Genomic DNA, 55,443 nt, shown 5'->3' on the forward strand with positions numbered 1-55,443 from the left:
GCGCAGCGCATCGGTGAGCCAGGGCGCATCGGCGTGGCAGGCGTAGTCCACCCACTGCGGTTGCGCCCATTCCTCCGGCGTGCGCGGGAACTGCACTGGCACGCCGTCGCGGTCGAGCAAGGGCATGCCGGCGCGGCGGCCGCGGTCCTTCTCGTGGCGGCTGCTTTCCGGCAACGGGGTGTACACGTAGACGATGATTTCCGACTGCGGGTTGATCCGCTTCAGCTCGCGGATGAACTCGAAGGTCTGCTCGGTCTCGCGCTCGCTGTCCTGCGGCGGCGCGACCATGAACGACAATTCCGGGATCACCCCATTGCGCCGGCACAGCTCGGCCACTTCCAGGGTCTGGTCCGGGCGCGTGCCCTTGCGGATCTCCTTGAGCATCGCCCCGCTCGGCGACTCGGCACCGATGTAGGCCATGCGCAGGCGGCTCTTGCGCACCAGTTTCCAGGTGCTCTCGGACAGGTTGAGCAACGCGTCGGCGCGCGCATAGCACCACCATGGCATCTCGAGCTTCGCCATCACCTCCAGTAGCGGGATCATGTCGGCTTCGCGGTCGAAGAAGTTGTGGTCGAAGAACTGGATCGAGTCGGCGCCCAGGCCGTACTTCAGATAGCCCAGCTCGCGCTCCAGGCGTGCCGCGGTCGGCAAGGCGGTGGCGCCGCCGAACATCGCCGCCACCCCGCAGAACGTGCAGCGGAAGCGGCAGCCCAGCGCGGCCTGGTGCGAGGCGGTGCGCTGGCCGAGGAAGGTGCGGCCGAGATAGCGACGCGGCTCGCCGAGTTTTTCGTAGGGCAGCGACGGCAGTGCATCGCCGCGCTGGAAGGCGCGGTTGCGGTTGTGCACCACGGCGCCGTCTTGCTTCCAGGACAGCCCGTCGACCTGCGCCAGCGTCGGCCCCTCGCCGCGCAAGGCGGCCAGCAGTTCCGGCAAGGTGTCCTCGCCCTGCGCGCGGATCGCGTAGTCCACGTACGGCGCGGCCAGCGCGGTGTCCGGGTACAGCGTGGGGAAATAGCCGCCCCAGACGATCGGCAGCGCCGGGAAGCGCGCGCGGATGGCCTGCGACAGCGCGATCGACGGCGCCAGCTGCGGCCCGCCCATCACGCTGATGCCGACCGCATCGAAGTGCTGCTCCTGCAGCGCCTGCAGGCTGCGGTCGATGAAGTCGCGGTCGACGTTGCCGTCGATGATGCGGCTGTCGCCGTGGCGGTCCAGTGCCGCCGCCAGGTTCAGCAGCGACAGCGGAAAGCGGGCGCTGGACGGCTTGGTGATGGTGGGATTGACCAGCAGCGTGTTGGGTGTGGAGGACATACGGGGCGAACGCAGGACGGGGGTCACGGCAGGCGCCGCAGGCGCAGCACCAGGGCCACCGGCACCTGCAATGCAGCGGGATCGAAATGGGCGCCGGCGGGAATGTCCGCCGGGTCGAGCATCGGTTCGCTGACCGCGTCGATGGCCAGCCCCAGCGCGGCGCAGGCGGCGTGCCAGTGGCTGTACAGGTGCTGGGTGTGGCGCACCGCGTAGCGCTGACCGCCGGCCTTGAAGTCGCGGCGCCAGCCCAGCGCCGGGCCGATCGGGTGCACGTCGCTGCACAGCACCCAGCCGCCGGGCCGGGTGACGCGGCGCAGTTCCGCCAGCGCGGGCGGCAACTGCGGCAGGTGCCCCAGCGCCAGCGCGCAGAGGCTCAGGTCCACGCTGGCATCGGCGAGCGGCAAGGCCTCGAGGCTGCCTTCTTGCAAGGTGCAGCGGCCGGCGTCGGCATCCGCCAGTTCCTGCGCGGCGCGCGCCAGCATCTGCGGCGACAGGTCCACGCCGGTGACGTGCTCTGCGCCACGCTGCAGGGCATGCAGCAGGTAGCGGCCGCTGCCACAGCCGGCATCGAGCACGTGCTGGCCGCGCAACGATTGCGGCAGCAAGGCCAGCATGGCGCGCTGCTCGGCCTGCATCACCGGGTTATGCGCCTGCGCCGGGTAGCTGTCCGCCCACAGGGCGTAGGCGGCGAGCGGATCGAGGGTCGGGACTGCGCTCATGCGTGGCATACCTGCACCATGTCCGCCTTGCGCGAACGCGGCGGCGCAACTTGAAATTCCAGGCCCGGCTCCAGCGCCAGCAACTCAGGATCGGCCAGCTCCGCGGCCATCAGTTTGGGCACGCCGTCCAGCGTCACCGGCACCGTGTCCACGCCGACGGCGGCGAACCACGGCGCGAAATCGGGATCGGCGATCCGCGGCCGCCCGTCGCGCACCACCGCGCGCAGTGCACTGCGCGACAGCCCGACCAGGCTCTGCGCCGGTGCGCCACCGCGATCGGCGACGATCAGCAGATCGGCGTATGCGCCCGGCGCCAGATGCCCGCGCTCCGGCAAACGCAGGATGTCGGCCGCGGCGGTCGTGGCCAGACGCAGCGCCTGGGTCGCGTCGAGGCCGTGGGCAGCGGCCAAGCGCAGGTCCTCGAGCAGGTCGCGGCCGCCGCTGACCCGCGCATCGCTGCCCAGCGCCAGACGCCCGGCGGCGCTCAGGCGTCGTGGGTCCAGGGTGCATCCGAGCAGGGTCAGGTTGCTGCTCGGGCACCACACCACCGCTGCGCCGCAGGCGAGCACGCGCGTGACATCGTGCGTGCCCAGGCCGACGCCGTGGATCAGCACCGTGTTGTCGGCCAGATGGCCGCGCCGCTCCAACTCGGCGAGTTCGCCGGCGGCCACCGCGTCGGTGCCTTCGGCCAGGTGGATCATCCACGGCCAGCCGGCAGCCGACGCCGCGGCGAAGCTCTGCGCCAGCGGCGGGCCGTAGTCGGGGCCATGCAAGGTGTAGCTCCAGCCGAAATCGTGCAGCAGCGCCACCGGGAAGTCGGCCGCGTCCAGCGCGGCATGCCAGGGGTCGTGGTGGGCCACGCAGGTCACCCCGGCCAGCAGGTTCTTCAGCCCGCCATGGCGCAGCCGCAGCGGCTTGGGTAGAGCCAGCGCGGCGGCCACCGCCGGAGCGCGGAAATGCGCGGCGAAGGCGTCGATCCAGGCGTAGCTGTTGGCGAACGGCGCGGCCTGGGGCAGCGGCGGCACCGCATTGACGTGCAGATGCTCGTGGGCGTTGATCAAGCCCGGCAGCAGCAGGTGCCGCGGCAAGGCGATGTGCAGCGCCGCCGGCGTGACCGACGCGGCGACGCGACCGGCGCATAGCGCCAGCGGCGCGTGCACTGCCCCGCCGGCATGCGCGACACGCGCACCGTCCAGGCAGACGTCGACGGGAGCGGCAGGCGCGGCCATGCTCAGCGCTTGCGCATCACGATCAGGAAGTGGTCGCCCATGTCGCGCAGCAGCGGCCAGCCGCCGATGCGGTCGTCGAGGCGGCCCAGTGCCTCGCCCAAACGCGGGTGGCGCTGGTAGTGGTCGACCAGGTACGGCGGCGGCAGGCACAGGCTGAGCGCGCGGTACGACTCCAACTCGAAGTGCGGCGCGAACGCGCGGTAGAACTCGCGTGGGAAGTAGTACCAGGTCCAGATCGTGTGCCCGTTCATGCCGACCGCGGTGGCGCCGCGGGCGGCGCGGACGGCGGCACGGCGCAGGCGCCCGCGCAGCAGGTAGTGGCCCAGTTCCCACGGACACAGCCGGCCGATCACCGAGAACACCAGCCGGCCATCGCGGCGCAGCAGCCGTGCGCAGTGACCGGCGACCTCCGGCAGATCCGGCGCGCAGTTGAGCGGGCCGAAGTTGGAGTACATGCCATCGAACTCGCCATCGAGCAGATCCAGCTGCTGGATGCCGACGTGGGCCGCGCTGAGCCGGCCGTGCAGGCACGGGTCCTGCGCGCGGGCACGGGTGCGCTCGACCATTTGCGGCGACCAGTCGGTGGCCAGCACGCGGTAGCCGCGTTGGGCGAAGGCGTGCGCATCCAGGCCGGTGCCGCAGCCCAGGTCGACCAGGCGCGAACCGACCGGCAACTGCGTCGCCACCGTGTCCCACAAGGTGGTGCGCATGCGCTGGATCAGCGCGTTGTTGCCGCGTGGGCCATCGTAGTCCGCGGCCACGCTGTCGAAGGCGCGCTGCGTGTCCAGCAGCCGCACCGGGTCCAGAGTGGTCGTATGCGCCGTCGCGCCCGCCTTGCCGTTCGCTGTCACCTGCACCTCTCCACTCCCCTGCCCTCGTCGGAATCCGCGCGCATCGAGCGCGCGGTACTGACGGTAGGTGCGGCGGCGGCGCCGTTTGGTTGAATCGGCGAGGTGCCGTTATGCGGCAGCCGCAGTCGGCCGCGTCTGGCGGCGGCGCAGCGCGTTGCGCACCACCGCGGCCAGCACGCCGCCGCCGAGCCCGGCCAGCAGCGCCGCGGCCAGCACCAGCACCGGGTTGGGGAACGCGGCGCGCGGCGGCACATAGGTCTCCCAGGGCGCCGAGGTGTCGTAGGTGTAGCGCGCGCCGAGCCGGCCGAGCAGATCCTCGCGTTCGGCCTTGAGGCCGCGCAGCGTGGTGGTCTTCTCCGACAGCAGCATGTTGCCGAGCAATTGCTGCTCGACGCTGCCGCGGCCTTCGCGCTGCTGCTGCAGCAAGCGGTCGCGCTCGGCCTGGGTGGCGGCGATGTCCGCGGCCAGCGCCTGCAGCCGTGCATTGGCCTGCTGCAGCGGACCGGCCTGGATGCCCCGGTGCAGCGCCTGCAGCTGCGCGATGGTGGCCGTCGCCAGCTGCCGTGCCTGCTGCGGCGATTGGGCGCGCAGGGTCAGCTGGATCAGGTTGGCGTACGGGTCCGGATCCAGCTTGAGGCTGTCGCGGTACAGCGCGGCCTGGCGGCTGTCCAACGCTACGCCGGCGCCGCGCAGCACCTGTTCCTGGAACTGCCGGGTCTTGATCCGGTCGATCACCCGCTGGAACGGTTCCAGCTTGGGGTCGCGCCCGGACGGGGTCGGGCCGAACTCGCCGACCTGCACCCAGGCGGTGGCCTGCCACTGGCGGGTCGCGCCATGCAGGAACAGCGCCGCCAGCGCCAATGCGAGCAACAGCGGCAGCAGGCACCAGCGCCATTCCCGCCGCAGGATCCGCCACAGGTCGATCAGGTAGATTTCGTCTTGGGGCATGGCGGTGTCGGTCATGGCAGCGGGGATCTCGGGGGAACGGAAGGCAGGGCAGCCGCCGGTGCGGCGTCGCGGCGGTTCGGCAGCAAGGCGCTGCAGGCGTGCAGCAGCAGGCACAGCGCGACGAAGCCGGCATTGGTCCAGGTGAAGGCCTGCGGCGCGAACGGCGACATCACGCAGGCGTAGGCGATGCGCAGGAACACCAGCAGGTTGAACAGCGCCACGCCGCGACCGAGCAGGCGCACGCTCCACAGCAGCGCCGCGTACAGCGCCAGCATCGCCGCCAGCGCGGCGCCGGGGCCGCCGGCCAGCAGGAACGGCAGGAACTCGGTGCCGACATTGATGTTCGGCGCATCCAGCGGGATGCCGGTGCCGGCAGTGGCGATGGAACCGCTCAGCGGCACCAGCTGGTTGACCAGGAAGCTGGCGTTCTCGTAGCCCTTGCTGAGCAGCGCGCCGAAGTTGTACGGGCCGGCACCGATGTACAGCAGCAGCCACTTGATGCCCTGCGGCGCGGCCCGGTACAGCGCGCCGAACGGCAGCGCCACCGAATCCAGCGAGCCCGAGCGCAACGTGCCCAGCAGCGAGAACGCGGCGGCACCCGCGCACAGCAGCGCCAGCACCCGCTTCCACGGCAGCGACCGTGCCGGATCGCGGCGCAGCAACAGCAACAGGCCCACACTGAACACCGCCGCGAACAGGCGGTTGCGGTCGATCACCAGCACCGGGAAGGCGAAGCCGGCCAGCAGCAGCGCGTTGCGCACACTGCGCTCGCGCACGCACAGCAGGCCGATCGGCGGCAGGATCCAGCACATGTTCGACACATGCCGAACATGCGATTGCAGCGGACTGAGGTCGGCGTAGGCGGAGGGGTTGTGCAGCAAGGGAATCGGGAACAGCAACAGGTCCAGCAGGCAGAACAACCCCACCGCGGCGGCCAGGCCGAGCGCGACGAAGGCCTCGCGGGTGCCGGCGTAGTCGCGCGCCCGGAACGCCGCCAACGGCGGCAGGCGGATGCCGAGCAATGCGTCCAGCCCCAGCGTCGCCAGCGCCACGGCGGCCAGCAGCGCGATGCCGGCGAGATAGCCCGGCGGCAGGTCGAAACTGAGCAGGGTCAGCGCACAACTCAGCAGCAGCGGCAGGCCGAAATACGCCGACGGCAGGCGCAGCAGGCGGCTCATGTGCGCTCGATCAGGGCTGGCTGACCGCCCTGGCGCAACCGCGCCACCAGCGACAGCCACGCATGTGCCAACAGGTGCCCGCCCAGCGCCAGCGGGCTGCGCCGCAGGAACGCGATCTTGGCGGCGATGTAGTGCGCCTGCGCGTGCAGCAGTGTGCGGCTGGAGGGATCGAACAACCGCGCGCGGCGCAGCGCCACCTGCCGCGATTCGGCCAAGTTGGCCAGGCGGCTGGGCAAGTGCCGGGTGCGGCTGGCGTTGTGGTCGTGCACGCGGTAGGCGCAGACCGCCACGTCCAGGAAGCCGAGGGCGTCGCGCGCGACCAGGCGCAGGAAGAAGTCCCAGTCCTCGATGCGCAGGCCCTCGTCCCACTCCGCGCCCGGCTGCAGTGCGCTGCGCCGGACCAGCGCCACCGCCCCGCTCACCGCCCAGTGGCGGATCACCGCGCGGCGGATGCCGGCCTCGCTCAGGTACAGGCGTTTGTCCACGCCGTGCAGGTCGCGCATGCTGCTCTGGTGCACGGTGCGGCCCTGGGTGTCGACCACGATGGCGTCGCCGATCACCGCAGCCTTGTGCGGATGCGCGCCCAGGTACGCCACCTGTACGCCCAATCCGCCGGGCAGCAGGTAATCGTCGCTGGCCCCCAGGCGCAGGAACTCGCCGCGTGCCATCGCCACCAGGTGGTTGAGCGTGGCGGCGATGCCGAGGTTTTCGCGCGGCCAGAAGCGCACGTGCAACGTGTCGCCGTGCTGGGCAATCCACTCGGCGATGCGCTCGGCGGTGCCGTCGCGGGAGCCGTCGTCGACGATCACCAGTTCCTTGTTCGGGTACGGATCCTCCAGCACGCTGTCCAGGCAGCGCTGCACGAAGCGCGCGTGGTTGTAGGCCGGGATCAGGACCGACACCAGCGGCAGCGTCGGCGGCGTGTGCGGTGCGTCCATCAGCCCAGTCCTCGCAGGTAGCGGCGTACCACCAGCACGTTGAACGCCAGGTACAGCGCGTAATTGCAGGCGAACGCGTAGGTCGCGCCGATCAGGCCCAGGCGTGCGGTGAACAGCACCACCAGGCCCAGGTAGCTGGCGGCGAAAAAGCATTCGGAGAGCACGAACAGCCGCGTCATCGCCTTGGCCAGCATCAGGTAGGACAGCACGAAGGACGCGATCTTGAGCACGTCGCCGAGCAGCTGCGGCGCGTACAGCGGCAGCGCAGCGGCGAAATCGGCCGAGAACAGCAGCCGGGTGATCCAGTCGCGGCACAGGTACACCGCCGCCGCGGCCAGGATCACCGCCGGCAGCACGTAGCGGTAGGCGCCGCGCAGTTCCTGCAGCAGCGTGGCGCGCGTGTGCAGCGCCGCCAGCTTGGGCAGGTAGTGGACGTTGATGGCGGTGGTGAAGAACAGCAGGTAGGCATCGGAGACACGGCTCACCGCCTGCCAATAGCCGACCTGCTGCCAGCCGAGCTGGCCGGCCAGATGATCGCGCACGCCGATGTTGACCAGCAGCGGCAGGAGCGCCGAGGCCAGGGTCATCGCCGAGAAGGCGGCCAGCCGCCGCACCATCGCCGGGTCGAAGCGGATGCGCAGCATCTCGCGGCGGAAGTACGGGCTGCGCCGCAGCGCCGGTACCCCGGCGCACAGCCAGGCGACCTGCCCCAGCACCAGGCCCAACAGCGCCCCATACAGGCCCATGCCGTGCGCCAGCGCCGCCACCAGCAGCACGCTCAGCACCGCGCCGGCGACCTGGATCAAGGCCAGCCGGCGCACGTCCATGAAGCCATTGACCACGGCCAGGATGTAGTTGGCCAGCGCAATCCCGAGCTGCGCCACCGCCAGCACGCAGATCAGCGGCTGGTACTGCGCGTCGCCGAGCAGACGTTCGGCGATCAGGCGGCTGCACAGCAGCGCGGCCACGCCCATCGCGCACGCTGCGACGCAGGCATAGCCCAAGGCGCTTCCCAGCAGCCGGGTCAGCGACTGCGCATCGTCGCGGTATTCGGCCACGTACTTGACCACGCCGGCACCGATGCCGCCGCCGGCCACCACCGCCAGCAGCGACATCAGGCTGGTGAACTGGCCGAGCCGGGCGACCCCGGCCGGCCCGGCGTACACCGCCACCAGCTTGAGCACCAGCAACGCGGCCAGCAGCTTGGCCGCGGTGGCCACGCCGCTGTACACGCCGCTGCGCAGCACGTTCATGCCGCCACGCCACCGAAACGCCGGCAGGCGTCGATCACCTGCGCGACCGCCGCGTCGTCCAGGGTCGGGCCGATCGGCAGACTGAGCACCTCGGCAGCCAACCGCTCGCACAGCGGCAACTGCAGCGTCGCCAGTTCCGGATAGGCCGGCTGCCGATGCGGCGGCGTCGGGTAATGCACCAGGCACTGCACGCCCTGGGCCTGCAGATGCTGTTGCAGCGCATCGCGCTGTGCGCAGCGCACCACGAACAGGTGCCAGGCGTGCGCGGCCGGGTCGGCCACCTGCGGCACTGCGATCTGCGGATGCGCGATGCCATCGAGGTATCGCTGGGCGATCGCGCGGCGCGCGGCGATGTCGGCATCCAGATGGCGCAGCTTGACCCGCAGCAGCGCCGCCTGCAGTTCGTCCAGGCGCGAGTTCACGCCCTGCACCAGATGCCGGTACTTGATGTCCGAGCCGTAGTTGCGCAGCACGCGTAGCTGCGCCGCCAGCGCTTCGTCGTCGGTGGTCACCGCGCCGCCGTCGCCGAGCGCGCCCAGGTTCTTGCCGGGGAAGAAGCTGAAACCGGCGGCATCGCCGAAGCTGCCGGCATGGCGGCCGTCGCGGCGTGCGCCATGCGCCTGCGCCGCGTCCTCGAGCAGGATTAGGCCATGCTGCTCGGCAATGCTGCGCAACGCGGCCATCTCCGTAAGTTGCCCATACAGGTGCACCGCCAGTATCGCCTTGGTGCGCGGGCCGATCGCCCGTTCCACCTGCGCCGGATCCAGATTGAAGCTGACCGCTTCCGGCTCCAGCGGCACCGGCCGCAGCCGGTTCTCGCTGATCGCCAGGAAGCTGGCGATGAAGGTATTGCCCGGCACCAGCACCTCGTCGCCTTCGCGCAGCCGGCCGAGTGCGCGGTAGCCGCGCAGGATCAGGGTCAGCGCGTCCATGCCGTTGCCGACGCCGATGGCATGGGCGGTGCCGCAGTAAGCGGCGAACTCGCGCTCGAACGCGTCCAGTTCCTCGCCGAGCACGTACCACCCGGAATCGATCACCCGCGCCGCGGCGGCCTTGAGCTCGTCGGCATAGCGCGCATTGCTGGCGCGCAGGTCGAGGAACGGCACGCTGGCCGCTGGCAGACTCATTGCAATTCCCAATGGTAGAAATCGTGGACCACAGCGCGTGCGCCGAAGCGCTCCTTCTGTTCGACCAGGCCGGCATTGAGCACCCGACCCTGCTGCTCGGTGGAAATGCCCAGGCTAAGGAACTCGCGCTGCGCGTAGACCTGCTCGATCAGTTCGGCCAGCAGCAGGCTCAGCGCATCGGCACGGCGACCCTGCTCCGAGCAGGCCAGGTATTGGGTATGGACGACATGGCCGAAGTCGTACACCAGCGTGCCGGCCAGCAGGTCGGCACCGTCGCGCACTTCGTAGGGCACGATCTGCGCCGGAAAGCGCGCGCACAGCAGGCGCAGTTCGTCCAGGCTGTGGGTCGGGCGCGCGCCGTGGCGTTGCAGCACCTCGCCCAGCAGCGCATGCAGCGGCGCCGGATCCTCCACCCGTTGCACGCGCAGCCCGGCGCGGCGTGCCTTGGCGACCGAGCGCTTGCGCGCGGCGGCGAAGCGTGGCGGCGCGCGCAGCGGCACCGCCGAGGACAGGTCGCGGCGCTGCAGGCGCGCGCCGAGCCGGTGCAGCGCGTACAGGTCCTCTTCCGCCGGGCTGCGGTGGAACAGATGCGGCACCGCCTTGTACAGCAGCGTGCGCACGCCGGTGTCGCGATAATGCGCGGCGATGCGCTCGAACGCCTCCAGCGTCGCCGTCGCACGCAGCGCGTGGGTCGACACCAAGCCGGCATAGCTGAGCCCGGCATGGCTGGTCACCGCGTCGCCATCGCGGTTCGCAGGAAACACCGCCACCGGCGCGCCGGCGTCCTCGACCAACAACGAAGCATCGACGAAGCGTGCGGCGTGATAGTCCATATAGTCACGCCGGTGCAGCAGATTGCCGTTGCGCGAGGCGTCCACCACGGCATCCCATGCCGGCGCGTCGGTCGCGGTATACGCCCTAACCGACAGCATCGCCGTCCTCCCAGGCCATGCCGGCCGGCACCACCGCCTCGGCCACGCCGAACCCGTCGCGGCCCATGTCGTTGCCGTTGTAGAACAGCAGCAGGCGCTCGCCGTGGCGGATCAGCGCCGGATAGCACAGCGTGCGTGCGTCCCAGCCATCGGCCGACAGCGGCAGGCCCAACGCCGCGTCGCAGCGCTGCCAGTGGCGGCCGTCGTCGCTGACCGCCATGCCGGGCAGATAGGCGCCGGCGCGGCTGCCGTGGGTGAAATACATCAGATAGCGGCCATCGTGCCGGTATACCCGCGGGCGGCCGATACGGTACTCGTCGCCCTGCGGCTGCAGGCAGACCGTGTCCTGACGCGGGATCGCCTGCAGGTCGTCGGTCTCCACGCAACGGATGTGGTAGCGCGGGTACGGCGTGCCGCCGATCCATTCCCAGTCGTCGCCCACCGCGTACCAGAGCTGCCAGCGGCGATTCTCGTAACGCGCCGAATGCACCGCGGCGATGGTGCTGCGGCCCGGCGCGCGGTCCAGCAGCGGCGTGTCCTGGCGGCGCTGGAACGTGTCGCCGCCGTCGGTGGAGACCGCCAGGCCGGTGAACGCCAGGAACTTGGCCCGCGCCACCTGCTGGAAGCCGACATAGAACATGTACAGGCCGTCCGGCCCATGCACCACGTCGCCGAGGATCATGCCGTTGTCGTCGAAGCAGCCGGCGCGACCGATGTCCAGCACCGGTGCGGCGCTGATGCCGAGCACCTGGGTAGGATCGTCGGCGCGCACGTCCACGTAGCCGATGCGGCTGACCCCGGCATCGTCGCGGAAGCCGGCGTAGATCCGCAGACGCTCGGCATCCAGCCGCAGCGGGGTCGGCGTCAGCGCCGAATGCCGCATCCAGCCGCCGACGCCGTCGCGCGCGGTGTCGAACACCAATCCACGTTTGTGCCAGGCGAACATGCGTCTCACAGGTCCACGTCGAAGCTGGACTTGCCGGCCACCGCCCGCGCCGGCGCACCGACGTAGACGCGTCCGGGTTCGGTGTCGCGGGTCAGCAGCGCACCGGCGCCGATGACGTTGTCGGCGGCGACCTTGACCCGGTCGCTGAGCGTGGCGTTGACCCCGATGAAGCTGCTCGCGCCGATCTCGCAGTAGCCGGAAATCACCGCGTGCGAGGCCACGAACACGTGGTCGTGGATCACCGTGCGGTGGCCGACGTGGTTGCCGCTCCACAGGATGCAGTTGGCACCGATGCGGGTGAACGGCTGCAGCACGTTGTGCTCGAACACGAAGCAGTGCTCGCCCAGTTCCACGTTGCGCCAGACGAAGGCGTGCGAGCTAACGTAGCTGGCCATGCGGTAGCCGCGGCGCCTGGCGTCCAGATAGAACCGCGTGCGCAGCCGGTTGAGTCCGCTGGCGGGGATCGCCACGAATGCCTCCACCTGCGACGGCGGATATCGCTGTTCGAGCTCCTCGTAGGCCACCACCGGCAGGCCGGCCAGGGTCGGCGCGGACAGGTAGTCGCGCTCCACGCTGAAGGCCAGCACCTCGTAGTCGCTGTCGTGGGTGAAGTATTCGCAGGCGATCTGCGCCAGTTCGCCGGCGCCGACGATGACCAGGGGACGCGCCATCGCCTAGGCCTCCTGCCGGCGCATGCCCGCCGCTTCGCGCAGGAACTCGTCGTAGTCGAAAATGTAGTCGGTGGGGTCGTAGGCCTGGTCGGCGAGCACCATCAGCACGCAGTCCGCGCTGAAGTCGTAGAGATCGCGCCAGACCATGCTGCCGAGCAGCAGGCCCTGCCGCGGATCGTCCAGCACCACCTGCGTCGGACCGCTGCCGTCGTCGAGCAGGAACGACACCGAACCGTGCAGCGCCACCGCCAACTGGTTGAGATGGCGGTGCGCATGCTGGCCGCGGTGCACGCCGTTGCGGGTGGCGAACAGGTAGTACACGCGGCGGATGTCGAAAGGCACGTCGCGCTGTTGCTCCAGCGCCACGAGCTGGCCGCGCGCGTCGCCGTGCGTCCGCAACTGGATTCGTTCGATTGCCATCAGAGTGCCCGACCGGGCTCCACATCGGAGTGTCCAGGCTGAGTGCCGCGGGTCCGCGGAAAGGTTGCGCAACGCCGACGCGCACCGCGACGCAACCTTTCGCCGCAGCGCCGGCACCCATCGACGACCACCGCTGCAGCGATGCCCCGCCGGCATCACGCCGCGCCCCTGCCTCGTCGCCCCCAAGGACACCGCGTACCGCCATGACCTCGCCCACGCCGGCCGCTCCGAAACCGCCCGTTTCCCCTCCTGCCGCGTCGGCGGCATTGCCGCGGCCGATGGTGTGGCTGCACTGGCTCACCGTGCTGTGCCTGGTGCTGGCGGCGGGACTGATCCTGCTGCGCGAAGAGGTCGACGGCCGCATGTGGCGGCAGTGGCTGCTGGAAGGCCACCGCCACTTCGGCCTGTTCGTGCTCGGTCTGTTCTGCGTGCGCGTGGCACTGCGGATGCGCCTGGGCAAGCGCCACGACCCGGAGGCCGGGTCGGCGCTGATGCGTTTGCTGGCCGGCGCCACCCACGTGGTGATGTACGCGCTGCTGCTGACCCTGCCGGTGCTGGGCTGGGCGCTGAGCCAATCGATGGGCAAGCCGGTGCATCTATTCGGCGCGACCCTGCCCGAGCTGGTCGCGCCCGATCCCGATCTCGCCGACAGCTTGGGCGCCTGGCACGTGGACGCGGCCTGGCTGCTGCTCGGCCTGATCCTGCTGCACATCGGCGCGGCGCTGTGGCACCACCTCGTGCGCCGCGACGCCGTGCTGCAACGCATGGTGCCGTTCCTGCGCCGCCGCTGAGCCGCATCTCCGCTCACCTCGTTTCCGTCCGTCGCCGCACCCACCCGCCCGCCAAAGGACCTTCCGCATGCACCAGGCCCCGTCGTCCCCCTCCACCTCCTCCCGCAGCGACAGGACGCGCGGCACCGAGCAGGCGCTGCTGTGGTCGGCGCTGGGCTCGCTGCTGCTGGTGCTGAGCCCACGCGCCGCCGCGGTGCCGGCGTTCGCGCGGCAGACCGGCTCGTCCTGCGCCGACTGCCACATCGGCGCCTACGGTCCGGCGCTGACGCCCTACGGCATGCGCTTCAAGCTCGGCGGCTACACCGACAGCGACGGCAACGGCACCAAGATCCCGGCCTCCGCGCAGCTCACCGCCAACCGCAGCGTGCCGGCGCGCGGCGAGAGCCGCACCCGCTTCAGCGAGGCCGACCTGTACCTGGCCGGGCGCATCACCGACAACGTCGGCGGCTACGTCAAGGTCGCCACCACCAACAACGGCAAGAACGACTACACCACGCGCCTGGACAACGTCGACCTGCGCGCAGTGGTCAAGAGCTTCCAGCTCGGCGGCAAGGACACCCTGCTCGGCGTCAGCGTCAACAACAATCCCGGCAGCCAGGACCCGATCGGCATGCTGCCCAACGCCTCCGGGCTGGGCCCGGCCTCGGCCTATTCCAGTTCGACCACCCTGCTCAACCAATCCTCGCTGTCCAACCGGGTGATCGGCACCAGCGTCTACGGCCTGTACGACCGCAACTGGTACGGCGAAGTCGGCACCTACACCGCCCTGCCCGTGTCGACCCAGGACGACCTGGGCTACGCCATCGGCGGCGATCCCGGCAAGCTCAGCGACACCGGCTACCTGCGCCTGAGCTACATGAAGGACCTCAAGCGCCAGTTCTTCTCCGCCGGCGTGGTCGCACTGACCACGCGCCGGCAGTTGCCGCGCAGCACCGGCCCGCGCGACGACTTCACCGATCTGGGCTACGACCTCAACTACCAGTTCCTGGGCACCCGCGAGCACATCCTCAAGCTCGGCTACCTCAACATCTACGAGCGCCGCCGCTACGGCAGCGCGCTGATCGACCCGACCGACCCGGCCCTGGCCGGCCCGCGCCGGGCCAGCGTGCGCGACCAGTCGATCAGCCTCAACTACACCTACAAGCAGAGCTACAGCCTGCTGCTGGCGCACTTCATCAACACCGGCTCGGACGATCCGTTCCGCTACCGCCCGTACGGCGCGCCGGACACCACCAGCAACCTGATCAGCGCCTCGTGGGCGCCGTTCGGCAAGGACGACAGCTATTCGTCGATCTCCAACCTGCGCCTGTCCGCGACCTGGTTCCGTTTCAGCAAGTTCAACGGCAGCACCGGCAACGTGTTCGGCGCTACCCCGATCACCCGCCCGCGCGACCTCAACCAGTTCGCGCTGAGCCTGAGCCTGGCCTTTTGATCCCCCGCACGGAGCTTCCCCCCATGAAACGCACCAACGCCCTCCCCCTGTGCACCCTGCTGGCCGGCCTGCTGCCGCTGGCCGCCGCGGTGGCGCCGTCCGCGCATGCCGCCGGCGGCGCGCCCGGCGCCGGCGTGTTCGCCAGCGAATGCGCCGAATGCCACAGCGCCGCACCGGCCAAGAACAAGAAGGGCCCGACCCTGTTCGGGGTGGTCGGGCGCCGCGCCGGCAGCGTGCCGGACTACGCCTATTCCGACGCGATGAAGCAGAGCCAGTGGACCTGGAGCGACGACAAGCTGCGCAGCTACCTGTCGCAACCGGCATCCAAGGCCCTGCCCGGCGGCAAGATGAAGTACGACGGACTGGACGATCCCAAGCAGTTGCAGGACCTGATCGCCTACCTGCACAGCCTGCATTGAACTCGCTGCCCGATCGGGTCATATTCGGCGCCCCACGGGCCGGCCGTCGCGCCGCGCCCGTGCCCGATTCCTGACCTGCGAGCATCGAGCCACCGTGCGTGTTTTCCCTGCCGTCCGCGGCGCCTCGTCGCTGCTGCCCGCCGCATCCCCGCACCGCGGGGCGCCCCGGGCATGCTGAACGTGCGCGCGGGTCGGCTGGCGGACGCGGCCCGGCCGTCGTCGCGTCGAGGCCGCGGCGCGGCCCTGGCCGTGGGCCTGGCGCTCGCCGCCCTGCACGCGCCGGCGGCAATGGCCGGCGACGTCGGCGGTGCCGCCGGGATCAGCTCGCAACTGGTCGACCGAGGCATCGCCGTGACCCGCGCTACCCCGACCTTGCAGGGCGCGCTGTTCTGGCTGCCGGCGCCTGGCTGGTCGCTGAGCGGCTCGGCCAGCGTGGCACTGGACGCGCCGGGCAAGGTGTTGATGGGCAGCGCCGGCCTGTCGCGCGGCTGGACCCTGTCCGACAACTGGCAACTGCAGGCCGAAGCGCTGCTGTACCGCTACCCCGGCCGGCGTGTCGACCGTCCGTTCAACCGCGACGAGCTCAGCCTGGGCTGGAGCTACCGCGACCGCCTGAGCCTGTCGCTGGCCGCGTTCCGCCTGCCCGACAGCGGCCTGCGCCAGCGCTGGTACGGCGCGCTCGACCTCACCGCGCACCAGCCGCTCCACGGCGCGCTGTCGCTGTCGGCCGGGGTCGGCGTCAGCCAGGCGCCGCCGGCCCTGTACGGACTGGAGTACGTGGCGCACTATCGCTACGGCCACGCCGGGCTGATCTGGAACGCCGGGCGCTGGAGCGTGGAGGTGGACCGCATGTTCAACGACACCCACGGCGGCGCGAACCACGGGATCTGGCCCTGGGTGGCCAGCGTCTCCCGCAGCTTCTGATCCGAGCGCAACCTTTCCGTGCCGCCCCGGCACATACCGGTGCCCGTTGCCACACCTGCCCCCATGAACGACACCGACCTGCTCGGCGATGCCACCGACCGCATGCTGCTCCGGCGCATGGCGGCCAGCGACCGCGAGGCGCTGACCCGCCTGTACCGCGCCTACCACGGCCGCCTGTGCCGGTTCCTGTCGCGGCTGACCCGGCGCCCGGACATCATCGAGGAAGCGATCAACGACTGCTTCTGGATCGTCTGGCAGAAGGCGGGCGACTTTCGCGGCGATTCGCAGGTTTCGACCTGGATCATGGGCATCGCCTACCGCTGCGGGCTCAAGGCGATCCGCCACCACAGCGACGACGCCATCGACGATGGCGTGGCCGCCGAGGACCACGCCGCGGCGGCGGACCCGGACGAGGACCGCGAGCTGCGCGACTGGCTGGGCAAGGGCCTGGAACGCCTGTCGGCCGACCAGCGGCTGGTGGTGGAACTGGTCTACGGCCTCGGCCACAAGCTGGACGAGGTCGCCGCGATCATGCAGTGCCCGGTGGGCACCATCAAGGCCCGGCTGTTCCATGCCCGGGTCAAGCTTCGCAACGTGTTGCCGGGATTGGCCGGCGACGCGTCCACGCTGACGGAGAGCGCGTGATGAAAACGGGCTTCAATGAGCCAGGCAACGAATGCGCGCATGCCTGGGAACTGATGCCGTGGGTGCTGCAGGACAGCGCCACGGAAGACGAGAACGAATGGCTGGTCGCGCACCTGGCCAAGTGCCAGCACTGCAGTGCCGAGTTCGCCCAGCAGAGCCGCCTGCGCATGGCGATGACCCTGCCCAGCGACGTGCCGGTGGACGCCGAGGCCGGGCTGCAGCGCCTGCTGCAGCGCCTGGACGCGCCGGTCCCCAAGGCACAGCCGCAGCGCAGCCGCACCAGTTGGACCACGCGGGCGCTGGTTGCCGCCGCCCTGCTGCAGGCCGTGGGCCTGGGCGTGCTGGGCGTGCGCCTGTCCGCCGAGCACGAGCGCAGCACCGCCTACCGCACCCTCAGTGATGCCACGCAGCCGCTGGCGGCCGACGCGATCCGGGTGGTGCCGGACGCACGCATGACCCTGGCCGACTGGGATGCGCTGCTGCGCAAGCTGCAGCTGCGGGTCATCGGCGGCCCCAACGCCGCCGGCGCCTACACCGTGGTGCCGATCCAGGCCGGGTCGGCGGCGCAGCCGCAGCGCAGCGTGCAGCAGTTGCGCGCCACCGCCGGCATCCGCCTGGCGGAGCCGATCGCCGCGCCATGAAGCTGCATCTCGCCAGCCTGCTGTTCGCCTGCCTGGGCCTTGGCGCCTGCGCCCACGCCGCGCCGGCGGCCGTCGCCGATCCTGCGCCCGCGGCCAAGGCGCCCAGTCTGGATCCGTCGCCGGCGCTGGACAGCCAGCGCCAGATCGTCCTCGCCGTGGCCAACCCGATGGCCGCGCCGAGCCGCCACGCCGGCTCCAACCTGCTCGGCTACGCCTCGGCCCGCTACTACGGCGCCGGCACCCAGGCGGTCGCCACCCTGGACGCGCTGAACAAGCGCTACGGCCTGCGCCAGGTCGCCGGCTGGCCGATCAAGGCGCTGGGCCTGTACTGCGTGGTGCTGGAGCCGGCGCCGGGCAGTGACCGCGAGGCGCTGCTGGCGCAATTGGCCAAGGATGACCGCGTGGCGCTGTCGCAGCCGCTGCAGGACTTCGGCACGTATTCGGCCGATAGTCAGGCCACGGCCGCGCCGGCGCAGCCGCTGCGCTACAACGACCCCTACGTGGACATGCAGCGCGGCTTCGCCGCCACCAATGCAGCCACCGCGCAGACGCTGAGCCAGGGCCAGGGCGTGGACGTGGCGATCGTCGACACCGGCGTGGACACGTCGCATCCGGACCTGCGCGGACGCCTGCGCAACACCCGCGACCTGGTCGCCGCCGATCCGGGCGCGTTCAACCGCGACCACCACGGCACCGAGGTCGCCGGCATCATCGCCGCCGGCAGCAACAACCACCTGGGCATCGTCGGCATCGCGCCGAAGGCGATGCTCGACGTGTACAAGGCCTGCTGGTATCCGCAGCGCCCCGGTGCCGGCGCCGGCTGCAACTCCTTCACCCTGGCCAAGGCGCTGGCGGCGATCGGCGATACCCGCACCCGCATCATCAATCTCAGCCTGGGCGGTCCGGCAGACCCGCTGCTGCGCAAGCTCATGGAACAGTTGCTGCGCGACGGCCGCATCGTGGTCGCGGCGATGCCGCCCAACGGCCGCATGGACGGGTTTCCCGATGGCATTCCCGGGGTGATCGTGGTGCGCAGCAGCGCCGCCACGCCGGCACCGGCGGGCGTGCTCAGCGCGCCGGGCGAGGACATCCTCACCACCCAGCCAAACGGTGGCTACGACTTCACCTCCGGCTCGTCGATGGCCACCGCCCACGTCAGCGGCGTGGTCGCGCTGCTGCTGGCGCTGGCGCCGCAACTGGACGCGCGCAGCGTGCACGACCTGCTGCTGCGCACCAGCCGCACGCGCGACGGCCTGCTGCAGGTGGACGCCGCCGCCGCCGTGCAGGCGTTGCCGCGCAGCGCTCCCCTCGCCCGCTGAGTCACCCCATGCGTTCCTGGATCCCGCTCTGGTTGCACCGGCTCGGCGCGCCGCCGACCTTCTACCGCGTGGCCGGCGCGCTGCGTCCCTGGAGCCTGGCCGCGGCCGTGCTGCTCGGCGCCGTGGCGTGTTACGGCGGGCTGGTGCTGGCGCCACCGGATTACCAGCAGCACGACGCCTACCGCATCATCTTCGTGCACGTGCCTTGCGCGTGGATGAGCCTGTTCGTGTACGCGGCGATGGGCGTGGCCGGCCTGGTCGCGCTGGTGTGGCGGGTGAAGCTGGCGGAAATCGCCTGCATGGCCTCGGCATCGATCGGCGCCGCCTTCACCTTCGTCACCCTGTGCACCGGCTCGCTGTGGGGCCGGCCGATGTGGGGCACGTGGTGGACCTGGGACGCCCGGCTCACCTCGGAACTGGTGCTGTTGTTCCTGTACCTGGGCGTGATCGGCCTGCACCGCGCCATCGACGACCCGCGCCAGGGCGCGCGCGCCGCCGCGCTGCTGGCGCTGGTCGGGCTGATCAACCTGCCGATCGTGCATTACTCGGTGGTCTGGTGGAACACGCTGCACCAGGGCTCCACAGTACGCGTGCTCGGCCCGTCGAAGATGCCGCTGTCGATGCTGTGGCCGCTGCTGACCGGCGTGGTCGCCAGCAAGTGCTACTACATCGCCAGCCTGTGCGGGCGCATGCGCAGCGATCTGCTGTTACTGGAGCGCGGCAAGGCCTGGGTGCGTGCGATTGCGCTGCAGGCCGCGCCGGTGGCGACGTCGCCGGCGGGCACCGCGCCGCGGCCCGCCGAGCACGCGGCATGAGCGGGTTCTGGGCGATGGGCGGCTACGCCGTCTATGTGTGGAGCGCGTACGCGCTTGCGCTGGTGGTGCTGCTCCTGGACAGCCTGCTGCCGCGCCGCCGCCAGCGCCGCCTGCTCGCCGAGATCCGTGCGCAAGTGACCCGCGAACAGGCCCGCCGTGCCCGCGGCAACGCGGCCACCAACGGAGCGCATGATGCATCCCACCCGTAAGCGCCGCCTGCTGCTGGTGCTGCTGTTGCTCGGCGCCGCGGCGCTGGCCACCGGCCTGTTCGTGCTGGCCCTGCAGCACAACATCAGCTACCTGTTCACGCCGAGCCAGGTACAGGCCGGCGCGGCCAGGGATTACCGGGTGTTCCGGCTCGGCGGCATGGTCAAGGCCGGCTCGATCACGCGCAGCGCCGATTCGCTGCAGGTGCAGTTCACGGTGATCGACAAGGCCGGCGCCACCGCCGTCGACTACACCGGCATCCTGCCGGACCTGTTCCGCGACAACCAGGCGGTGATCGCCACCGGCTCGATGCGGGGCGCGCGCTTCGTGGCCACCGAGGTGCTGGCCAAGCACGACGAGACCTACATGCCGCAGGAACTGAAGGACGCGATGGCGCAGGCGCATGCCGATCGCGCCCACGTCGGCAACACCTCGGCGGCCGCTGCGGCGACCGCACGACCATGAGTCCGATCGCGTCCCACCGCGCCGGAGCAGCCGCACCATGAGCGCCGAGCTCGGCCAATGCGCCCTGATCCTGGCCTTGCTGCTGGCGCTGGTGCAGGCCGTGCTGCCGCTGCTCGGGGCCTGGCGCGGCCAGCGCGCCTGGATGGCGGTGGCGCGGCCGGCCGCCTACGCCCAGGCCGGTTTCGCCTGGCTGGCCTTCGGCCTGCTCGCTTACGTGTTGCTGCAGCTGGATTTCTCGGTGCGCTACGTCGCCGCCAACGCCAACCTGGCGCAGCCCTGGTACTACCGGCTGGCCGCGGTGTGGGGCGCACACGAGGGCTCGCTGCTGCTGTGGATCGCCATCCTCAACCTGTGGACGGTGGCGCTGGCGCGCAGCAGCCGGCACTTGCCGGAAGCCTTCGCCGCGCGCGTGCTCGGGGTGCTCGGGCTGATCTCCAGCGGCTTCCTGGCCTTCGTCCTGTTCACCTCCAATCCGTTCGCGCGGCTGTCGCCGATGCCGCGCGACGGCAGCGAGCTCAACCCGGTGCTGCAGGACCCGGGCATGGTGTTCCACCCGCCGGTGCTGTACACCGGCTACGTCGGCTTTTCGGTGGCCTTCGCCTTCGCCATCGCCGCCCTGCTCGGCGGCGAACAGCAGCAGGCCTGGGTGCGCTGGGCGCGGCCGTGGACCAATGTCGCCTGGGGCTTCCTCAGCGCCGGCATCGTCGCCGGCAGCTGGTGGGCCTACGCCGAGCTGGGCTGGGGCGGCTGGTGGTTCTGGGATCCGGTGGAGAACGCCAGCTTCATGCCGTGGCTGGTCGGCGCCGCGCTGATCCACACCCAGGCGGTCACCGAGAAACGCGGCGCGCTCGGCGCCTGGACCCTGCTGCTGTCGATCCTGGCGTTCTCGCTGTCGCTGCTGGGCACCTTCCTGGTGCGCTCCGGCGTGCTGACCTCGGTGCACGCCTTCGCCGCCGACCCGCGCCGTGGCCTGTACATCCTCGGCTTCCTGGTGCTGGTGGTCGGCGGCTCGCTGCTGCTGTACGCGCTGCGCGCGCCGCGCCTGGCCGCGGGCAAGCCGTTCGCCGCGCTGTCGCGGGAGACCGCGATCCTGATCGGCAACCTGATGCTCAGCGTGGCCGCGGCGATGGTGCTGCTGGGCACGCTGTTCCCGCTGCTCGGCGATGCCCTGCGGCTGGGCAAGATCTCGGTCGGGCCGCCCTACTTCGGCCTGCTGTTCCCGCTGCTGATGCTGCCGGTGGTACTGCTGTTGCCGTTCGGTCCCTACCTGCGTTGGGGCCGTACCGACCCCGGCGCACTGCGCGCGGTGGCCGCGCGCGCCGGTCTGGCGGCACTGGGCTGCGCACTGCTGGCGTGGTTGCTGAGCGCGGGTACGCTGCGCGCGGTGGCCGGCGTCGCGGCCGCGGCCTGGGTCGGCGTCGGCACCGCGTTGTATGCGCTCACCCGCTGGCGTAGCGCCCCGCGCGGCCGCCGCTTCCCCGCCGAACTGGCCGGCATGCTGCTGGCGCATGCCGGCGTCGCGGTGTTCGTGGCCGGCGTGCTGCTGTCGGAAAGCCTGTCGGTGGAACGCGACGTGCGCCTGGATCCCGGCCAGAGCGCCCAGGTCGGCGCGCATGCGTTCCGCTTCGATGGCGTGCGCCTGGTCGACGGCCCCAACTGGAAGGCCGAGCAAGGCACGGTGAGCGTGCTGCGCGACGGCGCCGTGGTGGCGGTGCTGCATCCGCAGAAGCGCCTGTACAGCAGCGACCGGATCCAGACCGAGGCGGCGATCGATGCCGGCGTGCTGCGCGATCTGTACGTCGCGCTGGGCGAACCGGTCGACGACCAGCACATCGAATACGGCTGGACCCTGCGCCTGTACGACAAGCCCTTCATCCGCTGGATCTGGGCCGGCGGCCTGCTGATGATGCTCGGCAGCTTCATCAGCGCCGGCGCGCGCCGGTTGCGCGCGCAACCGGTCGCGAACAGCGCCGCCACGCCGGCCGCGCTCGCCGGAGCCGCGCCATGAGCCGGCTGCTGCCGCTGGCTGGCTTCCTGCTGCTGGCCGCGTTGTTCGGGTTCGGCCTGTGGTGGAGCCGCAGCCACGATCCGCGCGAGGTGCCCTCGCCGCTGATCGGTAAGCCGGTGCCGGCGTTCGCGTTGCCGCGCCTGGACCGGCCGGAGCTGCGCAGCGGCAGCCAGGAACTGCGCGGTCGCCCGTATCTGCTCAACGTGTTCGGCAGCTGGTGCATGGCCTGCAGCGAGGAGCACCCGCTGCTGATGGCGAAGGCCCGGCACCTGGGGGTGACCCTGGTCGGTTACGCCTACCGCGACGATCCGCACGATACCGCCGCCTGGCTGGCGCGGCGCGGCAATCCGTATGCGCTGGTACTGGTGGACGCCGATGGCCAGCGTGCGATCGATCTGGGCGTATACGGCGCACCGGAAACCTTCCTGATCGATGCCGACGGCGTGGTCCGCTACAAGCACGTCGGCGTGCTGACGGCGCAGGTGCTGGCCGACGAGTTGCGTCCGGCGATCGCGTCGCTCGACGAGGCGCGGCGATGAGCGCGCGCGTCGCACGGACGTGCCGACGCACGCCATGGTGGCGATTGCTGGTGCTGCTGTGGCTGCTGGGCGGTGCACTGCCGACGTTTGCCCAGGCAGTGGACCCGTTGCCGTTCAAGGACCGCGCGCAGGAACAGCGCTTCCAGCAACTGACCGCGCAGTTGCGCTGCCTGGTCTGCCAGAACGAGAACCTGGCCGATTCCGACGCCACCCTGGCGCGCGACCTGCGCCACCAGGTGTTCGCGCAACTGCAGGCCGGGCGCAGCGATGCGCAGATCAAGCAGTACATGGTCGATCGCTACTCGGCCTTCGTCCTGTACGACCCGCCGCTGGCGCCGGGCACCTGGCTGCTGTGGTTCGGGCCGGCGCTGTTGCTGCTGGGCGGCGCCGCGATGGTGCTGGCGACGCTGCGGCAACGCCGCCGCGCCATCGGCGCCGCGACGGCGGACGCGGATGCGGAGGACGCCTGGTGACGCCCGGCTTCCTGTTTGCCGCCGCGGCGATGCTGGGCATCGCCCTGTTCGCGGTGCTGCGTCCACTACTCGTCCAGCATTCCGGCGCATCTGCGCAACGCGGCATCGCGTTGCTGCTGGCGCTGAGCCTGCCGCTGCTCGGTGCAAGCCTGTACTGGCGCATCGGCACGCCGACGGCCCTGGCCGGTGTCCCGCTGCACCCGCTGCCGCCGGCCGCGCCGGAGCAGACCGCGCAGCTGCTGCAAGGCTGGCTGCAACAGGCCTGGGACGCGCAACAGGCGCGGCGCCCGCACGAGGCGCAGCAGGCCTATGCGCAGGCCCTGCGGATCGCCCCGGACAATGTCGAGGCCCTGCTCGGCTGGGCCGAGACCGACATCGCGCAACGCGCCGATCTCACCGTCGGCAGCGCCGCACGCGCCATGCTAGACCGCGTGCTGGCGCAGCAACCGGACAATCAGCGCGCCCTATGGATGCGCGGCATCGCCGCCTTCCAGCAGCAGCGCTATGCCGCCGCCGCCAGCGACTGGCGCCACCTGTTGACCCTGCTGCCCGCCGGCTCGCCGTTGCGCGACGCGGTGACGCAGAAGATCGCTGCTGCCGAAGCGATGCTCGCCGCACCAAGCGCAGCGACCGCCACGCCACGCTGACGCTCCCCCGCCGATCGCGCCAGCGCGCCACGGTCCACTCAGAGCACGGACGCGATCTTCTCCTTCAGCGTGTCCGCATTGAACGGCTTGACGATGTAACCGCTGACCCCGGCTTCCCGGATCGCGGTCACATTGTCGCTGCGCGACTCGGCGACCACCATCAGGAACGGCGTGCCTTTCAGCTTCGCGTCGCTCCGAACCGCCCGCAGCAACGCCAGACCGGTCATCGGCTCCATGTTCAAGTCGGAAATGACCAGGCCGATCTTCTCTGCCCGCATCGCGGCCAGCGCCGCCTCGCCGTCGGCCGCCTCGACCACGTCCTCGTAGCCGAGTTGGCCCAGCAGCATGCGGATGACGCGCCGCATCGTGCGGTAGTCGTCGACGACCAGAATCTTCATGGCATCCCCAGGCAGCCCGATGGCCGGACCGATGGTGCAGGAGTCCGGCCACCGCTGCCACAGCCGGGTACGTGTCCTGCCAGCCGCACCGGCCAGGCTGCGGATTTGCGTCGAAAATAGGAATGCGTATCATTAACTGACCTGCAGCCCTCGCTGCCATCCGCTCCGCCTAGCCCTGTCGCCAAGCCGGTGCCTCTCCCGACGGGCCTCCATGCACCCTGTTCCGCCAGCGTCGCCGCGTCTCTCCACCCCGCCCACCGCCGCCTCGCGTGGGCTGCCGCCCTGGCTGGGCGCGCTGGCGCGCACCCTGGCCGCGATCGTCGGCGGCTATGCGCTGGCCGCGGCCACGGCGGTGCTGTTGCCGCTGCTGTGGCCGTCGGTGCGTGCGCAAGCGGTGTTGAGCGGCATGATGCTGGGCATCCTGGTCTGCGCCTGCACCGTGCTGTGGGCATTCGCCGCGCGCAGCGCCGGACGTGCCTGGCTGGGCATCGCCGCGCTGCTGGCGCCGATGGCGCTGGCCATCGCCTGGCTGCAGCAGCACGCGCCATGAAGCAGGGATTCCGCCAATCGATGGCCTGGCTGCACACCTGGAGCGGCCTGCTGGTGTCCTGGGTGCTGCTGCTGATCTTCATGGCCGGCACCGCCAGCTATTTCCGCAACGAAATCAGCCGCTGGATGCGTCCGGAACTGCCGAGCGCGCAGCCGAGCACCGACGTGGTCGCCGCACGTGCGGTGGCGCTGCTGCAGCGCGAGGCGCCGCAGTCGCCGCAATGGTTCGTGTCGCTGGCCAACCCGCGCGCGCCGTTCACCGATCTGTTCTGGCGCAATCCACCGCCGGCCGACGGCGCCCGCCAGAGCCGCAAGGAGATGTTCGGCAACGCCCTGCTCGACCCGGTCAGCGGCGAGGCCAGCCAGACCCGCGACACCCGCGGCGGCGACTTCTTCTACCGCCTGCACTTCGACCTGCACTACCTGCCGGCGCTGTGGGCGCGCTACATCGTCGGCTTCTGCGCGATGTTCATGCTGGTGGCGATCATCAGCGGCGTGATCACCCACAAGAAGATCTTCAAGGACTTCTTCACCTTCCGTCCGGCCAAGGGCCAGCGCTCGTGGCTGGACTTCCACAATGCCAGCGCGGTGCTCGCCTTGCCCTACCACGCGATGATCACCTACACCGGGCTGGTCACGCTGATGCTGATGTACCTGCCCTGGGGCATCAAGACTGCCTATCCCGATGCCGAGCAGGCGTTCTACGCCGAAGCTTTCCAGGAGCCGCAGAACCTGCGCGAGGCCAGCGGCACGCCCGGGCACATGCTGCCGATCGCGCAGCTGCTGGACGTGGCGCGCCGCGAATGGGGCGCGCAGGCGCCGATCGCCGGCTTCACCGTGTACAACGCCGGCGACGCCGCCGCGGCCATCCAGATCCGCCAGGGCGACGGCCAGCGGCTGGGCTACACCACGCCCTCGCTGCTGCTGGACGCGGCCAGCGGGCAGATCCTCGGCCGCAGCGGCGAACTCGGCGCCGCCGCGGAAACCCGCAGCACCCTGTACGGCCTGCACCTGGCGCACTTCGCCGGGCCCTGGCTGCGCTGGCTGTTCTTCGGCTGCGGCCTGCTCGGCTGCCTGATGGTGGCCAGCGGCGCGATCCTGTGGGCGGTCAAGGAGCGGCCCAAGCACGCCAAGGCCGGCCGCATCGGCCTGGGCCTGCGCCTGGTCGACGCGCTCAACATCGGCACCGTGGCCGGGCTGCCCATCGCCTTCGCCGCCTATTTCTGGGGCAACCGGCTGCTGCCGCTGCACCTGGAATCCCGCCCGGAAAGCGAAGCGACGGTGTTCTTCCTGGCCTGGGCCGCGGCCCTGATCGCCGCGCAGGTGTGGCCGAAGCGCCCGATGTGGGCCTGGCAACTGTATGCGGGCGCGGCGCTGTTCGGCTTGCTGCCGCTGCTCAACGCCGTCACCACCGATGCGCACCTGGGCGTGAGCCTGCTGGCCGGCGACTGGGCGCTGGCCGGGTTCGACCTGGTCTGCCTGTTCCTCGGTATCGCCCTGGCGCTGGCCGCGCGGCGCATGCAGCGTTGGCAACCGCCGCTGTCGGCGGCCGAACGCCGCGCCCGCGAACGCGGCGGACCCGGCAAGCCGGTGCTGGCCACGGAGGGCGCATGACCGTGCTCGGTCTGTGCCTGGCCTTCTCCGGCTTCGTCGCGCTGTGCCTCGGCATGGAGAAGCACCAGCTCGAGCTGTACGGCGCACGCCGCGCCACGCCGCCGCGCCTGCGGCGACTGCAGGCCGCCGGCTGGTTGCTGCTGAGCGCGGCATTCGCCAGCTGCGTTGCAGCGCGCGGCTGGGACATCGGCCCGGTGCTGTGGGTGGGCTCGCTCAGCGCCAGCGCGGCGCTGCTGACCCTGGGCCTGCTGCCGTACCGGCCGCGGCTGATCGTGCCGCTGGCGTTGCTGGCGCCGCCGCTGGGCGTGGGCGCCGCCCTGCTGGGCTAGAGACCCACGTCCGCTCAGCGGCCGGCAGTCGCCGTCGGCGGCCGCAGTTCCGCGGCGGTGCGCGCGCCGGCGAACACCAGCACCAGCCCCGCCGCCAGGGTGATCGCCAGGTACAGCGGCACCGTGCCGAGGCGGCCGTTGCGCACGAACACCATGCTTTCCATCATCAGCGAGGAGAACGTGGTCAGCCCGCCGACCAGGCCCACGATCAGCAGCGCCCGCCAGTACGGCGCGCTGGCGCCGCGGCCTTCGATCCACACCAGCAGGAAGCCGCCGACGAAGGCGCCGGCCAGGTTCACCGCCAGCGTGCCCCAAGGAAAGCCGGCGCCGTAGCGCTGCAGCAGCGCGCTGCCCACCGCGAAGCGCAGCCCGGAGCCGACCGCGCCACCGGCCATCGCCAGCAGCAGTTGCTGCCACCACAGGGTCAGGTTCATGCGCGCCTCCGCGAGACGAACGCCGGAGTGGCAGCAGAAAAACGAGAAGGAACGGGCATCGGATTCTCCACAAGGACGATGCCGGGGCACGAGCCTGCCACCCCGGCGGGGGTTGGGCAGGCATCATCAGCGCGCAGTGCTGCGGGCGGTTCGAGGAGGAATGCCATCTCCTGTGCGCCGATTATGAAGCCGATCGACCGGCCTTGTCAGCCCGCGCCTGTTCGCGCGCGGCGCGCAGGCGGTCGAGCTTGTCCTTGAGCTTGATCTCCAGGCCGCGCTCCACCGGGCGGTAGTACACGCGCTCGCCCATCGCATCGGGAAAGCCGGTCTGGTCCAGGGCGATGCCGCCTTCGGCGTCGTGGTCGTACTGGTAGTCGGCGCCGTAGCCCAGGGTCTTCATCAGCTTGGTCGGCGCATTGCGCAGGTGCAGCGGCACCTCCTGGGTGCCGGTTTCGCGCACTTCGGCCTTGGCCTGGTTGAACGCGGCATAGCCGGCGTTGGACTTGGCGGTGCTGGCCAGGTACAGCACCAGTTGCGCGAAGGCCAGTTCGCCTTCGGGGCTGCCCAGGCGCTCGTAGATGTCCCAGGCTTCCAGCGCCATCGACTGCGCGCGCGGGTCGGCCAGGCCGATGTCCTCGATCGCCATGCGGGTCAGCCGCCGCGCCAGGTAGGACGGGTCGCAGCCGCCATCGAGCATGCGCGTGAGCCAGTACAGCGCCGCGTCCGGATTGGAACTGCGCACCGACTTGTGCAGCGCCGAGATCTGGTCGTAGAACTGCTCGCCGCCCTTGTCGAAGCGGCGCGTGCGGTCGGCCAACACCTGCTGCAGGGTCTGCGCGGTGATCTCGCCGCCCTCGTCCTGGGCCAGTTCGGCGGCGATCTCCAGCAGGGTCAGCGCGCGCCGTACGTCGCCATCGGCGGCGCCGGCGATCTCCAGCAGCGCCGCGTTGGAGACCTGCAACTGCTCGGCGCCGAGCCCGCGCTCGGGATCGTGCAACGCCCGCTGCAGCGCCTCGGCGATGTCCTGTGGCGACACCGGCTCCAGCACGTGCACGCGGCAGCGCGACAGCAGCGCCGAATTCAGCTCGAACGACGGATTCTCTGTGGTGGCGCCGACGAACAGGATGGTGCCGCGCTCGATATGCGGCAGGAACGCGTCCTGCTGCGCCTTGTTGAAGCGGTGCACCTCGTCGACGAACAGCACCGTGCGGCGGCCGTCGGCGAAGCGCTGCGCGGCCTCGGCCAGCACCAGCCGCACTTCCGGCAGGCCAGACAGCACCGCCGAGATCGCCTTGAACTCGGCTTCGGCGTACTGCGCCAGCAGCAGTGCCAGGGTGGTCTTGCCGCAGCCGGGCGGCCCCCACAGGATCATCGAGTGCACGCGGCCGGACGCGACCGCGCGGCGCAGCGCACTGGTGGGTGCCAGCAGGCGCTTCTGCCCGACCATCTCGTCGAGCGTGCGCGGGCGCATGCGCTCGGCCAGCGGGCGCATGGCCTCGCGGTCGACGCTCAGCAGGTCGGGCGTATCGGAAGCGAAGGGTCTGCGTTTGGCCATGCGCCCATTCTATCGCCGCGGCCCGTGCACGCCGTGCGGCCTGCATGCGCCCTGCCCGCGGCCCGCTCGCTGCAAGCCCGCGCGGCACCGACGCCAGCGCTAGAATCGCGGCGCCTCCCCTGCCCGGCCGCCCCCCGCCATGAGCCACCACGACACCCTGGACGCATTTACCCATCAGCACGACTTCCTCGGCACGCGCCACGAGCACAACGCGCGCCGCACCTGGGCGGTGGTAGCGCTGACCGCCGCGATGATGATCGTGGAGATCGTCGCCGGCTGGTGGACCGGCTCGATGGCGCTGCTGGCCGACGGCCTGCACATGGCCACCCACGCCGGCGCGCTGTCGCTGGCCGGCTTCGCCTACTGGTTCGCGCGGCGGCACCGGCACAACCCGCGCTTCACCTTCGGCACCGGCAAGGTCGGCGACCTGGCCGGCTTCTCCAGCGCGCTGATCCTGGCGCTGATCGCCCTGGGCATCGGCGTGGAATCAGCACTGCGCCTGGCGCAGCCGGTGCACATCGCCTATGACGAAGCGCTGTGGATCGCGGCGCTGGGCCTGCTGGTGAACCTGCTCAGTGCCTGGATGTTGGGTGCCGACCACCACCACGATCACGGGCATGGCCACGGCCACGGCCACGGCCATCATCATGACCACGACCACGACCACGACCACGACCACGCACACGCTGCGCATCGGCATGACGACCATGCGCACGCGCACCATGATGGGCATGACCACGATCATGCGCATGGTCACGACCATCCCCACCCTCACGATCACCACGAGCACGCACACGCCCACGCCGCGCCCGCACAGGCCGTCGGCCACGACCGGCACGCCCACGCCGACCACAATCTGCGCTCGGCCTACATGCATGTGCTGGCCGACGCGCTGACCTCGGTGATGGCGATCGTCGCCCTGCTGCTGGCCAAGTACCTGGGCTGGACCTGGACCGATGCGCTGATGGGCATCATCGGCGCCATCGTCATCGCACGTTGGTCGCTGGCGCTGCTGCGCGACACCGGCGCGGTGCTGCTCGATGCCTCGGCGCCGGCGGCGCTGCAGGCGCAGATCCGCGACCGCCTGCAGCAGGACGACGAGCGCATCGCCGACCTGCACGTGTGGCGGGTCGGCCCCGGCCAGCACGCGGCGATCGTGTCGCTGGTGACGCACCGGCCTCGGCCGGCGGCGTTCTACCACGCGCGCCTGCAGGGCGTGGCCACACTGGGCCACGTCAGCATCGAAGTGCAGACCTGCCCCAGCTGAGCGAAAAGCCCGCCGCGCACCGACCCGGCGCGCGGCGGCCGTCGGCTCAGCGGTCGCCGACCACGTCCACGTCCTTGTCCGGGACGTAGCGGAAGGTGCCGCTGGCGAAGGCCGGATTGCGCTTCCAGTCGCTGAAGCTGATGTCGGTGCGCTGGCCGACCGGGTCGACCACTTCCATGCGCGCCAGGCCGTTGCGGTCGAAGCCGAGCTTGGCCATCTGGAAGCTGGCCTCGGTGTCCACCTTCGGCGTCATCGTCAGCCACTGCAGTCCGTCGCGGGCCACCGCTTCCTCGCTGACGTCGTACTGGCGGTCGAGCCGGCCCGGATCGATCAGCGCGGTCAGCGGGCTGTTCTGTTCCTCGCTGCCCTGCGCGCGCACCGTGGCCTGCTTCAGGTCCGGGTCGTACACCCAGACCTTGCTGCCATCGGCGACGATCAACTGGGTGTAGGGCTTGCGGTACTCCCAGCGGAACAGGCGCGGCGCCGACAGCGCGACGCGGCCGCTGGAGCTTTCCTTCAGCGTGCCCTTGCCATCGTAGACCTTCTGCGCGAACTGGCCGTCCAGGCCCTTCAGCCCGCGGGTAAAGGCGGTGAGGTCCTCGCGGGCGCCGGCGAAGGCGGAGCCGGCCAGCAGCGCGGTGGCGAGGACGGTGTAGCGGAGTGTGCGAAGCATGCGGATGGATTTCCGGATGGAGTGTGGGAAGTGTGACGCGACGCGCCTGAATAGGCGATCAGAGGGCGCGGCCGGCCGCGCCACGCTACGGCCCGGTCTGCATCCGGCTCAGGTCGCCGTACAGGATCTGCCCGCGGAAGCCGCGCCGCACCTGCTGGTACAACTCGCGGAACGCAGCGTAATCCTGCGGCTGGCACAGCGCCGCCGGGCCATGGATCGCACGCCGGTGCAGCGTATGCGTGGCAGTCACGGTCTGCCCGTCGCGCACCCAGGTGGCGGCGTACTCGCCGGCGGCGTTGCGGAAATGGGTGTCGGCCGGGATCGCGATGATCGGCACGCTGTCCGGGAAGGTCAGCCGGTAGGTCTCGCTGCGCGCGTTGTCGTTGCAGTAGAACGGGGTCAGATTGCGCTCGGCCGAAGCCGTGCTGTAGACCCCGCGCACCGAGTCGGCGCCGGGCATCAGCGGCAGGCTCATGCCGCCGACCACGCCGAAGTCGACGTAGTCGTGGGCGCGGAAGCGGTAGGCGTAGCCGAAGGGCCGGGTCAGATCCTGCGGCGTGCCCTGCAGCAGCAGCTCGCCGCTGCCGTCGAAGCCGGAGGCGGCGACGATCGACTCCTCGATGCGGGTGCGGTTCTGCGCGTTGAGCTGCACGAACATCGTGCGCAGGCCGACCTCGCCGACGTCGCCGCTGTCCAGGCGGGTGATGCCGCTCAGGCTGCCATCGGCGGCGAAGCGGTAGTCGGTCTCGACCAGGTAGCGATTGACCTTGGCATCGTCCGGCGGCGTGCGCGCCACGGTGCCGTCGGCGGTGTGCAGCACCGGCGCGCCCAGGTCGCCGGCCGGCAACTGGCCGAAGCGCGCATACGGGCTGGTCGAATCCACGTACAGCTTGAACTCGGGCAGATAGGTGATGGCATGGTTGAAGCGGCCCAGCACCGGCACCTCGGGCAGGGTCGGCCCGCCCTGCGCGCCGATCAGCACCGGCGTGCTGGCGATGCCCTTGGCCGCCAGCAGCGCCTCCAGCACCACGGTGTGGTCCTTGCAGTCGCCGTAGTGGTTGTCGAGGATGCTGTCGGCGCTGTTCGGCTGCAGCCCGCCATTGCCCAGGTACACCGCCACGTAGCGGATGTTGCGCGCCACCCAGTCGTACAGCGCCGCGGCCTGCGCGCGGCGGTCGCTGATGCCGGCGGTGATCTGCTCGGCGCGTGCGCGCACCTTCGGGGTGACCTGCGCGGCGGCGGCGCTGCTGTGCTGGTAGGCCTGGGCCATCTGTGCCCAGCGGCGGAAACTGCTGGCCATGATGGTCGGGCTGAATTCCCAGGTCGCCGCCGTCCAGTTCTGGCTCTTCATGGGCTCGCGGCGGCTGTAGCGCCATTCCCAGCGCGCCTGCTCGCCGTCGATCTGCGGCGTGTCGCTGCCCTGCACGCCGCGCGTGTACAGGTGCATCTGCAGCCGCCGCGGTGCCACCAGGGTCACCGTGGCGTCGTCGTACTGGGAGAACACACTGAAGGTTTCCCACAGGCTGAAATAGCCGGGGAAGTACGGCACGTTCTGGGTGCGGCGCACCCGGTACACCAGGCGCGCGCCGGGCATCAGGTTCGGGAACACCACCACCTTGACCTTGCGGTCGGCGTACATCGCCGCCGCCGCGCTGGAATAGCTCTCCTGGGTGTAGATCTTGTCGGCCGGCACGTCGTGGCGCAGCCCGTCCGGGGTCAGGGTGTAGGCGGCCAGCACCTCCAGGGTCTCCAGCTTCTCGCTGTAGCCCAGCCGCACCTGGCTGAACTGGTCGACGCCGGCCTTGGTCTTGAGCAGCAGTTCGTACTCGTCGGTCTCGACGCTGGTGGCGTCTTCGCGCACCTCGTAGTCGGCGCGGTAGCGCACGTAGCTGTAGTTGTTGCTGACCACCGGTGCGGCCGCCGCGCCCGCCGCCTGGTCGGCATCAGCATGTGCGGCCGGCGCCGGTTGCGCGGCGGCGGCGCCGGCCAGCGCCAGCAGCGCCGCTCCGAACAGCCAGCGCGCGGCGCGCAGCGGCGCCAGTCCACTCAGGCGCAGGCCATGGCCGGCGGAGGGCGCGGTGCGCATCACTTCGGCGGCGGCGGCGCCAGCACGCTGCGGTCGCCGTTGTGTTCGGGCGGGCTGACCACGCCGGCGGCTTCCATCGCCTCGATCAGCCGCGCGGCGCGGTTGTAGCCGATCTTCAGCCGCCGCTGCACGCCGGAGATCGAGGCGCGGCGGGTCTCGGTGACGATGCGCAGGGCCTCGTCGTACAACGGGTCGGACTCGTCGCCGCCACCGCCGCCGGCTTCGGGCAGGCCGGTGGCACCGATCACGGTGCCGTCGCCCATGGTCTGCACTTCGTCGAGCACGCCCTCGATGTAGTCGGCCGGGCCGCTGGCCTTGAGATGCTCGACCACCCGGTGCACTTCCTCGTCGCTGACGAAGGCGCCGTGCACGCGATCCGGCATCGCCGTGCCCGGCGGCAGGTACAGCATGTCGCCGTGGCCGAGCAGGGTCTCGGCGCCGGACTGGTCGAGGATGGTGCGCGAGTCGATCTTGGAGCTGACCTGGAAGGCGATGCGGGTCGGGATGTTGGCCTTGATCAGGCCGGTGATCACGTCCACCGAGGGCCGCTGGGTGGCCAGGATCAGGTGGATGCCGGCAGCGCGGGCCTTCTGCGCCAGCCGCGCGATCAGCTCTTCGACCTTCTTGCCGACGATCATCATCATGTCGGCGAATTCGTCGATGAAGATGACGATGAACGGCAGCGTGTCCAGCGGCCGCGGCGCCTCGGCCAGGTCCGGGTTGGGCTTGAACAGCGGGTCCATCAACGGCTGCCCGGCGTCCTGCGCGTCCTTGACCTTCTTGTTGAAGCCGGCCAGGTTGCGCACGCCCACCGCGCTCATCAGCTTGTAACGGCGCTCCATCTCCGCCACGCACCAGCGCAGGCCGTTGGCGGCCTCCTTCATGTCGGTGACCACCGGCGCCAGCAGGTGCGGGATGCCCTGGTAGACGCTCAGTTCGAGCATCTTCGGGTCGATCATCAGCATCCGCAGGTCCTTGGCCGAGGCCTTGTACAGCAGGCTCAGCACCATCGCGTTGACCGCCACCGACTTGCCCGAGCCGGTGGTACCGGCGACCAGCAGGTGCGGCATGCGCGCCAGGTCGGCCACGGTCGGGCGGCCGGCGATGTCCTTGCCCAGCGCCAGGGTCAGCGGGCTGGTCGACTTGTCGTATTCCTTCGAGCGCAGCAGCTCGCTGAGATAGATCATCTCGCGGCTGACGTTGGGGATCTCCAGGCCGATCACCGACTTGCCCGGGATCACGTCGACCACGCGCACCGACTTCACCGACAGGCCGCGGGCGATGTCCTTGTCCAGCGAACTGATCTGGCTGACCTTGATGCCCGGCGCCGGCTCGATCTCGAAGCGGGTGATCACCGGGCCGGGATAGGCGCCGACCACCTGCGCCTCGATGCGGAAGTCCTTGAGCTTGAACTCGATCTGCCGCGACAGGGTTTCCAGGGTCTCCTCTGAATAGCCCTTGGCCTGTGGCTTGGGATCGTCCAACAAGGCCAGCGGCGGCACCCCGGACGGGTCGCTGCCGGTGCCGTGGAACAGCGGGATCTGCTGTTCGCGCTTGGCGCGCTCGCTCTTCTCCACCACCGGCGCCGGCGGCGGCTCGATCTTGACCGGCTCGCGCTTGGCGCGCTGCACCGCGTCGACCTTGCGCACTTCCTCGCGTTCCTCGCGCATGGCGCGGGTCTGCTGCCACTCGTTGGCCTGCTGGCTGCCGCGGCGGGCCAGCGCCGGCAGCGTCATCACCGCCTTGCCGATGCGCTCCATCACCGCGAACCAGGACAGCCCGGTGGCCAGGGTCACCGACACCAGCAGCAGCACCAGCACGAACAGGTTGGCGCCGAGCGCGCCGAACCCGGCGCCCAGCGAATTGCCGACCAGCTTGCCGAGGATGCCGCCAGCACCGGCCACGTCGCCGGCGAACAGGCGCAGGTGCAGCAGCCCGGTGGCGGCGATCAGGAAACCGACGATGCCGACCAGGCGCAGCGCCGGCCCCAGGTCGGCCTCGCCATCGCCATCGCTGTCCATGCCGAACAGCGCGATCCAGGAGATCGCGCCGATCACCACCGGCAGCAGGAAGGCCACGTAGCCGAACAGTTGCAGCAGCACGTCGGCGATCCAGGCGCCGAACTTGCCGCCCATGTTGTGCACCGGTGCGACCACGCTGCCGGTATGCGACCAGCCCGGATCGGTCGCCGAGTACGTGGCCAGGCTGGCCAGCAGGTACAGCAGCAACGGCGCGATCGCGATCAGCGCCAGATCGCGCCACAGCTTCTGCCGGCGTGGGTTGGGCGCGGCGCCCTGCTTGCGTGCCGCCGCATTGGCGCCCTGGGATTTGCCGCGTTCCGGAACCTGCTTCGCCACGCTATGACCAGACCTTAGAAATGCATCGTTAGTGATTGATAATAAACGACTCGCCCTTGCATTTCAGCAGTCGGTACCTGAATCGTCCGGTCTTTGCGCAGGCCGACGCTGGCAATGCCCGATCGAGGCGGGCAACGACGTGCGGCGCACGCTGTCTGTCGCGGCGGGCCGCAGCGTTTCCGCCACGCGGCTTGATTCGTTCCAGGCCGGCCGCCACTCTATGTGACTTCGCCGGAACCCGCGCAATGCCGCGCTTCGGCCGCCATTTCACCCTGTTCGCGAGTATACATGAGCCCCTCTGCCGCCAATTCCGCCAAGCATTCCCGCCTGCTGATCCTGGGTTCCGGCCCGGCCGGCTGGACCGCCGCGGTCTACGCCGCGCGCGCCAATCTCAAGCCGGTGGTGATCACCGGCCTGCAGCAGGGCGGCCAGCTGATGACCACCACCGAGGTCGACAACTGGCCGGGCGACCCCCACGGCCTGATGGGCCCGGACCTGATGGCGCGCATGCAGGCGCATGCCGAGCGCTTCGAGACCGAGGTGATCTTCGACCACATCCATACCGCCAACCTGGCGCAGCGCCCGTTCCGGCTCAGCGGCGACAGCGGCGACTACACCTGCGACGCGTTGATCATCGCCACCGGCGCCACCGCCAAGTACCTGGGCATCCCCTCGGAAGAGGCGTTCAAGGGCCGCGGCGTGTCGGCCTGCGCCACCTGCGACGGCTTCTTCTACAAGGACCAGGACGTAGTCGTGGTCGGCGGCGGCAACACCGCCGTGGAAGAGGCGCTGTACCTGTCCAACATCGCCCGCAAGGTCTATCTGGTCCACCGCCGCGACACCCTGCGCGCGGAAAAGATCATGCAGGACAAGCTGTTCGCCAAGGTCGCCGCCGGCAAGATCGAGACCGTCTGGCACCACCAGGTGGACGAAGTGCTGGGCAACGAGGCCGGCGTCACCGGCGTGCGGGTCAAGTCGGTGCAGGACGGCAGCACCCGCGACCTGGAGGCGCACGGCTTCTTCGTCGCCATCGGCCATCACCCGAACACCCAGCTGTTCGACGGCCAGTTGGCCATGCACAACGGCTACCTGGAGATCCGCTCCGGCCTGGGCGGCGCCGCCACCGAGACTTCGGTGCCCGGCGTGTTCGCCGCCGGCGACGTCGCCGACCAGCACTACCGCCAGGCGATCACCTCGGCCGGCTTCGGCTGCATGGCCGCGCTGGACGCCGAGCGCTACCTGGACAAGGGTGCCTGAGTCCACGCAGGCCCTGAGCTGCCGGCGTCCGGCCGGCGGCGGCCGTGCGCCCGCGCGTGCGGCAGGTGGCACGCGCGGCCGCTGCGCCGCCCTCTACCGCAAGTCGTCACAGCGATGAGCCGGATCCGCTGGCTGCGCCAGCTCGACGCGGTCGCCGCTGCCGACTGGGACGCCCTGCACGGCGGCTGCAATCCGTTCGTCGCCCACGCGTTCCTGGCCGGCCTGGAGCAGCACGGCTGCCTGCGCCCGGACTGGGGCTGGAGCCCGCTGCATCTCACCGTCTGGGACGGCGAGGCGCTGGTCGCCGCGGCGCCGGGGTACGTCAAAAGCAACTCGCACGGCGAATTCGTGTTCGACCATGCCTGGGCGCATGCCTACGCGCGCTATGGCCAGGACTACTTCCCCAAGTGGCTGTGCGCGGTGCCGTACTCGCCGGTGACCGGGCCGCGGCTGCTGGCGCGCGATCAGGCGGCGCAACAGGAACTGCTCGCGGCCATGCAGGCGCTGACCGAGAGCACCAACCTGTCCTCGGCCCACGTCAATTTCCACCGCGCCGAAGAGGACGCCGCGTTCGGCGCCGACTGGCTGGAGCGCAACGACGTGCAGTACCAGTGGCACAACGACGCCGGCTGGACCGAGTTCGACGATTACCTGGGCGCGATGGACCACAAGCACCGCAAGAACATCCGCCAGGAGCGGGCCAAGGTGCAGCGCGCCGGCATCGACTTCCGGGTGCTGCACGGCGACGAGGCCAGCGCTGCCGACCTGCAGGCGATGTACGGATTCTATCTGCGCACCTTCGACGACTACGGCAATTCGCCGGCGCTGACCCTGGAATTCTTCTCACATCTTGCGCGAACGATGCCGCACAACCTGTTGATCTTCCTCGCCATGCATGAAGGCGCGCCGGTAGCCGGCGCGTTCTGCCTGCGCGGCGGCGACACCTTGTACGGCCGTTATTGGGGCGGCGACGCCCTGCCCGGCCTGCACTTCGAGACCTGCTACTACCAGGGCATCGAATACTGCCTGCGCGAGGGCCTGACCCACTTCGAACCGGGCGCACAGGGCCAGCACAAGATCGCCCGCGGCTTCCTGCCGCGGCTGGTACGCAGCCGCCACTGGATCGCCGACCCGGGCTTCCGTGTGCCGCTGGCCGAGTGGTGCGCCCAGGAACGCGCCGAGGTGCGCCAGCACGCGGCGGAATTGCAGCGCCACTCGCCGTTCCGCCACGACGCCTGAGGCATCGGCTACGCTGCCGGCGATGCGTCGTCTCCCTGCCCTGCTCGCGGCCGATCCCGCCGCCCCGTTCCCGCCGCCGTCCAGCGCCCTGCGCGAGCCGGACGGCTTGCTCGCGGTCGGCGGCGACCTGTCGCCGACGCGCCTGCTTGCGGCCTATGTGCAGGGCATCTTCCCCTGGTATTCCGACGGCGAGCCGATCCTGTGGTGGAGCCCGGACCCGCGCACCGTGTTCCGCAGCGATGGCGTGCGCCTGTCCTCGCGCTTCCGCCGCAGCCTGCGCCACTGCCCGTGGACGGTGCGCGCCGACACCGCCTTCACGCAGGTCATCGATGCCTGCGCACAGATCCCGCGCCCTGGGCAGGACGGCACCTGGATCACCGCACCGATGCGCGACGCCTATCTGACCCTGCACCAGGCCGGCCACGCGCATTCGGTGGAAGTGTTCGACGGCAGCGAACTGGTCGGCGGCATCTACGGAGTGGCACGCGGACGCATGTTCTTCGGCGAGAGCATGTTCAGTGCGCGCAGCGGCGGCTCCAAGGTCGCGCTGGCGGCGCTGGCGCGGCGCCTGCACGGCTGGGGCTGGCCGCTGATCGACGCGCAGGTGGAGAACGATCACCTGCTGAGCCTGGGCGCCGAGCGCTGGCCGCGCGCGCGCTTCCTGGAGACCATCGCGCCGCTGGCGGCGGCGCCGGCCCAGAACGGGCCCTGGACGTCGCGATTCGGGTCGCTGGCGGCGCTGGAACTGGCCCAGGATTGAGCGGGATTAACGCAAACTTTGCATGGCGCGGCGCAGGCGAGTAAAATCCTCGCTCTTCAGGCCTTTGGCCGCTCCGAATCGCACAGGATTACATGTCGAAAGACGACTCCATCGAATTCGAAGGCACCGTCAGCGAGACGTTGCCCAATACCACGTTCCGGGTCAAGCTGGAAAACGGACACGAAATCATCGCTCACATCTCCGGCCGCATGCGCAAGAACTACATCCGCATCCTGACCGGCGACCGGGTGAAGGTCGAAATGACCCCGTACGACCTGACCAAGGGTCGCATCACCTACCGCATGAAGTAATCCGCCGCGGGCGGACATGAAGAAGGCGGCCAGTGGCCGCCTTTCGCGTCTGCAACGATGGAACGACGGTGACTTCGCCAGGCGGCTGCAGCCTCTGCAGCCGCCTTTCGTCGTGCCTGTCGGCCTCAGTCCACCGTCGCCGGCAGCAGGCGCTCGGGCTCGGCCTGGGTCTCCACCACCAGCTCGCCGTCGCGCACGTCGATGGTGACGCGGCCGCCGTTGACCAGCTTGCCGAACAGCAGCTCGTCGGCCAGCGGGCGCTTGACCTTGTCCTGAATCACCCGCGCCATCGGCCGCGCGCCCATCAGCGGGTCGAAGCCGTGCTGGGCCAGCCAGTCGCGTGCGGTCGGGGTCGCCGACAGCGACACGTGCTTCTCCTGCAGCAACATCTCCAGCTCGATCACGAACTTGTCGACCACGCGCAGGATGTGGCTGAAGGCCAGCGGCTGGAACTGCACCACCGCATCCAGACGGTTGCGGAACTCCGGGGTGAAGCTGCGACGGATGATCTCCATCGCATCGGTGGAGTGGTCCTGCTGAGTGAAGCCGATCGAGCGCCGCGAGGCCTGGGTGGCGCCGGCATTGGTGGTCATCACCAGGATCACGTTCTTGAAATTGGCCTCGCGCCCGTTGGTGTCGGTGAGCACGCCGCGGTCCATGACCTGCAGCAGGATGTTGAAGATGTCCGGGTGCGCTTTCTCCACCTCGTCCAGCAGCAACACGCAGTGCGGGGTCTTGACGATCTTCTCGGTCAGCAGGCCGCCCTGGTCGAAGCCGACGTAGCCCGGGGGCGCGCCGATCAGGCGGCTGATCGAATGCGGCTCCATGTACTCGGACATGTCGAAGCGCACCAGCTCGATGCCCAACTGCAGCGCCAACTGCTTGGTGACCTCGGTCTTGCCCACGCCGGTGGGGCCGGCGAACAGGAAGTTGCCGATCGGCTTTTCCGGATTGGCCAGGCCCGAGCGCGCCAGCTTGATCGACGAGGACAGTGTCTCGATCGCCGGATCCTGGCCGAAGATCACCATCTTCAGGTTGCGCTCCAGGTGCTGCAGCACGTCCTTGTCGGTGGCGCTGACCTGCTTGGCCGGGATCCGCGCCATCTTGGCGACGATGGTCTCGATCTCCTCGATGTCGATCAACTCCTTGCGCTGGCCTTCCGGCAGCAGCCGCTGGCGCGCGCCGGCCTCGTCGATCACGTCGATCGCCTTGTCCGGCAGCAGTCGGTCGCCGATGTGCTTGACCGACAGGTCCACCGCCGCCTGCAGCGCGTCGTCGGCATAGGTCACGCCGTGGTGCGCCTCGTACTTGGGCTTGAGGCCCTGCAGGATCTCGAAGGTTTCGCCCACGGTCGGCTCGACGATGTCGATCTTCTGGAAGCGCCGCGCCAGGGCGCGGTCCTTCTCGAAGATGCCGCGGTATTCCTGGAACGTGGTCGAGCCGATGCAGCGCAGGTCGCCCGAGGACAGCGCCGGCTTGATCAGGTTGGACGCGTCCATGGTGCCGCCGGAGGCGGAGCCGGCACCGATGATGGTGTGGATCTCGTCGATGAACAGCACCGCGTTGGGCACCTTCTTCAGCGAGGTCAGCACCCCCTTCAGGCGCTTCTCGAAGTCGCCCCGGTACTTGGTGCCGGCGACCAGCGCGCCCAGGTCGAGCGAGAAGATCACCGCATCGGCCAGCACCGCGGGCACGCTGCCTTCGACGATGCGCTTGGCCAGGCCTTCGGCGATGGCGGTCTTGCCGACGCCGGCCTCGCCCACGTACAGCGGATTGTTCTTGCGGCGGCGGCACAACACCTGGATGGTGCGCTCGATCTCGTCGGCGCGGCCCACCAGCGGGTCGATGCGGCCGTTGCGGGCCTGCTCGTTCAGATTGGTGGCGTACTCGGCCAGGGCGTCGCCCTTCGGCTCGCCCTCGCCCGCCTCGCCCTTGGGCTCGCCGTCGGCCGGCGCGGCGTGCTCGCCGTCCTCGCCCATCTTGGCGATGCCGTGGGACAGGTAGTTGACGATGTCCAGGCGGGTGATGTCCTGCTGGTTCAGGAAGTACACCGCGTGCGAGTCCTTCTCGCCGAAGATCGCCACCAGCACGTTGGCGCCGCTGACCTCCTTCTTGCCCGAGGACTGCACGTGGTAGACCGCCCGCTGCAGCACCCGCTGGAAGCCCAGGGTGGGCTGGGTGTCGCGGCCGTCATCCTCGGCTAGGCGCGCCACCGAGGCCTCGATGGCCTGTTCCAGGTCGCTGCGCAGGCGCTCGACGTCGGCGCCGCAGGCCTTGAGCACGGCCTGGGCGGAGGGGTTGTCGAGCAGCGCCAACAGCAGGTGCTCCACCGTCATGAACTCATGACGGGCTTCCCGGGCGCGCTTGTAGCACTGGCCGATGGTCTGCTCGAGATCTTTGCTGAACATGGTGTACTCCGACGTCTGTTGCCAACAATATGTGGCTTGAGTTGCGAATTTCCACAACCCTATCGGATCAGTGTGTTCACACCGCGTTAGTCCGGGCAAACCGGTGACCGACGCCTCCCACTATCAGGCTTTTTCCATCGTGCACAACAGGGGGTGCTGGTTCATCCGCGAGAACTCGTTCACCTGAGCCACCTTGGATTCAGCCACCTCGCGGGTATAGACCCCGCATACCCCGCGGCCGCGGGTATGGACGTGCAGCATCACCTGGGTGGCGCGCTCCAGGTCCAGGGAGAAGAACTGCTGCAGCACGGTCACCACGAAGTCCATCGGGGTGTAGTCGTCGTTCAGCAGCAGCACCTGATACATCGGCGGGCGGGCGATTTCCGGCTTGCCGGTCTCCACCATGACGCCATGATCGTGCTCGGGGGAATTCTTGCGGGGCATCCGCCCATTATATACGGGGGCCGCCGGCCCGGATTGGACGATCGCCGGCCCTGCCCGCACAATTCCCCTCCTTTCGATGGCGCTTCGCATGCATTCGACGATGTTCCCCAAGGTTCCGCTGCTCGCCACGCTGCTCGCCGTGGCCCTGCCGGCCGCCGCCGAGCCGCCGGACGCGGCGCTGGGCAAGCGCCTGCAGGCTCTGGGCTACGACGTGCAGGCCGACGAGGACGGCGATTACCAGGTGCTGTTCGGCCTGCGCGACCAAGGCCGCGAGCGCAAGCAGCTCACCTACGTGCGCTCGCCGGTGGAGACCTTCGGCAGCTACCGCATCCGCGAGGTGTGGTCGCCGGCCTACCAGGCGCAGGGCGACAGCCTGCCCGCCAAGGTCGCCAACCGGCTGCTGGAGGATGCGCAGTCGGACATCCTCGGCGGCTGGGTCCGCCAGGGCGGCACCGCGGTGTTCGTGGTCAAGATCCCCGCCGATGCCGACGACACGGCGCTGCGCGAGGCGCTGGAGGCGGCCGCACGCGGCGCCGACGCGATGGACGCCGAACTCAACGGCGGCAAGGATCTGTTCTGATGACGGCGGCCGCAGAACCCTGGCAGCCGGACGTGACCGTGGCCACGGTGGTGGTGCGCGACGGGCGCTTGCTGCAGGTGGAGGAAGCCATCGCCGGTGCGCTGGTGCTGAACCAGCCGGCCGGCCACCTGGAGCCGGACGAGAGCCTGATCGAGGCCGCGGTGCGCGAGACGCTGGAGGAAACCGGCTGGCAGGTGCAGCCGACCGCGTTCATCGGCGCCTACCAGTGGAAGGCCGACAACGGCCGCCACTACCTGCGCTTCGCCTTCGCCGCCGACCCGGTCGCGCACGATCCGCAGCGGCCGCTGGACACCGGCATCGTGCGCGCGCTGTGGATGACCCCGGCCGAGCTGGAGGCCGCCGCGCCGCGCTGGCGCAGCCCGCTGGTATGGCAGGTGGTGGCCGATTTCCTGGCCGGACGCCGCTACCCGCTGGACCTGTTGCGGCAGGTGGCATGAGCGGCGCAACGGTCATGGTCGGGGTCTCCGGCGGCGTGGATTCGTCGGTGGCGGCCTGGCAACTGGTCCAGCAGGGGGCCGCGGTGTCCGGGCTGTTCATGCAGAACTGGGCCGATGACGGCAGCGGCGATTGCCGCGCCGACGACGACCGCCGCGATGCGGTGGCGGTGTGCGGGCGGCTCGGCATCCCGTTCCATTTCCGCGATTTTTCGCAGGAGTACTGGCAAGGCGTGTTCGCACACTTCCTGGCCGAATACGCCGCCGGGCGCACCCCAAACCCGGACGTGCTGTGCAACCGCGAGGTCAAGTTCAAGCATTTCCTGGACGCGGCACGCGAACTCGGCGCCGAACGCATCGCCACCGGCCACTATGCGCGGGTGGACAGCGTCGGCGGCCGCTGGCGGCTGCTGCGTGGGCTGGACCGCAACAAGGACCAGAGCTACTTCCTGCACCAGCTGGGCCAGGCGCAACTGGCTGCGACGCTGTTCCCGGTCGGCGAGCTGCCCAAGGAGCAGGTGCGCCGCATCGCCCGCGAGGCCGGCCTGCCGACCCACGCCAAGAAGGACTCCACCGGCATCTGCTTCATCGGCGAACGCGATTTCCGCGAATTCCTGGGGCGTTACCTGCCGGCCCGGCGCGGCGAGATCCGCGATCCGCACGAGCATGTCGTGGCCGAGCATCCGGGGGTGTTCTACTTCACCCTGGGCCAGCGCGAGGGCCTGAACATCGGCGGGGTGCGCGGGCGCGCCGCCGCGCCGTGGTACGTGGTCGGCAAGGACGTCGCCCGGAACCTGCTGTACGTCGACCAGGACCGCGACAGCCCTTACCTGATGGCCAACCGGCTGCAGTCCGAGACCGCGCACTGGATCGCCGGCGCGCCGCCGGCACGACGCTTCGACTGCACCGCCCAGACCCGCTACCGCCAGGCCGACGAGCACTGCACGGTCGAGGTCGGCGACGACGGCACCCTGTCGGTGCGCTTCGCGCGCCCGCAGCGCGCCGTCACCCCCGGGCAGTCGCTGGTGCTGTACCAGGGCGAGGAATGCCTGGGCGGCGCCGTGATCGCCACTACCGATGCCCCGCTGGAGCGCCGCTTGGCGCAGCAGGCACCCGCCGCACACGAGGACACGATTCGATGACCGATTCCATGGACGCGCGCATGCTGGCGCTGGCGGGCATGGCCCAGGCCCTGCAGCAGGTGCGGCGCATCGCCGAGACCGGCCAGTCGGAGGCGTCGCTGGTGCGCACCCTGCTCGACAGCGTGTTCCGCATCGACGCGCCCAGCCCCGAGGCGGTGTACGGCCGCCGCGCCGACCTGGCGCCAGGCCTGCGCCTGCTGCACAACTACTTCCGCAACCAGGGCCAGGACGAGGTGCTGCCGCGGCTGGCGCTGGCGGTGATCCAGCTGGAGCGGCGCTTCGCCGGCGATGCCGAGACCGACGCCAAGGTCGACGCCGGCCTGGCCCGGATCGCGCCGCTGCTGGAGCGCCATGGCGACAGCACCCACCCGGAGGTGATCGCGGCGCTGGGCCAGCTCTATGCCGACACCATCAGCCACCTGCGCCCCCGGGTGATGGTGCAAGGCAATCCGCACTACCTGGGCCAGGCCGGGGTGGTGGCCGAGATCCGCGCGCTGCTGCTGGCGGCGGTGCGCGCGGCGGTGCTGTGGCGGCAGATGGGCGGCAGCCTGTGGGACTTCCTGCTGGCCAAGCGGCGCATGCGCGACACCGTGGACCGCGCGCTGGGCTGAGCCCGCGAGGGCACCGGCGCGGGGCCATGCAGCGCGCCCCGCTCGGCCGTTCTGCGACGCCGATCGTATGAATGTCGGCAGGTTTCGATGATCCGCTCACGGCGTTGCTAAAGACCCGGGGGGGACGGCCGATACAGCAATCGTGAATCTGCCGAGAACGTCCATGTACTCACGCCTCCTGATCCGTCTGGCCGCCCCGCTCGCCCTGACGCTGCTGTTCCCCATCGCCGCCGGTTTCGACTGGCCGGCCCCGGTCCGTTGGGCCATCCTCACCACCATGACGCTGAGCTGGCTCGGCTTCGCCGGCTGGACCGCGTACAGCCAGACCCGGCGCTCGCCGGAGCAGGCCAAGGTCATGCGCGAGCAGGACCACCTGCTGAACGAGCTGCGCAGCTTCGTCGGCAACGAGATCGAGGGCTCCCGCTCCGAGATCGAACGTGCCCGCGAACTGATCCGCCAAGCCGTCAGCGGCCTGGGCGGCAGCTTCGAGGCAATGAACCGCAAGTCGCGGCAGCAGAGCGTGGCGCTGGCCCGCATCGTCGACCGCGCCGGCGAAGACGGCGGTGCCGGTGTGGACGTGGCCCGCTTCGCCCAGCATGCCAGCCAGCGCATGGAGCAACTGGTGGAGGCACTGGAGCAGGTCAGCGGCCAGAGCAGCACCACGGTGCACTACATCGACGACATGTCCCAGCATCTGGACGGCATCTTCGCCCTGCTGGAGGACGTCAAGTCGATCGCCGACCAGACCAACCTGCTGGCGCTGAACGCGGCGATCGAAGCGGCGCGTGCCGGCGAGGCGGGCCGCGGCTTCGCGGTGGTGGCCGACGAGGTGCGCAACCTGTCCGAGCGCTCGACCACCTTCAACGAGCAGATCCGCAAGCTGGCGCACAGCTCCAAGGACGCCATCGCCAAGGTCCGCGAGACGGTCTCGAACATGGCATCGCGCGACATGGACCGCTCCCGCGAGGCGCGGGCCGAGGCCGCGGCGATGCTGGACAACGTGGCCGCGATCAACCACTCGCTGGGCGACGGCATGCGCGAGATCTCCGAGTGCGGCCGCGCCATCGACAGCAGCGTCGCCGAAGCGGTGCGCGCCCTGCAGTTCGAGGACATCGCGACCCAGGCCCTGGGCGGCGTGCACACCCACCTGGACCGCCTGACCGCGATCAACCGCGAGGCCGTGGCGCTGCAGGAACTGCTGCACCGCAATGGCGGGGTGTTCGACCACGAACTGATCGACGCTCTGCAGCGGGTCGGCAACCGCCTGCGCGACATGCGCACCGAGTGGGAGCGCCCGCCGCACAAGCCGGTGGCGCAGCAGAGCATGGGCGCCGGCACTGTCGAGCTGTTCTAAATCGTCCTCCGCGCCATGAACCGACGAGTCCCCGGCCCCTGCCGGGGCTTGTCGTCTCTGCCCTTCCCGTCCAGCCCCGTCGATGTCGATGCCTCTCCAGTCCCTGTCCCGAGTTGCGGCCATGTCCTGCGATGAACGCAGCAGCGCACACGCGTCCTCGTCCGAGCCGGTGGCCGATCCCGGCCCGCGGCCGGTGACCGCGCCGCGCCAGCCCGGCCACGCGCTGCGGCGGCTGGAGACCCTGGCCCAGGCCGAACTGCGGCAGTTGCTGATTGCGCACACACCGACGCAGCAGGACGCGCGCATCGCCGACCCGGTCTGGGCCGGCCTGGCCTGGGACATGGGCCTGAACGGCAGCGCGGTCGCCGCCGCCGGCACCCCGGCGCCGCCGGTGCACTTCCCGCTCTACGACGGCGACTGAGTCGATCGCGGCGGTTGCGTTTGCGGGCGGCGCGCGCAGCCTGTGCGTGGCATGCGCTCGGAGCACTGCCAAGAAGATTCACCCAACCTCATCGCGTTGGATCTCGCTTGGCGCATGAGGCCGAGCCGATCGTCCGGGCTCCTACAAGGCGATGTCTGGTCTCGCTAGACCACGGCAAGACGCAGCGATGCGCAATGCCGTTTGGTCGCGGCAAGCGAGCGACGCGTGCCCGGCCGGCCACCTGCAGTCGGGACTGAAGTTCCTCCCACACCTACTCCGATCAGATCGCGACATCGTCGTTCCAGAAGCGGATTCGGCGGCGAGCTGCGACATCGACCGACATCGCATCCAGCGTCGTGGGTAAAGCTTCCAACGCAATTCAGCGCCGGAGCGCGGGAACGCTCCTGTGGGAGCGACTTCAGTCGCGACGCGTGACGCCCTCCGGTAGCGTTGATGCGCTTGCAGTCGGAATTCAAATCCCTGCCACAACGGCCGCGATCAGATCGCGGCATCGTTGATGCAAGCGCGAATTCGGCGATAGAGATGCGACATCGACCGGCATCGCATCCGGGCCAGTGCCTGAAGCCGCTTCCGCACTGTCGGGCGTCGGGTCGCGGCGGAAGCCGCTCTACGCGACGCCGTACACCGCTGGCGGATCAGCTCGGATTCTCCAGCGAGAACAGGTCCGCCTGCTTGTCGTAGGCGAAATACTCGGCGTAGCGCGCCCAGCTGGTGACCGCCTGCACCGTCTCCGCCGCATAGGCCTCGGACATGTGGTCTTCCAGCTCGTCGCGGAAGCGGCGCGCCGGCGCGTGATGTGCGGGGCGTTCGTCGAGCACGCGGCGGATGTGCGCGGCCAACGGCACGTAGGTGGCCAGGTGCTGGGCGAACAGCTGCTTGCGCGCATCGGTGCCCAGCTCGGCGAAGCGCTGCCCGGCCGGCGTCAGCTGCAGGTCGCCCTGTTCGAACACGGCGAAGCGCAGCAGTTGCAGGGTCTCGGCGATCGGGAACAGTTCGTCCACTTCCAGTTGCAGGCCGGCGGCCAGCGGCGGCAGGTCGGCCCGGCCGTGGTACGGCTCGGCCGCCACCGCCTCGATCAGGCCGGCCATCAGGTTGCTCGAGACCCGCGGCAACACCATGGCGATGCCGCTGCCCGGGAACACGCCTTCGCGGGTCTGTGGCCGCTGCGGGCTGGCGGTCATGCGCGCGTAGATGTCGTCGACCAGGGCGCGGAACGCCGGTGCCAGGCGATTGCGCGGCTGCGGCAGGGTCACCTCGATCTCGCCGATCACCCGCCCCGGGTTGGCGCCGAAGATCACGATGCGGTCGCACATCAACACCGCCTCTTCGATGTTGTGGGTGACCATCAGGATCGATTCGATCGGCATGCGCCCTTCCGACCACAGATCCAGCAGGTCGGTACGCAGGGTCTCGGCGGTCAGCACGTCCAGCGCCGAGAACGGTTCGTCCATCAGCAGCAGCTTCGGCCGCACCACCAGCGCCCGCGCCAGGCCCACGCGCTGGCGCATGCCGCCGGACAGTTCCTTCGGATAGGCGCCCTCGTAGCCGTCCAGGCCGATCAGGTCGATCGCCGCCAGGGCGCGCCGGCGGCGTTCGTCGGCGGCCACGCCGCGCGCCTCCAGGCCCACTTCCACGTTCTGCAGCACGGTCAGCCACGGGAACAGGGCAAAGCTCTGGAACACCATGGCGATGTCGTCGGCGACCTGGCCAGGGGCGGCGTCGCGGAAGGCGATGCTGCCGGCGCTGGGCTGCAGCAGCCCGGCGATGGCGCGCAACAGGGTGGACTTGCCCGAGCCGGAACGGCCGAGCAGGCCCACGATCTGCCCCGAGTGCAGGGTCAGGTCGACATCCTCCAGTACCACCAGCGGCGTCGCCCCGCCCTTGTCGTAGGTCTTGCGCACGCCCTGCACGCGGACCAGTGGGGCGCGCTCGGGCACGCTTGCGGAATAGTTCATGGTCGGTCTCCAGGAATCAGTCGAAACGCAGGCGGCGTTCGGCGAAGACGTACAGGCGTCGCCAGACCGCGCGGTTGAAGAGGGTCACGAACAGCGACATCACCGCCACCCCGAGCAGCACCCGCGGGCCGTCGCCGGCGGCGGTGGCGCGGGCGATGTAGGCGCCGAGGCCGTAAGCCTGCACCTGGGTGTGGCCCCAGCTGGCCAGCTCGGCCACGATGCTGGCGTTCCAGGAACCGCCCGACGCGGTGAGCGCACCGGTGATGTAGTACGGAAAGATGCCGGGCAGGATCACCCGCCGCCACCAGGTCCACGAGCGCAGGTGGTAGATGGTCGCGGCCTCGCGCAGATCGGTGGGGAACGCGCTGGCGCCGGCGATCACGTTGAACAGGATGTACCACTGGGTGCCGAGGATCATCAGCGGCGACAGCCAGATGTTGGGGTCGGCGCCGGTGCTGACGATGGCCAGCACCGCGAACGGGAACAACACGTTGGCCGGGAACGCGGCCAGGAACTGCGCCAGCGGCTGCACCCGCTGCGCCACCTTCGGACGCAGCCCGATCCACACCCCGATCGGCACCCACACCACGCTGGCCAGGGCGATCAGCACCACCACCCGCAGTAACGTCGCCAGGCCGCCGCCGAAGGCCTCGGACAGGTCGTGCAGGCCCAGATGGCGGCGGCCATAGTCGTAGGCGAACCAGGCCGCGGCCGCACCGGCGACGGCCAGCGCCGCGCTCCACAGACGATCGCCCCAGACCCCGCTGCGGCCGGATGCGCGCGGTGCCGCCACGGGCTGCGGCTGGCGCCGCGGCGCCCAGCGCACCAGCATGGCGCGCTGCCAGATCCAGGCCAGCGGCGCGACCAGGCGCTTGGCCAGGCGCGTGCGCCGCAGCAGGTCGTACAGCCACGACTGCGGCTTGTCCTGCGAGGCGGTGAGTTCGGCGCGGAACTTGTCCGACCAGGCCACGATCGGGCGGAACAGCAACTGGTCGTACAGCGCGATCAGCACGGCCATCGCCACCACCGCCCAGCCGACCGCGGCGAAGTTGCGCTGGCCGATCGCCAGCGCCAGGTACGAGCCGATGCCGGGCAGTTCCAGGGTGTGGTCGCCGACGCTGATCGCCTCGGAGGCGACCACGAAGAACCAGCCGCCGGACATCGACATCATCATGTTCCAGATCAGCGAGGGCGTGGCGTACGGCGCCTCCAGCCGCCAGAAACGCTGCCAGGCGCTAAGCCCGAAGCCACGCGACACCTCGTCCAGGTCGCGCGGCACGTTGCGCAGCGACTGGTAGAACGAGAACGCCATGTTCCAGGCCTGGCTGGTGAAGATGGCGAAGATCGAGGCCAGCTCGGCGCCGATCTGGCGGCCGGGGAACAGGCCGAGGAAGAAGGTCACGGTGAAGGTGAGGAAGCCCAGCACCGGTACCGACTGCAGGATGTCCAGCGCCGGCACGATCACCCGCTCGGCGCGCCGGCTCTTGGCGGCCAGGGTCGCCACCACGAAGGTGAACACCAGCGAGGCGGCCATCGCCGCGAACATGCGCAAGGTGGTGCGCAGGCCGTATTCGGGCAACTGCCACAGATCCAGCGACACCGCGGCGGTGCCTGCCGGCGGCAGCGGCGCGCGCATGTCGGACGCGCCGTGCAGCAGCAGCGCGCCCAGGCCCAGCAGCAGCGCGAACACCGCCAGATCGTGCAGGTTGGGCAGCACGCCGGGACGTGCGGCGAGCTGTCCGGGCGCGGAGCGGTCGCGAGCGAATGGCAGCATGGGAATATCCGGCAGGAGCGGCAGCGGACGCCGCAAGGAAAAAGGACGCTGGCGCGGGTCGCGAAGCGGACCGCCCAGTGTGACCGGGGAAGATGTACGCCGTGCGTCAGCCGCTGCCGGCCGCGCGGGCATGCGCCGGTTGGATGGCACACGCACACCGTCGCCGCGCCACGCGACCGCGCAGCGACGAACGAATCAGGGACGAGGGCGATGACAGGCGCATGGGCGGCTCCGACGACGGGAAACGCCAGGGGCTACGCTCGGAGTCCTCGCGGATCGGGCTTGCGCACTATCGGAATCAAGGCCAGCGCCGCGAGGGGCTGGCGAACGATCCCGTCCTGAGCGGACGGGACCCATCTGGGACGACCCAGACCGTGGCGGTCCTGTCAGCTCTGTCGCTGCAGCGTCGGTCTAGGATGACTGTCCAAGGAAGGTGGCCTCTGGCCGGGAAACGATGGGCGCGCGCAGTATAGCCAGCCGCTGCGGCGCCGCAAGTCCGCGCGGCGCAGGCGGCGCCGCGCATTCACTGCGCAGCCAGCACCAGCCGCGGATGCGTCGCCGGCGCCACCTGCTGGCGCGCGCGCAACCAGGCCGCCAGTTCGCGCGGCGGCAGCGGCCGCGAGTGCAGATAGCCCTGGATCTCGTCGCAGCCCTGCTCGCGCAGCAGCGCCTCTTCCTGCACGGTTTCCACGCCCTCGGCCACCACCTGCATGCCCAGCGCGTGGCCGAGTTGAACGATCGCCTGGGTGACCTTGGCAGTGCCAGTGTCGTGCAGCATGTCCTGCACGAAGCTGCGGTCGATCTTTAGGCGCTGCACCGGGAAGCGGTTGAGGTAATGCAGGTTGGAGAAGCCGGTACCGAAATCGTCCACCGCCAGCAGCACGCCTTCCTGCTCGAACAGTTCGAAGCAGCGGCGCAGCGATTCGCTGTCGCGGATCAGCGCCGACTCGGTCAGCTCCAGCTCCAGCCGCTTCGGCGACCAGCCGTTGCGCTGGCACAGCTCGATCACCCGCTCGGCGAAGCCGCGGTCGCGCAACTGCATCGCCGAGACGTTCACCGAGACGCGGTCGAAGCTCAGCCCCGCCGCATCCCAGGCCGCGGCCTGGCGGCAGGCCTCGCCGATCACCCAGTCGCCCAGGCGCACGATCTCGCCGCACTCCTCTGCGATCGGAATGAACTCGGCCGGATTGCAGTGGCCATGGCCGGGGCGATGCCAGCGCAGCAGCGCTTCCACCGCCGGGGCCCGCTCGCCCGCCGCATGCACCAGCGGCTGGTACACCAGCGAGAACTCCTCCCGGTCCAGCGCGCCGTGCAGGGCGTGCTCGATCTCCAGGCGCCGCTGCGCACGCAGCAGCACGTCCTGGCTGTAGTAGTGGCAGGTGTTGCGTCCGGACTCCTTGGCCGCGTACATCGCCGCATCGGCCGCGCGCAGCAGGCCGTCGAAGTCCTGGCGCCCCTCCTCCATCAGCGCGATGCCGATGCTGGCGCCGATCTTGATCACGTTCTCGCCGCTGTGCAGCGGTTCGGCCAGCGCCGCGATCAGCTTGCGCGCCACGTGCCCGGCGTCGCCGGGCTCGGCCAGGTCGCGCAGCACCACCACGAATTCGTCGCCGCTGAAGCGGCCGAACAGGTCGCTGGTGCGCAGTTGCTGATGCATGCGGGTGGCCGCCAGCTTCAGCAGTGCGTCGCCGGTGGCGTGGCCGAAGGAATCGTTGATGCTCTTGAAGCCGTCCAGGTCGACGAACAGCATCGCCAGCGTGGTGCCGCGCTCCACCGAATCGTGCATCGCCTTCTCGGCCTGTTCGCGCAGCAGCTGCCGGTTCGGCAGGCCGGTGAGCAGGTCGTAGTGGGCCAGCAGCTCGATGCGCTCGCTGGCCTCGCGTTCACGGGTGATGTCGCGGAACAGCACCACGAAGCGCGGCGGCAGACCGTCGCGCTCGTCCAGTTCGATCAGCACCTGCACCCAGATGCGCTGCCCGGACGGGCGGTGGAAGCACAGGTCCAGTTGCTCCGGCAGGCCGCCCTCGGCGATGCGCGCCAGTGCCGACTCGAACGCATCGCGCGAGTCCTGGGTGTACAGGGCCAACGCGTGATCCAGATCGATGGCCTCCTTGCGCAGGCCATGGATGCGATAGCACTCCTCGGTCCACTGCATGCGCCGGGTGCCGACCTCGATCTCGCAGCCGCCGATCTTGCCCAGCGCCGAGACCCGGTTGAGCAGTTCGGTGCGCCAGCGGATCAGCGCGTCGGTCTGGCGCTGCTCGGTGATGTTCTGCACCTGGCCCAGCACGCGCTGGACGCGGCCGTCGGCCTCCACCTGCGGCTGCGCCCACACCCGCAGGTGCAGCGGCGACTCGCTGCCGCGCAACAGCTCCACCTCGAAATTGGCCGGCTTGGCCTCGCGCGCCATGCGCCGCCAGATCGAGATCAGCTGCGCCATCGAATCGCGGCTGAGCAGGCGCAACCAGCCGCGGCTGCTCGGCGTCTGCTGTTCGTCCAGGCCGGTGACGCGCAGGAACTCGCGCGAGCACCACACCCGGTCATTCAGCGGATCCCAGGACCAGCTGCCCATGCGGGTCATGCGCTGCGCCTCGCGCAGCAGGGTCTGCTGGTCGCGCAGGCGCTGCTCGAGCAGCTTCTGCTCGTGGATGTCGGTGTGCGTGCCGATCATGCGCAGCGGGCTGCCGTCGGCGGTGCGCGCGACGATCCGGCCGCGGTCCAGGATCCAGTGCCACTGCCCGTCCTGCCGGCGCAGGCGGAACTCGCACATGTAGGTTTCGGTGCTGCCCTCGAAATGCGCGCGGATCGCCTGGCGCAGGCGCTCCTGGTCGTCGCTGTGGACCAGCGGCAGCAGCGCGTTCAGGCCATCGGCCGGGGCATCGCCGCCGTAGCCGAGCATGCGTTTCCAGCGTTCGGAGCGGAAAATGGTGTCGCTGGGGATGTCCCAGTCCCACAGGCCGTGCTCGGCGCTGTCCAGGGCGATTTCCCAACGGGTGGCGCCGTCGCTGCCGACCGGTTCGGGCACGCTGAGGGTGTAGGCCAGCAGGCCGCCGCTGTCGTCGCGGACCGCACGCAGCCAGCCGTCCAGGCGCCGCCCGGCGGTGCCGGGCAAGGCGCAGGCCAGCATGGTCTCGCCGCCAAGCAGGCGCTCGCGGGCCGCACGCAGCAGCTCGGCATACGCCTCCACGGTGCGCGGCAACTCCAGTGCCTGCGCTGCCCGGTTCGCCGCCAGCGGCCTGCCATCGGCGTCCAGCAGGACGAGCGCCGAGGTGAGCGGGTGCTGCAGCAAGCTTGCGATGACGCCTTGATCCACGCCGAGATACTCCGTTTCGCCGCCCTGAAGGCCAGCGGTCGAAGGTGATAACGGCATCCGCTGGCATTAATTGAGCGCCGACACTGCCCGGCGATGGGCCGCGGCGGCCGTCAGCGGCTAAGATGTCCGCCGGACACGGATCACCGCAGCAGGCTGCCGGGGCATGCAACCACAACGCGACAGTGCCTTGCCCACCCAGGCGACCTCCGGCATGCGCCTGGCGCAACGCCTGGACCGCGGCATCTGGCGCGTGGTGTTGCTGTACGTGCTGCTGGGGCTGGCGCTGTCGATCGGCAGCGACCTGGTTCTGGTGCACTTCGTAGACGATCGCGGCACGTTGGTCGCTCTTCAGCTGGTCAACGACGCCCTGTTCCTGGCGCTGACCGCGGTTGCCCTCTACTACCTGCTGCGCCCGCTGGTGCGCGCCGCGGTGCAGGCGCACACCCGGCTGGCGCTGTCGGAGGCCGGCTACCGGCAGATGTTCCACGCCAATCCCAGCCCGATGCTGGTCTACGACCTGGAAGGCCTGCGCATCCTCGACGTGAACCCGGCGGCGGTCGCCTTCTTCGGCTGGTCGCACGACGAGTTCGTCGGCTTGGAGCTGGCCCGGCTGTGGCCGCCCAGTGCCAGCGCCCGCCTGGCCGAGGTGATCGAGACGATCCGGCAGACGCCGTCCAAGACCTGCGTGGTGGCCGAGCCGCTGCGCCTGCGCGACGGCAGCCAGTGCATGGCCGAGGCGCGCAGCACCAGCCTGGACTACCACGGCCGGCAGGCGAGGCTGGTGGTGATCAGCGACCGCAGCGCCGAGTACGACGCGCAGCGCCGCCGCGACCAGGCCCTGCAGCATCTGCAGGAGGCGCAGTCGATCGCGCGGTTGGGCTCGTGGCAACTGGACCGGGCCAGCGGCCTGGGCAGCTATTCCGAGCAGGTCTACCGCATGCTCGGCCGGCGCGTGCCGGAACAGCCGCGCCAGCACCGCCTGGAAGAGCTGCTGGTGCCGCCCGACGTGCCGTCGCAGGCGCGTATCCAGCGGGTGATCGAGGACCTGTGCGGCAGCGCGCCGCTGCAACTGGACATGCTGCTGCCGGTGCTGGCCGCCGACGGCCAGGCGCGCATGCTGCACCTGCGCGCCGAATCGTCCAGCGACGACGAGGGCAGCGCCTGCGTGCACGGCACCCTGCAGGACGTGACCGAGCACGAGCGCTCGCGGCGCCTGCTGCACGAGCGCGAGGAGCAGTTCCGGGAACTGGTGCGGGTGCTGCCGGACGGCGTGGCGATCCTGCACCAGGAACACGTGCTGTACGCCAACGCCGCCTGTGCCGGACAGTTCGGCTTCGAGGGCGAGAACCTGCTCGGCGAGCCGCTGCAGGGCCTGGTCGACAGCGCCGATCTGCCGCTCGTGCGGCAGCGGATGGGCGCTGCCGGCGCCAAGGGCGAACGCGGCGCCACCGCGCGCATGTGCCGCCGCGACGGCTCGCTGTTCCACGCCGGGCTGTCGTTCGGCAACGTCCGCTACAGCGGCCGCGACTGCAAGCTGTTGATCGTGCGCGACCTCAGCGAACCGGAGCGCATGCGCGATGCGCTGGCGCAGAGCAACCGCGAGCTGCAGGCGATGGCGCGGCGCCTGTTCTCGCTGCAGGAAGACGAGCGCCGCGCGATCTCGCGCGACCTGCACGACGACATCGGCCAGGCGATCACCGCGATGAAGCTGTCCGCGCACGCCGCATTGGACGAGACCGACGCCGAGCGCCGGCGCGAGGACCTGAGCGAGATCGTGAACCTGGCCGACAGCAGCATCACCAAGCTGCGCAACCTCTCCACCCTGCTGCGGCCGCCGCAGCTGGACGCGCTGGGCCTGGAAGCGGCGCTGCGCTGGCAGGCCGGCATGCTGTTCCGCGCCTCGCCGGTGCGCCTGCATCTGGACATCGCCGCCCTGCCCGAGCGCCCCAGCGGCGAGGTCGAACAGGCCTGTTTCCGCATCGCCCAGGAGAGCCTGACCAACGTGCTGCGCCACGCCAGCGCCGGCGAAGTGCGGATGACCCTCGGCGACGAGGAACGCCAGCGCCTGCGCCTGGAAGTGGTCGACGATGGCGACGGCTTCGATCCGGCCGGCCCGCGCGGCCTGGGCCTGATCGTGATGCGCGAGCGCGCGCAGAGCGCCGGCGGTACCCTGCAGATCGACACCGCGCCCGGCGCTGGAACCCGGGTCTCGCTGTGCCTGCCCTACACCACCGCGGCAGCGCCGTCGCCCCCGCCTGGAACCTGAGCCGATGTGGAATCCCGCCAGC

Annotated in this window: 54 protein-coding genes and 1 riboswitch (2 of these 55 running past the window's edge); of the genes, 30 read left to right on the forward strand and 24 right to left on the reverse strand. The window is 70.4% G+C overall.

Annotated features, from left to right (window positions below; translation table 11 throughout):
* From GGR64_RS18310 to GGR64_RS18370, 13 genes are all read right to left on the reverse strand, one after another.
* Window positions 1–1,311 carry the 5' portion of a radical SAM protein gene (locus tag GGR64_RS18310; RefSeq protein WP_184647616.1) on the reverse strand. It extends 201 nt beyond the left edge of the window, so only the first 1,311 of its 1,512 coding nucleotides appear in the window; its start codon is at window positions 1,309–1,311; the stop codon falls past the left edge of the window.
* Window positions 1,312–1,334: 23 nt separating this feature from the next.
* A complete protein-coding gene (locus GGR64_RS18315) occupies window positions 1,335–2,030 on the reverse strand; it encodes a class I SAM-dependent methyltransferase (RefSeq protein ID WP_184647618.1) in 696 nt (231 codons plus the stop codon).
* A complete protein-coding gene (locus GGR64_RS18320) occupies window positions 2,027–3,259 on the reverse strand; it encodes an amidohydrolase family protein (RefSeq protein ID WP_184647620.1) in 1,233 nt (410 codons plus the stop codon). The genes GGR64_RS18315 and GGR64_RS18320 overlap by 4 nt, the downstream gene beginning before the upstream one ends.
* A 2-nt stretch (window positions 3,260–3,261) precedes the next feature.
* Window positions 3,262–4,110 (reverse strand): class I SAM-dependent methyltransferase, encoded by an 849-nt coding sequence (locus GGR64_RS18325; RefSeq protein WP_184647622.1) that lies wholly within the window; start codon window positions 4,108–4,110, stop codon window positions 3,262–3,264.
* A gap of 108 nt (window positions 4,111–4,218) precedes the next feature.
* Window positions 4,219–5,058 (reverse strand): Wzz/FepE/Etk N-terminal domain-containing protein, encoded by an 840-nt coding sequence (locus GGR64_RS18330; protein ID WP_184647624.1) that lies wholly within the window; start codon window positions 5,056–5,058, stop codon window positions 4,219–4,221.
* Window positions 5,059–5,069: 11 nt separating this feature from the next.
* Entirely contained in the window at window positions 5,070–6,236 is a 1,167-nt protein-coding gene (locus tag GGR64_RS18335) for a hypothetical protein (RefSeq protein ID WP_184647626.1), read from the reverse strand.
* Window positions 6,233–7,174 carry a glycosyltransferase gene (locus tag GGR64_RS18340; protein WP_184647628.1) on the reverse strand — a complete coding sequence of 314 codons (942 nt, stop codon included), beginning with the start codon at window positions 7,172–7,174 and terminating at the stop codon, window positions 6,233–6,235. The genes GGR64_RS18335 and GGR64_RS18340 overlap by 4 nt, the downstream gene beginning before the upstream one ends.
* Complete coding sequence (locus tag GGR64_RS18345; RefSeq protein ID WP_184647630.1) at window positions 7,174–8,427, reverse strand: O-antigen translocase; 1,254 nt, start codon at window positions 8,425–8,427, stop codon at window positions 7,174–7,176. The genes GGR64_RS18340 and GGR64_RS18345 overlap by 1 nt, the downstream gene beginning before the upstream one ends.
* The gene (locus GGR64_RS18350; RefSeq protein ID WP_184647632.1) at window positions 8,424–9,554 is read right to left on the reverse strand and encodes a DegT/DnrJ/EryC1/StrS family aminotransferase; all 1,131 of its coding nucleotides are present in this window, start codon (window positions 9,552–9,554) and stop codon (window positions 8,424–8,426) included. Before GGR64_RS18350 ends, GGR64_RS18345 begins: the two co-directional genes overlap by 4 nt.
* Window positions 9,551–10,486 carry a GNAT family N-acetyltransferase gene (locus GGR64_RS18355; RefSeq protein WP_184647634.1) on the reverse strand — a complete coding sequence of 312 codons (936 nt, stop codon included), beginning with the start codon at window positions 10,484–10,486 and terminating at the stop codon, window positions 9,551–9,553. Before GGR64_RS18355 ends, GGR64_RS18350 begins: the two co-directional genes overlap by 4 nt.
* A complete protein-coding gene (locus tag GGR64_RS18360; RefSeq protein ID WP_184647636.1) occupies window positions 10,473–11,432 on the reverse strand; it encodes a hypothetical protein in 960 nt (319 codons plus the stop codon). The genes GGR64_RS18355 and GGR64_RS18360 overlap by 14 nt, the downstream gene beginning before the upstream one ends.
* A 5-nt stretch (window positions 11,433–11,437) precedes the next feature.
* Window positions 11,438–12,103, reverse strand: a complete 666-nt coding sequence (locus GGR64_RS18365) for an acetyltransferase (protein ID WP_184647638.1) — start codon at window positions 12,101–12,103, stop codon at window positions 11,438–11,440.
* Between the two features lie 3 nt (window positions 12,104–12,106).
* Window positions 12,107–12,523, reverse strand: a complete 417-nt coding sequence (locus GGR64_RS18370) for an FdtA/QdtA family cupin domain-containing protein (protein ID WP_160968075.1) — start codon at window positions 12,521–12,523, stop codon at window positions 12,107–12,109.
* Window positions 12,524–12,801: 278 nt separating this feature from the next.
* Between GGR64_RS18370 and GGR64_RS18375 the strand changes: the two genes are divergently transcribed.
* From GGR64_RS18375 to GGR64_RS18440, 14 genes are all read left to right on the forward strand, one after another.
* The gene (locus GGR64_RS18375) at window positions 12,802–13,314 is read left to right on the forward strand and encodes a cytochrome b/b6 domain-containing protein (protein ID WP_184647691.1); all 513 of its coding nucleotides are present in this window, start codon (window positions 12,802–12,804) and stop codon (window positions 13,312–13,314) included.
* Between the two features lie 67 nt (window positions 13,315–13,381).
* Window positions 13,382–14,746: a cytochrome C gene (locus tag GGR64_RS18380; protein WP_184647640.1), complete on the forward strand. Its 1,365-nt coding sequence runs from the start codon at window positions 13,382–13,384 to the stop codon at window positions 14,744–14,746.
* Window positions 14,747–14,769: 23 nt separating this feature from the next.
* A complete protein-coding gene (locus GGR64_RS18385) occupies window positions 14,770–15,165 on the forward strand; it encodes a c-type cytochrome (RefSeq protein ID WP_184447940.1) in 396 nt (131 codons plus the stop codon).
* Between the two features lie 171 nt (window positions 15,166–15,336).
* Window positions 15,337–16,089 carry a hypothetical protein gene (locus tag GGR64_RS18390; protein WP_260303471.1) on the forward strand — a complete coding sequence of 251 codons (753 nt, stop codon included), beginning with the start codon at window positions 15,337–15,339 and terminating at the stop codon, window positions 16,087–16,089.
* Between the two features lie 63 nt (window positions 16,090–16,152).
* The gene (locus GGR64_RS18395; protein WP_160967425.1) at window positions 16,153–16,734 is read left to right on the forward strand and encodes a sigma-70 family RNA polymerase sigma factor; all 582 of its coding nucleotides are present in this window, start codon (window positions 16,153–16,155) and stop codon (window positions 16,732–16,734) included.
* A complete protein-coding gene (locus GGR64_RS18400; protein WP_160967427.1) occupies window positions 16,734–17,375 on the forward strand; it encodes a zf-HC2 domain-containing protein in 642 nt (213 codons plus the stop codon). Before GGR64_RS18395 ends, GGR64_RS18400 begins: the two co-directional genes overlap by 1 nt.
* Entirely contained in the window at window positions 17,372–18,694 is a 1,323-nt protein-coding gene (locus GGR64_RS18405) for a S8 family serine peptidase (protein WP_184647642.1), read from the forward strand. The genes GGR64_RS18400 and GGR64_RS18405 overlap by 4 nt, the downstream gene beginning before the upstream one ends.
* Before the next feature lie 8 nt (window positions 18,695–18,702).
* Window positions 18,703–19,509 carry a heme ABC transporter permease gene (locus GGR64_RS18410; RefSeq protein ID WP_184647644.1) on the forward strand — a complete coding sequence of 269 codons (807 nt, stop codon included), beginning with the start codon at window positions 18,703–18,705 and terminating at the stop codon, window positions 19,507–19,509.
* On the forward strand, window positions 19,506–19,718 hold the full coding sequence (ccmD, locus tag GGR64_RS18415) for a heme exporter protein CcmD (RefSeq protein WP_160967433.1): 213 nt from the start codon (window positions 19,506–19,508) through the stop codon (window positions 19,716–19,718). Before GGR64_RS18410 ends, ccmD begins: the two co-directional genes overlap by 4 nt.
* The gene (ccmE, locus tag GGR64_RS18420; protein WP_184647646.1) at window positions 19,702–20,181 is read left to right on the forward strand and encodes a cytochrome c maturation protein CcmE; all 480 of its coding nucleotides are present in this window, start codon (window positions 19,702–19,704) and stop codon (window positions 20,179–20,181) included. The genes ccmD and ccmE overlap by 17 nt, the downstream gene beginning before the upstream one ends.
* A gap of 37 nt (window positions 20,182–20,218) precedes the next feature.
* Window positions 20,219–22,189: a heme lyase CcmF/NrfE family subunit gene (locus GGR64_RS18425; protein WP_184647648.1), complete on the forward strand. Its 1,971-nt coding sequence runs from the start codon at window positions 20,219–20,221 to the stop codon at window positions 22,187–22,189.
* Window positions 22,186–22,728 (forward strand): DsbE family thiol:disulfide interchange protein, encoded by a 543-nt coding sequence (locus tag GGR64_RS18430; RefSeq protein WP_184647650.1) that lies wholly within the window; start codon window positions 22,186–22,188, stop codon window positions 22,726–22,728. The genes GGR64_RS18425 and GGR64_RS18430 overlap by 4 nt, the downstream gene beginning before the upstream one ends.
* The gene (locus GGR64_RS18435; protein WP_184447946.1) at window positions 22,725–23,201 is read left to right on the forward strand and encodes a cytochrome c-type biogenesis protein; all 477 of its coding nucleotides are present in this window, start codon (window positions 22,725–22,727) and stop codon (window positions 23,199–23,201) included. Before GGR64_RS18430 ends, GGR64_RS18435 begins: the two co-directional genes overlap by 4 nt.
* A complete protein-coding gene (locus tag GGR64_RS18440) occupies window positions 23,198–23,848 on the forward strand; it encodes a tetratricopeptide repeat protein (RefSeq protein ID WP_184647652.1) in 651 nt (216 codons plus the stop codon). The genes GGR64_RS18435 and GGR64_RS18440 overlap by 4 nt, the downstream gene beginning before the upstream one ends.
* 38 nt (window positions 23,849–23,886) lie before the next feature.
* Here the strand turns inward: GGR64_RS18440 and GGR64_RS18445 are convergent, their stop codons facing one another.
* Complete coding sequence (locus GGR64_RS18445) at window positions 23,887–24,246, reverse strand: response regulator (protein WP_160967444.1); 360 nt, start codon at window positions 24,244–24,246, stop codon at window positions 23,887–23,889.
* Between the two features lie 211 nt (window positions 24,247–24,457).
* Here GGR64_RS18445 and GGR64_RS18450 point away from each other — a divergent pair, with 211 nt between their 5' ends.
* The 3 genes from GGR64_RS18450 to GGR64_RS18460 are packed head-to-tail and all read left to right on the forward strand — an operon-like array spanning window position 24,458 to window position 26,738.
* Window positions 24,458–24,796, forward strand: coding sequence for a DUF3649 domain-containing protein (locus GGR64_RS18450; RefSeq protein ID WP_160967446.1), 339 nt, complete (start codon window positions 24,458–24,460; stop codon window positions 24,794–24,796).
* A complete protein-coding gene (locus GGR64_RS18455) occupies window positions 24,793–26,409 on the forward strand; it encodes a PepSY-associated TM helix domain-containing protein (RefSeq protein ID WP_184647654.1) in 1,617 nt (538 codons plus the stop codon). Before GGR64_RS18450 ends, GGR64_RS18455 begins: the two co-directional genes overlap by 4 nt.
* Window positions 26,406–26,738, forward strand: coding sequence for a DUF3325 domain-containing protein (locus GGR64_RS18460; RefSeq protein WP_184647656.1), 333 nt, complete (start codon window positions 26,406–26,408; stop codon window positions 26,736–26,738). Before GGR64_RS18455 ends, GGR64_RS18460 begins: the two co-directional genes overlap by 4 nt.
* 14 nt (window positions 26,739–26,752) lie before the next feature.
* Here the strand turns inward: GGR64_RS18460 and crcB are convergent, their stop codons facing one another.
* Together crcB and GGR64_RS18470 are read right to left on the reverse strand one after the other, a co-directional pair.
* Entirely contained in the window at window positions 26,753–27,172 is a 420-nt protein-coding gene (gene crcB, locus GGR64_RS18465) for a fluoride efflux transporter CrcB (RefSeq protein WP_184447951.1), read from the reverse strand.
* A gap of 110 nt (window positions 27,173–27,282) precedes the next feature.
* Window positions 27,283–27,352: riboswitch (Fluoride riboswitch) on the reverse strand.
* Window position 27,353: 1 nt separating this feature from the next.
* Window positions 27,354–28,727 (reverse strand): replication-associated recombination protein A, encoded by a 1,374-nt coding sequence (locus tag GGR64_RS18470; protein WP_160967453.1) that lies wholly within the window; start codon window positions 28,725–28,727, stop codon window positions 27,354–27,356.
* A gap of 139 nt (window positions 28,728–28,866) precedes the next feature.
* Here GGR64_RS18470 and dmeF point away from each other — a divergent pair, with 139 nt between their 5' ends.
* Complete coding sequence (gene dmeF / locus GGR64_RS18475; protein ID WP_184647658.1) at window positions 28,867–29,994, forward strand: CDF family Co(II)/Ni(II) efflux transporter DmeF; 1,128 nt, start codon at window positions 28,867–28,869, stop codon at window positions 29,992–29,994.
* 46 nt (window positions 29,995–30,040) lie between these two features.
* Here dmeF and lolA read toward each other — a convergent pair whose 3' ends face one another.
* The 3 genes from lolA to GGR64_RS18490 form a co-directional block, all read right to left on the reverse strand.
* The gene (gene lolA / locus GGR64_RS18480) at window positions 30,041–30,667 is read right to left on the reverse strand and encodes an outer membrane lipoprotein chaperone LolA (RefSeq protein WP_160967457.1); all 627 of its coding nucleotides are present in this window, start codon (window positions 30,665–30,667) and stop codon (window positions 30,041–30,043) included.
* Between the two features lie 85 nt (window positions 30,668–30,752).
* Entirely contained in the window at window positions 30,753–32,753 is a 2,001-nt protein-coding gene (locus GGR64_RS18485; protein ID WP_221236282.1) for a DUF3857 domain-containing transglutaminase family protein, read from the reverse strand.
* The gene (locus GGR64_RS18490; protein WP_160967459.1) at window positions 32,753–35,110 is read right to left on the reverse strand and encodes a DNA translocase FtsK; all 2,358 of its coding nucleotides are present in this window, start codon (window positions 35,108–35,110) and stop codon (window positions 32,753–32,755) included. Before GGR64_RS18490 ends, GGR64_RS18485 begins: the two co-directional genes overlap by 1 nt.
* A 288-nt stretch (window positions 35,111–35,398) precedes the next feature.
* Between GGR64_RS18490 and trxB the strand changes: the two genes are divergently transcribed.
* The 4 genes from trxB to infA all read left to right on the forward strand — a co-directional run bounded on the left by trxB (window position 35,399) and on the right by infA (window position 38,677).
* A complete protein-coding gene (trxB, locus tag GGR64_RS18495) occupies window positions 35,399–36,367 on the forward strand; it encodes a thioredoxin-disulfide reductase (protein ID WP_160967460.1) in 969 nt (322 codons plus the stop codon).
* Between the two features lie 114 nt (window positions 36,368–36,481).
* Window positions 36,482–37,606 carry a GNAT family N-acetyltransferase gene (locus GGR64_RS18500; RefSeq protein WP_184647662.1) on the forward strand — a complete coding sequence of 375 codons (1,125 nt, stop codon included), beginning with the start codon at window positions 36,482–36,484 and terminating at the stop codon, window positions 37,604–37,606.
* A 22-nt stretch (window positions 37,607–37,628) separates the two neighbouring features.
* The gene (gene aat, locus GGR64_RS18505; protein WP_160967463.1) at window positions 37,629–38,366 is read left to right on the forward strand and encodes a leucyl/phenylalanyl-tRNA--protein transferase; all 738 of its coding nucleotides are present in this window, start codon (window positions 37,629–37,631) and stop codon (window positions 38,364–38,366) included.
* Window positions 38,367–38,458: 92 nt separating this feature from the next.
* Window positions 38,459–38,677, forward strand: coding sequence for a translation initiation factor IF-1 (infA, locus tag GGR64_RS18510; RefSeq protein WP_004425677.1), 219 nt, complete (start codon window positions 38,459–38,461; stop codon window positions 38,675–38,677).
* 125 nt (window positions 38,678–38,802) lie between these two features.
* Here infA and clpA read toward each other — a convergent pair whose 3' ends face one another.
* Together clpA and clpS are read right to left on the reverse strand one after the other, a co-directional pair.
* A complete protein-coding gene (gene clpA / locus GGR64_RS18515; protein ID WP_160967465.1) occupies window positions 38,803–41,085 on the reverse strand; it encodes an ATP-dependent Clp protease ATP-binding subunit ClpA in 2,283 nt (760 codons plus the stop codon).
* A 123-nt stretch (window positions 41,086–41,208) separates the two neighbouring features.
* Window positions 41,209–41,529 carry an ATP-dependent Clp protease adapter ClpS gene (gene clpS, locus GGR64_RS18520; protein ID WP_019796528.1) on the reverse strand — a complete coding sequence of 107 codons (321 nt, stop codon included), beginning with the start codon at window positions 41,527–41,529 and terminating at the stop codon, window positions 41,209–41,211.
* Window positions 41,530–41,605: 76 nt separating this feature from the next.
* On the opposite strand from clpS, the gene GGR64_RS18525 reads away from it, so the two are divergent.
* The 6 genes from GGR64_RS18525 to GGR64_RS18550 all read left to right on the forward strand — a co-directional run bounded on the left by GGR64_RS18525 (window position 41,606) and on the right by GGR64_RS18550 (window position 46,092).
* Window positions 41,606–42,109: a hypothetical protein gene (locus tag GGR64_RS18525; RefSeq protein ID WP_160967467.1), complete on the forward strand. Its 504-nt coding sequence runs from the start codon at window positions 41,606–41,608 to the stop codon at window positions 42,107–42,109.
* On the forward strand, window positions 42,109–42,567 hold the full coding sequence (locus GGR64_RS18530) for an NUDIX hydrolase (protein WP_160967469.1): 459 nt from the start codon (window positions 42,109–42,111) through the stop codon (window positions 42,565–42,567). Before GGR64_RS18525 ends, GGR64_RS18530 begins: the two co-directional genes overlap by 1 nt.
* Complete coding sequence (gene mnmA, locus GGR64_RS18535) at window positions 42,564–43,706, forward strand: tRNA 2-thiouridine(34) synthase MnmA (RefSeq protein ID WP_167087717.1); 1,143 nt, start codon at window positions 42,564–42,566, stop codon at window positions 43,704–43,706. The genes GGR64_RS18530 and mnmA overlap by 4 nt, the downstream gene beginning before the upstream one ends.
* Window positions 43,703–44,317, forward strand: a complete 615-nt coding sequence (gene hflD / locus GGR64_RS18540; RefSeq protein WP_160967473.1) for a high frequency lysogenization protein HflD — start codon at window positions 43,703–43,705, stop codon at window positions 44,315–44,317. Before mnmA ends, hflD begins: the two co-directional genes overlap by 4 nt.
* Window positions 44,318–44,480: 163 nt before the next feature.
* Window positions 44,481–45,671, forward strand: a complete 1,191-nt coding sequence (locus tag GGR64_RS18545; RefSeq protein WP_160960851.1) for a methyl-accepting chemotaxis protein — start codon at window positions 44,481–44,483, stop codon at window positions 45,669–45,671.
* A 121-nt stretch (window positions 45,672–45,792) separates the two neighbouring features.
* Window positions 45,793–46,092 (forward strand): hypothetical protein, encoded by a 300-nt coding sequence (locus GGR64_RS18550; RefSeq protein ID WP_160967475.1) that lies wholly within the window; start codon window positions 45,793–45,795, stop codon window positions 46,090–46,092.
* A 656-nt stretch (window positions 46,093–46,748) separates the two neighbouring features.
* On the opposite strand, the gene GGR64_RS18555 is transcribed toward GGR64_RS18550, so the two are convergent.
* The 3 genes from GGR64_RS18555 to GGR64_RS18565 all read right to left on the reverse strand — a co-directional run bounded on the left by GGR64_RS18555 (window position 46,749) and on the right by GGR64_RS18565 (window position 53,155).
* Entirely contained in the window at window positions 46,749–48,068 is a 1,320-nt protein-coding gene (locus GGR64_RS18555; RefSeq protein ID WP_184647664.1) for a nitrate/sulfonate/bicarbonate ABC transporter ATP-binding protein, read from the reverse strand.
* Between the two features lie 16 nt (window positions 48,069–48,084).
* On the reverse strand, window positions 48,085–49,842 hold the full coding sequence (locus GGR64_RS18560; RefSeq protein ID WP_160967479.1) for an ABC transporter permease subunit: 1,758 nt from the start codon (window positions 49,840–49,842) through the stop codon (window positions 48,085–48,087).
* Window positions 49,843–50,365: 523 nt separating this feature from the next.
* Window positions 50,366–53,155 carry a bifunctional diguanylate cyclase/phosphodiesterase gene (locus GGR64_RS18565; protein ID WP_160967481.1) on the reverse strand — a complete coding sequence of 930 codons (2,790 nt, stop codon included), beginning with the start codon at window positions 53,153–53,155 and terminating at the stop codon, window positions 50,366–50,368.
* Window positions 53,156–53,318: 163 nt separating this feature from the next.
* Between GGR64_RS18565 and GGR64_RS18570 the strand changes: the two genes are divergently transcribed.
* Together GGR64_RS18570 and GGR64_RS18575 are read left to right on the forward strand one after the other, a co-directional pair.
* Window positions 53,319–55,421, forward strand: coding sequence for a PAS domain S-box protein (locus GGR64_RS18570; protein WP_255421628.1), 2,103 nt, complete (start codon window positions 53,319–53,321; stop codon window positions 55,419–55,421).
* Window positions 55,422–55,425: 4 nt separating this feature from the next.
* On the forward strand, window positions 55,426–55,443 hold the start of the coding sequence (locus tag GGR64_RS18575; protein ID WP_160960862.1) for an EAL domain-containing protein. It continues 1,707 nt past the right edge of the window; 18 of the gene's 1,725 nt are visible here — the first part of the coding sequence; its start codon is at window positions 55,426–55,428; its stop codon lies off the right edge, out of view.

This window comes from Xanthomonas sp. 3307, assembly GCF_014199735.1.
GTDB classification, from domain to species: domain Bacteria; phylum Pseudomonadota; class Gammaproteobacteria; order Xanthomonadales; family Xanthomonadaceae; genus Xanthomonas_A; species Xanthomonas_A rydalmerensis.

Bases quoted from the DNA above. Each gene is read 5' to 3' on its own strand.
- GGR64_RS18315 (WP_184647618.1), bottom strand. From the start codon at position 2,030: ATGAGCGCAGTCCCGACCCTCGATCCGCTCGCCGCCTACGCCCTGTGG.
- GGR64_RS18320 (WP_184647620.1), bottom strand. From the start codon at position 3,259: ATGGCCGCGCCTGCCGCTCCCGTCGACGTCTGCCTGGACGGTGCGCGT.
- GGR64_RS18330 (WP_184647624.1), bottom strand. From the start codon at position 5,058: ATGCCCCAAGACGAAATCTACCTGATCGACCTGTGGCGGATCCTGCGG.
- GGR64_RS18335 (WP_184647626.1), bottom strand. From the start codon at position 6,236: ATGAGCCGCCTGCTGCGCCTGCCGTCGGCGTATTTCGGCCTGCCGCTG.
- GGR64_RS18340 (WP_184647628.1), bottom strand. From the start codon at position 7,174: ATGGACGCACCGCACACGCCGCCGACGCTGCCGCTGGTGTCGGTCCTG.
- GGR64_RS18345 (WP_184647630.1), bottom strand. From the start codon at position 8,427: ATGAACGTGCTGCGCAGCGGCGTGTACAGCGGCGTGGCCACCGCGGCC.
- GGR64_RS18350 (WP_184647632.1), bottom strand. From the start codon at position 9,554: ATGAGTCTGCCAGCGGCCAGCGTGCCGTTCCTCGACCTGCGCGCCAGC.
- GGR64_RS18355 (WP_184647634.1), bottom strand. From the start codon at position 10,486: ATGCTGTCGGTTAGGGCGTATACCGCGACCGACGCGCCGGCATGGGAT.
- GGR64_RS18360 (WP_184647636.1), bottom strand. From the start codon at position 11,432: ATGTTCGCCTGGCACAAACGTGGATTGGTGTTCGACACCGCGCGCGAC.
- GGR64_RS18365 (WP_184647638.1), bottom strand. From the start codon at position 12,103: ATGGCGCGTCCCCTGGTCATCGTCGGCGCCGGCGAACTGGCGCAGATC.
- GGR64_RS18370 (WP_160968075.1), bottom strand. From the start codon at position 12,523: ATGGCAATCGAACGAATCCAGTTGCGGACGCACGGCGACGCGCGCGGC.
- GGR64_RS18375 (WP_184647691.1), top strand. From the start codon at position 12,802: ATGGTGTGGCTGCACTGGCTCACCGTGCTGTGCCTGGTGCTGGCGGCG.
- GGR64_RS18380 (WP_184647640.1), top strand. From the start codon at position 13,382: ATGCACCAGGCCCCGTCGTCCCCCTCCACCTCCTCCCGCAGCGACAGG.
- GGR64_RS18385 (WP_184447940.1), top strand. From the start codon at position 14,770: ATGAAACGCACCAACGCCCTCCCCCTGTGCACCCTGCTGGCCGGCCTG.
- GGR64_RS18390 (WP_260303471.1), top strand. From the start codon at position 15,337: ATGCTGAACGTGCGCGCGGGTCGGCTGGCGGACGCGGCCCGGCCGTCG.
- GGR64_RS18395 (WP_160967425.1), top strand. From the start codon at position 16,153: ATGAACGACACCGACCTGCTCGGCGATGCCACCGACCGCATGCTGCTC.
- GGR64_RS18400 (WP_160967427.1), top strand. From the start codon at position 16,734: ATGAAAACGGGCTTCAATGAGCCAGGCAACGAATGCGCGCATGCCTGG.
- GGR64_RS18405 (WP_184647642.1), top strand. From the start codon at position 17,372: ATGAAGCTGCATCTCGCCAGCCTGCTGTTCGCCTGCCTGGGCCTTGGC.
- GGR64_RS18410 (WP_184647644.1), top strand. From the start codon at position 18,703: ATGCGTTCCTGGATCCCGCTCTGGTTGCACCGGCTCGGCGCGCCGCCG.
- ccmD (WP_160967433.1), top strand. From the start codon at position 19,506: ATGAGCGGGTTCTGGGCGATGGGCGGCTACGCCGTCTATGTGTGGAGC.
- ccmE (WP_184647646.1), top strand. From the start codon at position 19,702: ATGCATCCCACCCGTAAGCGCCGCCTGCTGCTGGTGCTGCTGTTGCTC.
- GGR64_RS18425 (WP_184647648.1), top strand. From the start codon at position 20,219: ATGAGCGCCGAGCTCGGCCAATGCGCCCTGATCCTGGCCTTGCTGCTG.
- GGR64_RS18430 (WP_184647650.1), top strand. From the start codon at position 22,186: ATGAGCCGGCTGCTGCCGCTGGCTGGCTTCCTGCTGCTGGCCGCGTTG.
- GGR64_RS18435 (WP_184447946.1), top strand. From the start codon at position 22,725: ATGAGCGCGCGCGTCGCACGGACGTGCCGACGCACGCCATGGTGGCGA.
- GGR64_RS18445 (WP_160967444.1), bottom strand. From the start codon at position 24,246: ATGAAGATTCTGGTCGTCGACGACTACCGCACGATGCGGCGCGTCATC.
- GGR64_RS18450 (WP_160967446.1), top strand. From the start codon at position 24,458: ATGCACCCTGTTCCGCCAGCGTCGCCGCGTCTCTCCACCCCGCCCACC.
- GGR64_RS18455 (WP_184647654.1), top strand. From the start codon at position 24,793: ATGAAGCAGGGATTCCGCCAATCGATGGCCTGGCTGCACACCTGGAGC.
- GGR64_RS18460 (WP_184647656.1), top strand. From the start codon at position 26,406: ATGACCGTGCTCGGTCTGTGCCTGGCCTTCTCCGGCTTCGTCGCGCTG.
- crcB (WP_184447951.1), bottom strand. From the start codon at position 27,172: ATGAACCTGACCCTGTGGTGGCAGCAACTGCTGCTGGCGATGGCCGGT.
- GGR64_RS18470 (WP_160967453.1), bottom strand. From the start codon at position 28,727: ATGGCCAAACGCAGACCCTTCGCTTCCGATACGCCCGACCTGCTGAGC.
- dmeF (WP_184647658.1), top strand. From the start codon at position 28,867: ATGAGCCACCACGACACCCTGGACGCATTTACCCATCAGCACGACTTC.
- lolA (WP_160967457.1), bottom strand. From the start codon at position 30,667: ATGCTTCGCACACTCCGCTACACCGTCCTCGCCACCGCGCTGCTGGCC.
- GGR64_RS18485 (WP_221236282.1), bottom strand. From the start codon at position 32,753: ATGCGCACCGCGCCCTCCGCCGGCCATGGCCTGCGCCTGAGTGGACTG.
- trxB (WP_160967460.1), top strand. From the start codon at position 35,399: ATGAGCCCCTCTGCCGCCAATTCCGCCAAGCATTCCCGCCTGCTGATC.
- GGR64_RS18500 (WP_184647662.1), top strand. From the start codon at position 36,482: ATGAGCCGGATCCGCTGGCTGCGCCAGCTCGACGCGGTCGCCGCTGCC.
- aat (WP_160967463.1), top strand. From the start codon at position 37,629: ATGCGTCGTCTCCCTGCCCTGCTCGCGGCCGATCCCGCCGCCCCGTTC.
- infA (WP_004425677.1), top strand. From the start codon at position 38,459: ATGTCGAAAGACGACTCCATCGAATTCGAAGGCACCGTCAGCGAGACG.
- clpA (WP_160967465.1), bottom strand. From the start codon at position 41,085: ATGTTCAGCAAAGATCTCGAGCAGACCATCGGCCAGTGCTACAAGCGC.
- clpS (WP_019796528.1), bottom strand. From the start codon at position 41,529: ATGCCCCGCAAGAATTCCCCCGAGCACGATCATGGCGTCATGGTGGAG.
- GGR64_RS18525 (WP_160967467.1), top strand. From the start codon at position 41,606: ATGGCGCTTCGCATGCATTCGACGATGTTCCCCAAGGTTCCGCTGCTC.
- GGR64_RS18530 (WP_160967469.1), top strand. From the start codon at position 42,109: ATGACGGCGGCCGCAGAACCCTGGCAGCCGGACGTGACCGTGGCCACG.
- mnmA (WP_167087717.1), top strand. From the start codon at position 42,564: ATGAGCGGCGCAACGGTCATGGTCGGGGTCTCCGGCGGCGTGGATTCG.
- hflD (WP_160967473.1), top strand. From the start codon at position 43,703: ATGACCGATTCCATGGACGCGCGCATGCTGGCGCTGGCGGGCATGGCC.
- GGR64_RS18545 (WP_160960851.1), top strand. From the start codon at position 44,481: ATGTACTCACGCCTCCTGATCCGTCTGGCCGCCCCGCTCGCCCTGACG.
- GGR64_RS18550 (WP_160967475.1), top strand. From the start codon at position 45,793: ATGTCCTGCGATGAACGCAGCAGCGCACACGCGTCCTCGTCCGAGCCG.
- GGR64_RS18555 (WP_184647664.1), bottom strand. From the start codon at position 48,068: ATGAACTATTCCGCAAGCGTGCCCGAGCGCGCCCCACTGGTCCGCGTG.
- GGR64_RS18560 (WP_160967479.1), bottom strand. From the start codon at position 49,842: ATGCTGCCATTCGCTCGCGACCGCTCCGCGCCCGGACAGCTCGCCGCA.
- GGR64_RS18570 (WP_255421628.1), top strand. From the start codon at position 53,319: ATGCAACCACAACGCGACAGTGCCTTGCCCACCCAGGCGACCTCCGGC.